55 protein-coding genes and 2 pseudogenes (1 of these 57 cut by a window edge) are annotated in these 56057 nt (G+C 70.1%); 25 read left to right on the top strand and 32 right to left on the bottom strand.

Annotated features, from left to right (window positions below; all coding sequences use genetic code 11):
• Positions 1 to 7 precede the first annotated feature (7 nt).
• Positions 8 to 439, bottom strand: a complete 432-nt coding sequence (locus E1295_RS06920; RefSeq protein WP_132628830.1) for a nuclear transport factor 2 family protein — start codon at positions 437 to 439, stop codon at positions 8 to 10.
• Positions 440 to 624: 185 nt separating this feature from the next.
• On the opposite strand from E1295_RS06920, the pseudogene E1295_RS52170 reads away from it, so the two are divergent.
• The 3 genes and pseudogenes from E1295_RS52170 to E1295_RS06905 form a co-directional block, all read left to right on the top strand.
• Positions 625 to 1186, top strand: a pseudogene (locus tag E1295_RS52170) (DUF4158 domain-containing protein); the annotation flags it as partial.
• The gene (locus E1295_RS52365; RefSeq protein WP_132628842.1) at positions 1093 to 1386 is read left to right on the top strand and encodes a Tn3 family transposase; all 294 of its coding nucleotides are present in this window, start codon (positions 1093 to 1095) and stop codon (positions 1384 to 1386) included. The pseudogene E1295_RS52170 and the gene E1295_RS52365, both read left to right, overlap by 94 nt.
• Before the next feature lie 402 nt (positions 1387 to 1788).
• A complete protein-coding gene (locus tag E1295_RS06905) occupies positions 1789 to 2190 on the top strand; it encodes a serine hydrolase (RefSeq protein WP_132628829.1) in 402 nt (133 codons plus the stop codon).
• A gap of 220 nt (positions 2191 to 2410) precedes the next feature.
• Here E1295_RS06905 and E1295_RS06900 read toward each other — a convergent pair whose 3' ends face one another.
• Positions 2411 to 3682 carry a CynX/NimT family MFS transporter gene (locus tag E1295_RS06900; RefSeq protein ID WP_132628828.1) on the bottom strand — a complete coding sequence of 424 codons (1272 nt, stop codon included), beginning with the start codon at positions 3680 to 3682 and terminating at the stop codon, positions 2411 to 2413.
• A 78-nt stretch (positions 3683 to 3760) separates the two neighbouring features.
• On the opposite strand from E1295_RS06900, the gene E1295_RS06895 reads away from it, so the two are divergent.
• Positions 3761 to 4324 (top strand): TetR/AcrR family transcriptional regulator, encoded by a 564-nt coding sequence (locus E1295_RS06895; protein WP_132628827.1) that lies wholly within the window; start codon positions 3761 to 3763, stop codon positions 4322 to 4324.
• Positions 4325 to 4523: 199 nt separating this feature from the next.
• Positions 4524 to 5027 carry a recombinase family protein gene (locus E1295_RS06890; protein ID WP_132628826.1) on the top strand — a complete coding sequence of 168 codons (504 nt, stop codon included), beginning with the start codon at positions 4524 to 4526 and terminating at the stop codon, positions 5025 to 5027.
• A 301-nt stretch (positions 5028 to 5328) separates the two neighbouring features.
• Here the strand turns inward: E1295_RS06890 and E1295_RS06885 are convergent, their stop codons facing one another.
• Both E1295_RS06885 and E1295_RS06880 read right to left on the bottom strand, forming a co-directional pair.
• Positions 5329 to 5856 (bottom strand): carboxymuconolactone decarboxylase family protein, encoded by a 528-nt coding sequence (locus E1295_RS06885; RefSeq protein WP_132628825.1) that lies wholly within the window; start codon positions 5854 to 5856, stop codon positions 5329 to 5331.
• Complete coding sequence (locus E1295_RS06880; protein WP_132628824.1) at positions 5853 to 6779, bottom strand: SDR family NAD(P)-dependent oxidoreductase; 927 nt, start codon at positions 6777 to 6779, stop codon at positions 5853 to 5855. The genes E1295_RS06885 and E1295_RS06880 overlap by 4 nt, the downstream gene beginning before the upstream one ends.
• Before the next feature lie 93 nt (positions 6780 to 6872).
• Here E1295_RS06880 and E1295_RS06875 point away from each other — a divergent pair, with 93 nt between their 5' ends.
• Entirely contained in the window at positions 6873 to 7511 is a 639-nt protein-coding gene (locus tag E1295_RS06875; protein ID WP_166427111.1) for a TetR/AcrR family transcriptional regulator, read from the top strand.
• A 409-nt stretch (positions 7512 to 7920) separates the two neighbouring features.
• Here E1295_RS06875 and E1295_RS06870 read toward each other — a convergent pair whose 3' ends face one another.
• A complete protein-coding gene (locus E1295_RS06870; protein ID WP_132628822.1) occupies positions 7921 to 8709 on the bottom strand; it encodes a MerR family transcriptional regulator in 789 nt (262 codons plus the stop codon).
• Positions 8710 to 8731: 22 nt separating this feature from the next.
• Positions 8732 to 9622 carry an alpha/beta fold hydrolase gene (locus E1295_RS06865; RefSeq protein ID WP_132628821.1) on the bottom strand — a complete coding sequence of 297 codons (891 nt, stop codon included), beginning with the start codon at positions 9620 to 9622 and terminating at the stop codon, positions 8732 to 8734.
• A 261-nt stretch (positions 9623 to 9883) separates the two neighbouring features.
• Between E1295_RS06865 and E1295_RS50715 the strand changes: the two genes are divergently transcribed.
• A complete protein-coding gene (locus tag E1295_RS50715) occupies positions 9884 to 10279 on the top strand; it encodes a recombinase family protein (protein ID WP_132628820.1) in 396 nt (131 codons plus the stop codon).
• Here E1295_RS50715 and E1295_RS50710 read toward each other — a convergent pair.
• Positions 10254 to 10442 carry a DUF4158 domain-containing protein gene (locus tag E1295_RS50710; protein WP_132628819.1) on the bottom strand — a complete coding sequence of 63 codons (189 nt, stop codon included), beginning with the start codon at positions 10440 to 10442 and terminating at the stop codon, positions 10254 to 10256. The two genes, E1295_RS50715 and E1295_RS50710, sit on opposite strands and share 26 nt — an antisense overlap.
• A gap of 508 nt (positions 10443 to 10950) precedes the next feature.
• Here E1295_RS50710 and E1295_RS06850 point away from each other — a divergent pair.
• The 4 genes from E1295_RS06850 to E1295_RS06835 all read left to right on the top strand — a co-directional run bounded on the left by E1295_RS06850 (position 10951) and on the right by E1295_RS06835 (position 13384).
• Complete coding sequence (locus E1295_RS06850) at positions 10951 to 11835, top strand: sulfotransferase family protein (protein ID WP_132628818.1); 885 nt, start codon at positions 10951 to 10953, stop codon at positions 11833 to 11835.
• Between the two features lie 52 nt (positions 11836 to 11887).
• Positions 11888 to 12436: a GNAT family N-acetyltransferase gene (locus E1295_RS06845; protein ID WP_132628817.1), complete on the top strand. Its 549-nt coding sequence runs from the start codon at positions 11888 to 11890 to the stop codon at positions 12434 to 12436.
• 39 nt (positions 12437 to 12475) lie between these two features.
• Positions 12476 to 12886, top strand: a complete 411-nt coding sequence (locus E1295_RS06840) for a hypothetical protein (protein WP_132628816.1) — start codon at positions 12476 to 12478, stop codon at positions 12884 to 12886.
• A gap of 78 nt (positions 12887 to 12964) precedes the next feature.
• Positions 12965 to 13384 carry an ester cyclase gene (locus E1295_RS06835; protein ID WP_132628815.1) on the top strand — a complete coding sequence of 140 codons (420 nt, stop codon included), beginning with the start codon at positions 12965 to 12967 and terminating at the stop codon, positions 13382 to 13384.
• A 3-nt stretch (positions 13385 to 13387) separates the two neighbouring features.
• Here E1295_RS06835 and E1295_RS06830 read toward each other — a convergent pair.
• The 11 genes and pseudogenes from E1295_RS06830 to E1295_RS06780 all read right to left on the bottom strand — a co-directional run bounded on the left by E1295_RS06830 (position 13388) and on the right by E1295_RS06780 (position 25570).
• Positions 13388 to 14238: pseudogene (locus E1295_RS06830) on the bottom strand (methyltransferase domain-containing protein).
• A 273-nt stretch (positions 14239 to 14511) separates the two neighbouring features.
• Entirely contained in the window at positions 14512 to 17151 is a 2640-nt protein-coding gene (gene ppdK / locus E1295_RS06820; protein ID WP_132628812.1) for a pyruvate, phosphate dikinase, read from the bottom strand.
• 272 nt (positions 17152 to 17423) lie between these two features.
• Entirely contained in the window at positions 17424 to 18593 is a 1170-nt protein-coding gene (locus E1295_RS06815; RefSeq protein ID WP_132628811.1) for a HAMP domain-containing sensor histidine kinase, read from the bottom strand.
• Positions 18590 to 19255: a response regulator transcription factor gene (locus E1295_RS06810; protein ID WP_166427108.1), complete on the bottom strand. Its 666-nt coding sequence runs from the start codon at positions 19253 to 19255 to the stop codon at positions 18590 to 18592. Before E1295_RS06810 ends, E1295_RS06815 begins: the two co-directional genes overlap by 4 nt.
• 10 nt (positions 19256 to 19265) lie before the next feature.
• On the bottom strand, positions 19266 to 20216 hold the full coding sequence (locus E1295_RS06805) for a S1C family serine protease (RefSeq protein ID WP_220448569.1): 951 nt from the start codon (positions 20214 to 20216) through the stop codon (positions 19266 to 19268).
• Complete coding sequence (locus tag E1295_RS06800; RefSeq protein WP_132628809.1) at positions 20213 to 21154, bottom strand: VWA domain-containing protein; 942 nt, start codon at positions 21152 to 21154, stop codon at positions 20213 to 20215. Before E1295_RS06800 ends, E1295_RS06805 begins: the two co-directional genes overlap by 4 nt.
• A complete protein-coding gene (locus E1295_RS06795) occupies positions 21151 to 22125 on the bottom strand; it encodes a DUF58 domain-containing protein (RefSeq protein ID WP_132628808.1) in 975 nt (324 codons plus the stop codon). The genes E1295_RS06800 and E1295_RS06795 overlap by 4 nt, the downstream gene beginning before the upstream one ends.
• Complete coding sequence (locus E1295_RS06790) at positions 22122 to 23132, bottom strand: AAA family ATPase (RefSeq protein WP_132628807.1); 1011 nt, start codon at positions 23130 to 23132, stop codon at positions 22122 to 22124. The genes E1295_RS06795 and E1295_RS06790 overlap by 4 nt, the downstream gene beginning before the upstream one ends.
• Positions 23129 to 23275 (bottom strand): hypothetical protein, encoded by a 147-nt coding sequence (locus E1295_RS48535; RefSeq protein ID WP_165974692.1) that lies wholly within the window; start codon positions 23273 to 23275, stop codon positions 23129 to 23131. Before E1295_RS48535 ends, E1295_RS06790 begins: the two co-directional genes overlap by 4 nt.
• A 527-nt stretch (positions 23276 to 23802) precedes the next feature.
• Entirely contained in the window at positions 23803 to 25188 is a 1386-nt protein-coding gene (locus E1295_RS06785) for a glycine--tRNA ligase (RefSeq protein WP_181957964.1), read from the bottom strand.
• Positions 25189 to 25282: 94 nt separating this feature from the next.
• The gene (locus tag E1295_RS06780) at positions 25283 to 25570 is read right to left on the bottom strand and encodes an antibiotic biosynthesis monooxygenase family protein (RefSeq protein WP_132628806.1); all 288 of its coding nucleotides are present in this window, start codon (positions 25568 to 25570) and stop codon (positions 25283 to 25285) included.
• A 62-nt stretch (positions 25571 to 25632) separates the two neighbouring features.
• Between E1295_RS06780 and E1295_RS06775 the strand changes: the two genes are divergently transcribed.
• Positions 25633 to 26013 (top strand): DUF6703 family protein, encoded by a 381-nt coding sequence (locus E1295_RS06775; RefSeq protein ID WP_132628805.1) that lies wholly within the window; start codon positions 25633 to 25635, stop codon positions 26011 to 26013.
• 79 nt (positions 26014 to 26092) lie between these two features.
• On the opposite strand, the gene E1295_RS06770 is transcribed toward E1295_RS06775, so the two are convergent.
• Genes E1295_RS06770 through sucC form a run of 6 tightly spaced genes read right to left on the bottom strand, consistent with a single transcriptional unit; the run spans position 26093 to position 32996 of the window.
• Complete coding sequence (locus E1295_RS06770) at positions 26093 to 27622, bottom strand: aldehyde dehydrogenase family protein (RefSeq protein ID WP_132628804.1); 1530 nt, start codon at positions 27620 to 27622, stop codon at positions 26093 to 26095.
• Between the two features lie 32 nt (positions 27623 to 27654).
• Positions 27655 to 29376, bottom strand: coding sequence for a glyoxylate carboligase (gcl, locus tag E1295_RS06765; RefSeq protein WP_132628803.1), 1722 nt, complete (start codon positions 29374 to 29376; stop codon positions 27655 to 27657).
• Positions 29373 to 30233 (bottom strand): NAD(P)-dependent oxidoreductase, encoded by an 861-nt coding sequence (locus E1295_RS06760; protein WP_132628802.1) that lies wholly within the window; start codon positions 30231 to 30233, stop codon positions 29373 to 29375. The genes gcl and E1295_RS06760 overlap by 4 nt, the downstream gene beginning before the upstream one ends.
• Complete coding sequence (locus tag E1295_RS06755) at positions 30230 to 30994, bottom strand: hydroxypyruvate isomerase family protein (protein ID WP_132628801.1); 765 nt, start codon at positions 30992 to 30994, stop codon at positions 30230 to 30232. The genes E1295_RS06760 and E1295_RS06755 overlap by 4 nt, the downstream gene beginning before the upstream one ends.
• On the bottom strand, positions 30991 to 31866 hold the full coding sequence (sucD, locus tag E1295_RS06750) for a succinate--CoA ligase subunit alpha (protein WP_132628800.1): 876 nt from the start codon (positions 31864 to 31866) through the stop codon (positions 30991 to 30993). The genes E1295_RS06755 and sucD overlap by 4 nt, the downstream gene beginning before the upstream one ends.
• On the bottom strand, positions 31866 to 32996 hold the full coding sequence (gene sucC, locus E1295_RS06745) for an ADP-forming succinate--CoA ligase subunit beta (protein WP_132628799.1): 1131 nt from the start codon (positions 32994 to 32996) through the stop codon (positions 31866 to 31868). Before sucC ends, sucD begins: the two co-directional genes overlap by 1 nt.
• 89 nt (positions 32997 to 33085) lie before the next feature.
• Here sucC and E1295_RS06740 point away from each other — a divergent pair, with 89 nt between their 5' ends.
• The 3 genes from E1295_RS06740 to E1295_RS48530 all read left to right on the top strand — a co-directional run bounded on the left by E1295_RS06740 (position 33086) and on the right by E1295_RS48530 (position 35609).
• Complete coding sequence (locus tag E1295_RS06740) at positions 33086 to 34423, top strand: MFS transporter (RefSeq protein ID WP_132628798.1); 1338 nt, start codon at positions 33086 to 33088, stop codon at positions 34421 to 34423.
• An 87-nt stretch (positions 34424 to 34510) separates the two neighbouring features.
• Positions 34511 to 35254, top strand: coding sequence for a GntR family transcriptional regulator (locus E1295_RS06735; RefSeq protein WP_132628797.1), 744 nt, complete (start codon positions 34511 to 34513; stop codon positions 35252 to 35254).
• Positions 35255 to 35432: 178 nt separating this feature from the next.
• Positions 35433 to 35609, top strand: coding sequence for a hypothetical protein (locus tag E1295_RS48530; protein ID WP_166427107.1), 177 nt, complete (start codon positions 35433 to 35435; stop codon positions 35607 to 35609).
• A gap of 122 nt (positions 35610 to 35731) precedes the next feature.
• On the opposite strand, the gene E1295_RS06730 is transcribed toward E1295_RS48530, so the two are convergent.
• From E1295_RS06730 to E1295_RS06700, 7 genes are all read right to left on the bottom strand, one after another.
• The gene (locus E1295_RS06730; protein ID WP_132628796.1) at positions 35732 to 36706 is read right to left on the bottom strand and encodes a TerC family protein; all 975 of its coding nucleotides are present in this window, start codon (positions 36704 to 36706) and stop codon (positions 35732 to 35734) included.
• A complete protein-coding gene (locus E1295_RS06725) occupies positions 36703 to 37194 on the bottom strand; it encodes a hypothetical protein (RefSeq protein WP_132628795.1) in 492 nt (163 codons plus the stop codon). Before E1295_RS06725 ends, E1295_RS06730 begins: the two co-directional genes overlap by 4 nt.
• The gene (locus E1295_RS06720; protein ID WP_246079881.1) at positions 37194 to 38687 is read right to left on the bottom strand and encodes an Nramp family divalent metal transporter; all 1494 of its coding nucleotides are present in this window, start codon (positions 38685 to 38687) and stop codon (positions 37194 to 37196) included. Before E1295_RS06720 ends, E1295_RS06725 begins: the two co-directional genes overlap by 1 nt.
• Before the next feature lie 85 nt (positions 38688 to 38772).
• Complete coding sequence (locus E1295_RS06715) at positions 38773 to 40899, bottom strand: acetate--CoA ligase family protein (RefSeq protein WP_132628794.1); 2127 nt, start codon at positions 40897 to 40899, stop codon at positions 38773 to 38775.
• A complete protein-coding gene (frc, locus tag E1295_RS06710) occupies positions 40900 to 42123 on the bottom strand; it encodes a formyl-CoA transferase (protein ID WP_132628793.1) in 1224 nt (407 codons plus the stop codon).
• A gap of 13 nt (positions 42124 to 42136) precedes the next feature.
• On the bottom strand, positions 42137 to 43807 hold the full coding sequence (locus E1295_RS06705) for a thiamine pyrophosphate-binding protein (RefSeq protein WP_132628792.1): 1671 nt from the start codon (positions 43805 to 43807) through the stop codon (positions 42137 to 42139).
• A 92-nt stretch (positions 43808 to 43899) separates the two neighbouring features.
• Positions 43900 to 45105: a molybdopterin-binding protein gene (locus tag E1295_RS06700; protein ID WP_132628791.1), complete on the bottom strand. Its 1206-nt coding sequence runs from the start codon at positions 45103 to 45105 to the stop codon at positions 43900 to 43902.
• Positions 45106 to 45291: 186 nt separating this feature from the next.
• Between E1295_RS06700 and E1295_RS06695 the strand changes: the two genes are divergently transcribed.
• The 9 genes from E1295_RS06695 to E1295_RS06655 all read left to right on the top strand — a co-directional run bounded on the left by E1295_RS06695 (position 45292) and on the right by E1295_RS06655 (position 54968).
• A complete protein-coding gene (locus E1295_RS06695; protein WP_132628838.1) occupies positions 45292 to 46269 on the top strand; it encodes a 2-dehydropantoate 2-reductase in 978 nt (325 codons plus the stop codon).
• Positions 46270 to 46306: 37 nt separating this feature from the next.
• Positions 46307 to 48208 (top strand): molybdopterin oxidoreductase family protein, encoded by a 1902-nt coding sequence (locus tag E1295_RS06690; protein ID WP_132628790.1) that lies wholly within the window; start codon positions 46307 to 46309, stop codon positions 48206 to 48208.
• A gap of 4 nt (positions 48209 to 48212) precedes the next feature.
• Positions 48213 to 50018 (top strand): NAD(P)H-dependent oxidoreductase subunit E, encoded by a 1806-nt coding sequence (locus E1295_RS06685; RefSeq protein ID WP_132628789.1) that lies wholly within the window; start codon positions 48213 to 48215, stop codon positions 50016 to 50018.
• Positions 50015 to 50857, top strand: a complete 843-nt coding sequence (locus E1295_RS06680; RefSeq protein WP_132628788.1) for a 2Fe-2S iron-sulfur cluster-binding protein — start codon at positions 50015 to 50017, stop codon at positions 50855 to 50857. Before E1295_RS06685 ends, E1295_RS06680 begins: the two co-directional genes overlap by 4 nt.
• Positions 50850 to 51683 (top strand): formate dehydrogenase accessory sulfurtransferase FdhD, encoded by an 834-nt coding sequence (fdhD, locus tag E1295_RS06675; RefSeq protein WP_132628787.1) that lies wholly within the window; start codon positions 50850 to 50852, stop codon positions 51681 to 51683. The genes E1295_RS06680 and fdhD overlap by 8 nt, the downstream gene beginning before the upstream one ends.
• A gap of 327 nt (positions 51684 to 52010) precedes the next feature.
• Positions 52011 to 52931 (top strand): metal ABC transporter substrate-binding protein, encoded by a 921-nt coding sequence (locus E1295_RS06670; protein ID WP_132628786.1) that lies wholly within the window; start codon positions 52011 to 52013, stop codon positions 52929 to 52931.
• Positions 52928 to 53710, top strand: coding sequence for a metal ABC transporter ATP-binding protein (locus E1295_RS06665; RefSeq protein ID WP_132628785.1), 783 nt, complete (start codon positions 52928 to 52930; stop codon positions 53708 to 53710). The genes E1295_RS06670 and E1295_RS06665 overlap by 4 nt, the downstream gene beginning before the upstream one ends.
• Positions 53710 to 54582 (top strand): metal ABC transporter permease, encoded by an 873-nt coding sequence (locus E1295_RS06660; RefSeq protein ID WP_246079884.1) that lies wholly within the window; start codon positions 53710 to 53712, stop codon positions 54580 to 54582. Before E1295_RS06665 ends, E1295_RS06660 begins: the two co-directional genes overlap by 1 nt.
• The gene (locus E1295_RS06655; protein WP_132628783.1) at positions 54579 to 54968 is read left to right on the top strand and encodes a Fur family transcriptional regulator; all 390 of its coding nucleotides are present in this window, start codon (positions 54579 to 54581) and stop codon (positions 54966 to 54968) included. Before E1295_RS06660 ends, E1295_RS06655 begins: the two co-directional genes overlap by 4 nt.
• Here E1295_RS06655 and E1295_RS06650 read toward each other — a convergent pair.
• A complete protein-coding gene (locus tag E1295_RS06650; RefSeq protein WP_246079880.1) occupies positions 54908 to 55825 on the bottom strand; it encodes a DMT family transporter in 918 nt (305 codons plus the stop codon). The two genes, E1295_RS06655 and E1295_RS06650, sit on opposite strands and share 61 nt — an antisense overlap.
• A gap of 71 nt (positions 55826 to 55896) precedes the next feature.
• Between E1295_RS06650 and E1295_RS06645 the strand changes: the two genes are divergently transcribed.
• Positions 55897 to 56057: the 5' end (the start) of a CGNR zinc finger domain-containing protein gene (locus E1295_RS06645; protein ID WP_166427106.1), read on the top strand. 388 nt of this gene lie beyond the right edge of the window; 161 of the gene's 549 nt are visible here — the first part of the coding sequence; its start codon is at positions 55897 to 55899; its stop codon lies off the right edge, out of view.

Genomic DNA, 56057 nt, shown 5'->3' with positions numbered 1-56057 from the left:
GCCCCGCTCAGGGGTTCGCGGCGGCCAGGGCGCCGGCGACCGTGAGGCTGTCCTCGTAGATGTGGTAGCGGGTGATCAGACCGTCCTCGACGGTGAGGTGCAGCGCGAACGGCGACCTGTAGGCCGTGCCTGCCCGCGGGGTCTGCGCGATCTCCCCGAGCACCACGGCGTCCGTCCCGTCGACCAGGATCCGGTCGACGGACGTGCCGTTCAGCTCGGGCACGTGGTGAGCCTCCAGCGCGCGGAAATGCTCGGCCACGTCGGCCCTGCTCGACCGGGGCCGGATCCAGGGCGCCTCCGGGCGTCCTTCCTCGGGCCAGCTGAGCCGCCAGTCGATGTGCTCGGCGAACAGGCCCGCCGCACCGTCGTGGTCGCCCTCCGCGATGCGCTTCAGCAGTTCCGCCACGGTGTCGCGGGTGTCCTTCGTCTCGTACGTCATGCCGCACAGCATGCCCGGAACCGTGTGCGCCGGTCGATTACCCGGCAGGTACGGGGTTGAGGAACCGGCGGACAGCCGTTGTCGATGAGAATGATCATGGAGTGGTGGAAGATTGGAACGCTCGCTTTTGTAACAGGTTGGTCGCTGTGGGTTGATTGCGGGTGGGCTGGGCCTACTTTGCTGGCATGCCTGCGGAATTCCTGTCTGCTGAGCAGAGAGCGGTCTACGCGTCGCTCGCCGAGATGCCGTCGCTGTCGGATCTGGAGAAGTTCTTCTTCCTGGACGACTTCGACCGGAATGTGATCGCCCAGTCGAGGGCCGATTCTCATCGGTTGGGTGTTGCCGTCCAGATCGGGACGGTCCGGTACAAGGGGTTGTTTCTGGAGGATCCGCTGGCGGTGCCGTGGCCGGTGGTGGACTACCTGGCGAGCAGTTGGGGATTGGTGATGCGTCGCAGGTCAAGAAGTACGCCGTTCGTGCGCAGACAGCCTATGACCATGCGTGGGTGATCCGGGACGCCTAGGCTTCCACACCTTCGATGACCGGGACAGTTGAAGCGGGCGGCAGCTGACGCGCCAGTTTCGGACGTTCCTGCATGGCCGGGCGTGGACGCATGCCGAGGGGCCGGCGGCGTTGTTCGAGCAGTCGGTGGCGTGGCTGCGGCGGCATCGGGTGCTGCTGCCAGGGGTGACCGTGCTGGAGCGGCTGGTGGGCAGCGTGCGGGAACGGGCCGATGTGCGCATGTACGCAACCAGCTGCGCGCCCAGGGAGTGCCGATCAAGGACGAGGACGTGGCCCGGCTGTCCCCGCTGGGCCACGCCCACCTCAACTGCCTGGGCCGTTATGCGATCGCTTCCTCGGCCCCGGACGAGGGCCTGCGGCCACTCGGAGCGGCGGCGCTGTCCCAGCACGCTTCTTCCGCCGTCGTGGACGAGGACGGCGTCTGAACCTGGAGTGATCTCGGCAAAGCGTTCGCCTTTGGTAGAGGCCGCTCAGCCAGGGCCAGCAGACAAATATCTGGGGATGGCCGCGAGACGATGGTTATCTTGGGTTCACAGCTTTTCCCGCAGGTCAGAGCAATATGATCTTGTAAGGCACGTCAGGCACGTTTGACTGCGCTGAAGGCATGTCGCATCCACGGCATGCGGTTCCGGGGGTCGGCACGGCACCGAAGAACAGGCATGAAACTGTGCGAGTGGCCCATCGGCGGTGGAGAGTGGTGTTCAGCTGCGCCGGGTGGCGTGGGCGGATGCGCCGCTTGGCGATCATCTCGGTGGTAGGGGAGACCCCACCCCGACAGGCATGCAGGCGTGACTGATCTTCAGTGAGATTCCCGAGACATTGGACACATGACAAAGTTGCTCGCTACTGCTGTCGCTGGTTCTCTTGCCGCCGGTTGCCTGGTCTTCGCCCCCGCGAATCCCGCCTACGCCGCCACCGCAGCTCCCTCGCCGCAGTCCCGCTTAGACGTGCTCACCACCGCAGACGGCATGGCGGGCGCGTTGAGCCAGGTGCGCAGTCCCGGCGGGGCGAGCGTGACCCGGCGCTCCGGTACCGCGCAGCGGGGAAGCGGGAAGCCGATGATCGGGCCCGAGGGCCGCTTCAGGATCGCCAGCGGGAGCAAGCCGATCATTGCCGCCACCGTACTGCGACTGGCCGATCAGAAGAAGATCGACCTGGTCGCGCCGGTGGAGCGTTATCTGCCCGGGGTGCTGCGCGGCACCAGCGACGGCGCTGACAACCCTAGATAACCTGTCAGGCATGTTGGTCGAAAGCCGCTTGCCTTGCATGCCTGACGCCTTCTCGGCACCCCAGATAACTTGGCTCGACGCCGCAGATCTTCCAGACTCCCCTCGTGCCGTACGCCGCCCGCAGGTCCTTGCGAACTCCGGCGACAATCTTGGTCAGGGTGCTCACCTGGCGACGACCTCTCAGATTCGCGGCTGGCCCCAGTTGCTCGATGTACCCGGGTCATTGCCCAGGCGAAGGAGCACGATCTGGTGACGACGTGGGGCCGCGCTCGGGTGTCTGGTCGTCGGCTGGCGCCACCGTGCCCCTGCCGGCCACCATCGCGACGATCACCTGGCCGGCTGCAGCGACGCACATCAGAATGATGGGTGCCTGCCAGCCGGAACTGACGGTGTGCAGCAGCCCGAAGATCACCGGTCCTGCGGCGGCCAGGAGGTAACCGATCGATTGCGCCATCGCTGACAACGCGCCCGCCACGGTTGCGTCCTGGGCGCGCAGGCTGAGGAAGGCCAAGGCGAGCACCAGGCACGCTCCGCCGCCCAGTCCGAGGACCACGCTCCACAGCAACGCCCAGCCCGGCGCCACCAAAAGTCCGAGGTAGCCGGCGAGCAAAACGACAGAGCTCACCGTCGCCACCGCGCGTTGGTCACGCGCCCACCGCAGCGTGGCGGGCACTGCCAGGCTGGTCAGCACCGCGACCGCCTGGAAGAGGAACAGCAGCCATCCCGCCCCAGCCGCGCTTACTCCGCTGTCCTGGAACACCTGAGGCAACCACGTGACGACGACATAGAAGCCCAGCGACTGCAGTCCCATGAACGCTGTGACCGCCCACGCCAGCGCCGATCCCCACGGCAACCGGTGACCGCGGATCGCCTCCGAGGCCGGCTGCGACGTCCGCACCTGCGGGAGCCACAGCACGACAGCTACTAGCGCGAGGACGATCCAGCAGCCTAACGCGGTGGACCAACCGCCAGGGGCGACCTGGCTGATCGGCACCGCCACCCCGGAAGCCACCGCGGCGACAGCGCCCATCACCGTGGCGTAGGCGCTGGTCAGCAGTCCCACTCTGGTAGGAAAATCGCGTTTGATCAGGCTCGGCAGCAGCACGTTGCCCACGGCGATTCCCGCCCCGATCAGTACGGTTCCCGCGAACAGCCCGATGGTCGCCGGGACCCACCGGACCGCGATCCCGAGCGTCAGCACCACGAGCGCGGTCCAGAGGAGCCGCTCGGGTCCCCACCGCGCTGCCAGCCGCGGAACCACTGGAGATATCACCGCGAAGGCCAGCAAGGGCAGCGTGCTCAGCAGACCGGCCACGGCCGGAGCCAACTGCAGATCGGCCTGCACGCGATCCAGCAACGGCCCCACACCGGTCAGGCTCGGCCGGAGGTTCGCCGCCACCACCAGCAACCCCCACACCAGTAGCGCTCGGCCGGAACGCCCCGCCGACCGCTGTGGATTCGGTGAGGACAGATTGAAACGCTCCTTCGACATGGTGTCGACCTCTCATGCATAATACGGAATAAGGAATCCGGATTCCGCCGTTGAAGTCTAGACAGAGGATCGTTTGGAATGTCAACTCCGCAGAGCCGCCGCAAGACGCGTACCGACGCCGAGCGCAATCGAGATCGTGTCCTGCAGGCGGCTCGCGTGTTGTTTGCCGAGTTCGGTCACGACGTGCAGATGTCGGAGGTCGCACGGGCGGCGGGCGTCGGCATCGGGACCCTCTACCGCAAGTTCCCGACCCGGGAGGCCCTGATCGAGGCCATCGCCGAGCACCGGGCCTCCGAGATCGTCGCCACCGCCCGCCGGCTCACCGACGCTGACGATCCGACTCAAGGCTTGGCCGGGTTCCTGTACCACGTGGGCGAGGTGCTGGCGGGCGATCGTGGCATGTCCGAGGTGATCGAGAAGGTCATGGGCTCGGCCGAGCCGCAGGGAGAGGCCCGCGAGGCGCTGCTCGCCGTCGTCGCGGAGCTGATCGACCGGGCGCGGGTGCGCGGCACGGTCGGACAGGACGTGACGGCCGGGGACGTCAACATGGTCATCTGCGGCCTGGCGGCGGTCATCCGCAACGCTGCGGGCGATTGGCGGCGGTATATCGAGGTCACACTCGACGGTCTCCGTCCCCGCTGATCGGGCACCTTCCCTATCTGGGCGATGACCCCCTCTGACCTCAGGAGGCGCCCGCCCCGGGGTGGGCGATCGCGGTTACGAGACCCCGCCTACGCCCATCTCGACGGTCCTTACAGAGGCTTACCGTTCAATCCTGCGCGGATCCTCCCGTCCCCAGCAGCTCCGCCACAGCGACTTTCTGGATAGAGGTTTCTGGACGGTGTCACGCCTGGTCAGTAGAGTGTCCAGAAAGGGCAAACGCGGTGTCGCGCGGTCGGCATGGGAGGCGCTCCTGGCGCTGCCCAAGGTGGGCGACACCCTGAAGTTCTGGAAGTCCGACCGATGGGGCCGCTCGGCGGGGCACGTGCTGACCACCGTCCACGACCTCCGCGACCGCGGCATCACGGTGGTGTCGCTGACGGAGAACTTCGATCTGAGCAGCAAGGAAGGCCGGTTCATGTTCGCGGTCCTGGCCGCAGCCGCGGAATACGAACTGGAGCTGCGCGCCGAGCGTCAGGCCGAGGGGATCGCCGCCGCCAAGCGCCGCGAAGCCACCGGCGCCATGCTCCCCGGCAAGAAGAAGACCGGCCGGCCGCGCGTGATCGGCCCCGCCGAACTGGCCACACTACGCCGCTTGGTCGACGACGGCGCCTCGGTCACCGAAGCCGCACGCACCCTCAAAATCGGCCGCTCCACCGCCTACGCAGCACTCGCGCGCCGCTGACCAGCAACTATCCCACCCGCATCCCACTTCTGCTCTGGGGCGCCCCAGCAAGATCGTTCTCATCGATAACGGCCGTCCGCCGGTTCCTCCCCCCGTATTCTGCGGATGCTCACGACGACAAGAGCGTCGGCCTGGTTCAGGCGCCACTGGAGGTGTCCGTCGCGTTCGGCCCGCCCCGGTCGTCGCCCTGTCCCCACCCAGCCGGGTCACGCCCAACTCGCGCTGATCTGTCCCGTGTCTTGCATCAGGTCCACCTCACCGCGGATCGCCGGGACGTGACACGACGTGACTGGATCTCGGCCTAGCGGTCGTCGGCCACGCTGACTCCGGCGTTGGCCGCGATGCGGCTGTTGAGCATGTACTGGCCGATGCACATGATCAGCTCGACGACCTGGCGATCGGTCAGGTGCCGGCGGACGGTGGCCAGCGTGGCGTCGCTCGCTTTGACATCTTGTACCACTTCGGCGGCGAATCGCAGCACGGCGGTCTGCGCCGGCGTGAAAGCCTCCGAGCCGTAGTCGCCGTTTTCGATCGCGTCGAGCTGGCGCGGGGACAACCCGGCATCACGGGCAGACATTCGGTGGTAGACGTACTCATAGTCCGGCGAACAGTGCCAGGTGGCCACGCAGATTCCTAGTTCGGCCACCGAAGGGTGGAGTGAGCTGTCGTAGAGCACTGCGCGGTTGAAGGCGAACCACGACTCGAAAGAGTCTGATGCGTGGGCGTAGATGTGCACGACTCCCAGTCGCCTGGGCATGCTCTCGATGATCGCGCGGACTCCCGGCGGACTCTGGGCCAGGTCGGGGTAGGGCAGGCGGGTCATGGTCATGCCTCCTTGGTGGGTTCGGCGGCGTGGCGGTGTGAGCCGTTCTCGCCGTGGATGGATGCGCGGAAGTCGGCGAAGTCCCCGCTCGGGCCTGGGGCCGTGGGCATGGCATCCAACAGGGCCTGGGTGCGGGCCTTGATGAGGTCGATTCCCGCGCGGTCGGTGTGCACGTAGAGCCGGTCCTCACGGATGGCCTCAAGCACAAGGTCGCCAACATGGTCGGGGGCCACGCCATACGTCGCGAGTGTGGCCTCCACCTTCGGGGTGAGCCGTTCGACCCGGTGCCGGGCCTTGGACAGGCCTTCGGCTCCGCCCGGTTCGGTGAACGCCCTGCACGTGCTACTGGCGATCTTGGTGGCGACCGCGCCCGGGCACAGCACGGTCACCCCGACGGGGGCGCCGGCCGCCTGTAGCTGGTTGCGGAGCGACTCCGACAGGCCGACCACCGCGTACTTGGAGGTCGAGTACATGTAGCCGACGGCGGCGACCAGGCCTGCCGCGGACGCGGTGTTGACGATGTGCGCTGGGGTGCCGCGTTCCAGCATCCGTGGCAGGAAGGTCTGGACGCCGTTGATCACCCCGCCGAGATTGATGCCCAGCGTGAGGTCCCACAAGTCGTAGGTCATGTCGTCGACGGATTCGGGGAAGACGATGCCGGCGTTGTTGCACAGCACCGAGATCGGCCCGAGGCGCCGTTCTGCCTCCGCCGCGGCCTCAGCGAAGCGGCTCCGGTCACGGACGTCGAACTCGAACGTGGCCACCTCGGGGCCGGCTCCCAGCACCACCTCGGCCGCGCGCAGTGCGTCCCGGTCGACATCGACGAGTGCCAGGCGTACGCCCTGCCCGCGCAGGGCGCGGGCGATGCCGAGCCCGATCCCCTGCGCGCCGCCGGTGATGAACGCCGCCGTTCCGGCCAGTTGATCCATGGTCGTCCCTTTTCTGGTAGATGCCGACCTTCAGTCTGCGCCGAAAAATTAGACTCTGTCAAATGTTAGTCGGTGTCTAGTAGGATGCCGAGCATGGACACCGACCCAGGACTACGCGAGCGCAAGAAGCTGCGCACCCGACGCGAACTCGCCGAAGCCGCCCTGCGCCTGTTCGCGGACCAGGGCTATGAGCCGACCACCGTGGCGCAGATCGCCGCAGCGGCGAACGTGTCACGGGCGACGTTCTTCAACTACTTCACCGACAAGGAAGACGTGCTCTTCGCTGACGCCTCCGCACACGAGGACCTCATGAAGGAGGTGCTCACCGACACCGACCGGGAGGTCACGCCTGGGCAGGCCCTCTTCCAGGCCGTGGAGCGCCTGCTCCAGGCACCCGTCTGGAGCCTGAGCCCGGAAAGCGATCTCGTCCCGGTCCGGGCACGCCTGATCGTCACGGAGCCAGCCCTGCGCGCACGGGCCCTGCTCCGCATCGCGGACATACACGCAGCATGGGCCCGCGCGCTCCACGAGGCGTTCCCCGACCGGCTAGACGAGATCGAGGCCGCCACCCTGGCCGGCACCGTGATCGGCGCGGTGCTCGGCGCCGCCGCAACCCACCTGGCCACCGGCGCCGAACACGGCTCACTGCCGGGCATCGTCCGCAAGGCCGCTGAAGCGGCCCTCGCCGGACCGCGCTCGCACCCTCAAGATCGGCCGCTCCACCGTCTATGAGGCTCGGGCCCAACGCTGAGCAGCGGCTTTGTCGTCCGGTGGCCCGTTTTCGCCATTCCGGTGGCACCCGAACCGGGTCAAGCTCCACCAGGCCGACTACGGCGACCTGGCCCGGTAGATGCTGCAAGACGTCCTCGCCGATCCCGAGTGGGCCGCCCTGATCACGCCAGTCGACCGGCGCGGCCTGACCCCGCTGTTCTGGCTGCACGTCCGCCCCTACGGCGAGGTGCCTTGACCTGAGCGCCCGGTTGAGCATCGGCGATCTCGGCTCGCTCGGCGGTGCATGAGGACAATCCGTCGCTGGGTTGCTGTTGGGATTGGACCAAGCCGCCCAGCAGTACCCCGCCCGCCATCACCGATAGCGCTCGGATCGCCGCACTGTGGCGTCTTCCTGCGCGTACTGGCGCTACTAGGGAGTCGCGCCTGGTGTGGGGGCCACGCGCTCGAGTTTGGTCCAGCCCGTCCAGCCTCGCTGCTTCAGCAGTTCGATCAGCCGGCGCGCCGGCGGCACAGTGGCGAACGCCAGCGTATCCATCAGCTTGACGAGCGGTAGCTCGATATCGATGTCGTCGACATAGTCCTCGCCCCGCTCGTCGGCCATACGCGTGAGGTAGGCGGCCAGCTTGTCGGCCAGCTCGACCAGCCGCGGGTCGTCGTCGGCTCGGTCAAGAGCCTGGCCCAGGGTGAGGTAGAAGTCGACCAGCCGCGGATCGTCGAGCTGCTCCCGCTTGCGTGCCATCCACTCCGGGACTCGCTCGGGTGAGTGCGCGGCCAGCGGGATCCAGCCGTCACGCTCGGCCTGAACGATCCGCTCGTCGACCCCGAGCGCCCGCATCCGGTCGAGATACTCGACCACTTCCGGGGGCAGGACCAGGCTGTCCCCGGAGGCGAGCCGGGCGATTCGCTCGCGGTGCCGCTGCCTCTCCCGGATCTCCGCCTGCAGCTGCCTATCGATGTCTGCGACCGCCGCGGCGAACTCCTCCTGCCCGGCCCGCAGCAGCTCCCGCACCCGCACCAGCGGAACCCCGGCCTCGGCGAGGGTCCGGATCTTGATCAGTTCGATCACGGCGCCGGCGTCGTATCTGCGGTAACCGGAGTGATCCCGGTCAGGCTCCAGCAGCAGCCCCTTGGCGTGGTAGTGCCGCACCGCACGCACCGTCACCCCCGCGTACGACGCCAGCTCGCCGATAGTCAGCATCAGACCAGTCTCCAGGAGCTGCTCAAGAGATCGCCCGACCGGATGAGCCTGATGCATCAAGAATGATCTGCGCGATGTGCGGGGCATGGGTGAAGACAAGCTGATGATCGGCGTCGAGCCAGCTGGTGGCAATGTGCGGATGCTCGCGGACAAGCCGCTCGACGCCGGCACGCCAGTTCTGGTTGAACCGCGGCGCAGGCCCTTCGCTGCTGTCGCCGGCCATCGAGGTCGACATGATCATACTGACGGGCCGGTCGATGTTCCTGTACCGGTCGAGGATCTCGGACCGGCTCACGTCGATCTCGAGGTTCAGGTCGAGAATCTCTTGGGCGCTGAGCAGCACCTGACGCGCGGTGCCCCGCTCGGCCTCCTGCTGAGTCGCCAGCTCCTCCCACATGGCGCGGAACGCCGGCAGGATTGCCTCGGTGATGAACGGTTCGGGCACCGGGTTCGCCCCGTCGATGAGAACAAGCTCGGCGACGGTGTCAGGATGCTCGGAGGCATAGTGCACGGCCAGGTCGGCGCCCAGCGAGTAGCCCACCAGCACGGGCGCTGTTGGGAGGCCGAGGTTTCCCAGCTCCGCCATCACTGCGGCGAGATCGTTGTGGAAGTCCTCGAAGGAGTACCGGTCGGCGGCCGAGGCGAGGCCATGCCCCCGCAGGTCGAAGGTCACCACGTCGTGATCGCGCCTCAGCAGCTCGATCAGCTCGCGCAGGTGGGCCTGGGTCGAGCTTAGGCCAGGGCACAGGACCAGCGGTCGTCCCTGACCGCCGCGAGACACCGGGATTGTGACGCCGTCGTGGTGGATCGTGAAGCGACGGATCGTCCTGTCGCCTCTCTCCGCCCGCTCTCCATCATTGTTGTGCTCGTCGTACAGCTCGGCGACCTCAATCGCCTTGGTTTCCGTGGTCATGCCACCATGCTGAAAGCTTGACCCTGCGTCAGGGTCAAGCGGCGCGGCAACATGACGCCCATACATCCGCGATCGCCGATTTCTGGGCCACGCCTCTGAGAGGCGCCGCCGGGGGTGTTGTCAACCGTTCGATTCTCAACACCCTGGCCGGAGCCCCCTTCACGAACCGCCGACAGCCCGCCGGAGTGTCGGAAAAACGTGTTGCGAAGTCGGAGTGTCCATCAGCTCCCACAACACCGTTTTCTCTCCACTTCCCGACATGTGACAACGCTTCCCGACGGCTCGGCTCCTGCCGCAGTCCGCCAAGCCGCCGACGACTTCCTTGGCGCCGAACCCGCGGTCCTCTCCGGAGCGCTTGTCGGCTATGCCCGGGTCTCCACCCGTGATCAACGGCTGGACCGGCAGACCCGCGCGCTCGAAGCCGCCGGCTGCATCCGCATCTTCGCCGACAAGCTGAGCGGCAAGAACACCGACCGCGAAGAGCTCACCAAGGCCCTGGACTACCTGCGGCCCGGCGACACCCTGGTCGTTCCCTCACTCGACCGGCTCGCCCGCTCCCTGGCCGACCTCATCACGATCGTCACCGAGCTGCGCCGCCGCGGCGTCGGCTTCCAGTCCCTGAAGGAAGCCCTCAACACCACCACCCCCGCTCGATGACCTCGTCGGCCAGTTCCGAGCGCCCTCGCGGGAAGCGGCCGTACTGCGTATAGAACTTCAGCAAGATCGCGAAGGCGAGGCGCGTGGCACCTCGCTTTCCGGCGATCAGATCACGCTCTTCGTCCAGGATCGTCCAGTGCTCGACCAGCTCGTCGATGTGCATCGAAGGCCCGCGGCCGCACCGGCGGCCGCCCCACCGTCGTCAACGCCGAACTCCTGAAAGCCGCCCGCGACCTACTGCCTAACCCCGACCGTTCGATCACCTCGATCGCGAAGCTGCTGGGCGTCTCGGTCGGGACGCTGTACAACCACATCCCTGACCTTCAGGAGATCCGCGCAGGACGGGGTACGGCACTCATCCAGAGAGTCTGACCTCGAAAGGTGCCTCGTTCGGGACGGATGACACCTCTTTGGCAGCATCGCGACTACCAAGATCAATCTCAGCGATAACGGCTGTACCGCTGTTCCTCGACCCCGAGGTAAGCGTGAGACCGCGACGGGCGTGCCTGCCGTACCTGAGAATGCGCTGTGAACCTGCGCCAACGCCTTTCTGACGCTGACCCCTTACGTTACTTTTGTCCGACTACGGTCGCCGTTACCTCTGGTTTCGGCTGCCCATTCCACGGGGGGAATGGGGGAACGCGCGGGGAGAGAGAGGGTTGCAGGCGCGCATGGGCGTTGTGAGAACCGGCATCAAGAGAAGGTTTCGGCTGCTGAACGAGGCGCTGCGCCCTCCACGTCAGCTGACGCCGCCGGAGACGAGCCCGATGAAGGCCTCCCGGCCGCGTCCCCCGAAGCGCACGCACGTGGTCGACTACTCGATCCCCATCCTGTCGCGGCAGGTGGACTCCCCGGTCTTCGTGATCGCCTCGGTGCGCTCCGGATCCACGCTGCTGCGCATGCTGCTCAACAGCCACTCCCGCATCCGCGCCCCGCACGAGCTGCACTTGCGCACCATCGGCGTGCAGCTGACGCCCGACTTCTCGGAGCGGTCCATGCAGGAGCTCGGGATGGACAAGGTGGAGCTGGAGCACGTGTTGTGGGACCGCATCCTGCGACTGGAGCTGGAACGCAGCGGCAAGGAGATCATCGTCGACAAGACGCCGGGCAACGTCTTCGTCTGGGAACGGCTGCACTACGCCTGGCCGAAAGCCAAGTTCCTCTTCCTGCTGCGCCACCCGGAGGGTGTGGTGTCCTCCCTGGAGAACCGCAAGGGCAACACCTCGACCCGCGAAGCGCTGGAAGCGAACGCGCTCAAGTACTTCAAGCCCTTGGACGAGGCCCGCCGCACCCTCGACGGGCTGACCCTGCGCTACGAGGAGCTCACCGCCGAACCGGAACGGGTCACCCGCGAGGTCTGCGACTACCTGGGCGTGGTATGGGAGCCGGAGATGCTCGACTACAGCAAGCACGACCAGGGCCGGTTCGTACCGAACCTGGGCGACCGCAGCGACACCATCAAGTCCGGACGGATCCAGCCCGCCCGCACCTTCGACGACACCGCCGCGCTCTCGCCCGAACTCGCCACGTACGCCAAGGCGTGGGGCTATACCTGAGCTCGCGGAAACCCGCGTGACCGGGCGGGAGGCCGTGTGACAGGATCCGACGATGACCATCGAGTTCGCCCCTTACTCCTCCGGCGACGCCGACGCGCTGGCGGACTTCCTGACGGGCAACGACTGGCCCTTCCACGCGGGCACCCAGGACGCGGAGACGGTCAGGCGGCGGGCCGAGAACGGGCTCTACTGGAACGACGAGAGCAGGACGTTCTGGGTGCTGGCCGGCGGGGAGCGCGCCGGCCTGGTGCGGCTGCAGGACCTCGCCGACGACACGCCCATGTTCGACCTGCGGATCCGCGCCGACCGGCGCGGCCAGGGCCTCGGCACGGCCGCGGTCGCGTGGCTGACCTCCTACCTCTTCACCGAGTTCGCGCACATCACGCGGATCGAGGCCACGACCCGCCAGGACAACCACGCCATGCGCGCGGCCCTGCGCAGCAACGGGTACGCCAAGGAGGCGCACTACCGCGAGGCCTGGCCGACCCCCGACGGCACCCCTTACGACTCGATCGGCTACGCCGTCCTGCGGCGCGACTGGATCTCCGGCACGGTGACGCTCCCCGACTGGCACGACGAACCCGCGACCCGGTCGAGCTGATCGACGTGCGCCCGGCGGTCCCGTATGGAAGGTAAGTGGGTGCGCCGGCTCTGGTGGGTGGGGGCTCCGGTGCTCGCGGGCATGCTGCTGGTAGCGGCCGTACGCGACGTGGTGCCCGCCTACACCGCCCAGTTCGGTTCCGGCGTCCCCGGCGTCTTCACCGCCACCGAGCACGACTGCGGCGGCCGTTCCTGTGCGTGGATCGGCTCCTTTTCCGCCGACGACGGCTCGGCGCCCCCGCGGCGCGTCACGCTGTCGACGGGCGGCGACCTGGAGCGGGTGGGCGACGCCATCCCCGCCGTGGACACCGGCAACCCGTACTTCGTCTACCCGGCGACGGGCTCCGCCGACTGGCTGCTGATCACCGTCCTCGGCATCGCGAGCATCATCACGCTCGGCGTCTGGTTGCGGGGCGTGGTCCGTGCGCTCCGCCGTGCTTTCGGGGTGTGACCGGGGGCGCCGCCTCACATTCCGGGCCGCTGCGTCGTCGAGCCGGAGAGACACCGTCCACGTCCGGAGGAACACCCCATGTCCAGCAACAAGGCGATATTCCAGCGTTTCCACGAGGCCCTCAACAGCCGCGACGCCGCGCTCATCGCGGCGACGGTCGACGAGGTCTGCCACCCTGACGTGATCTTCCACGCGCCGGTGCCGACGGGCGTGACGGGGACGCGGGCGCTCAAGGAGGTGTGGCCGGTGCTTCTCAGAGGTTTCCCCGACATCCGCGTGGAGGTCCAGGACGTGATCGCCGAAGGAGACCGGCTCGTCTCCAGGCACGTGGTCACCGGCACCCACCAGGGCGAGTTCAGGGGGCTGCCGCCGACCGGCCGCGCGGTCACGTACGACGAGATCTTCATCTTCCGCTTCGCGGACGGCCGGATCGCCGAGCTGTGGGGCGTCGTCGACGTCCTGACGCAACTGCGCCAGCTCGGCGCCGTCCCGTCCTGACGGCTACGGCAGGCCGCGCTCCGGACGGTCCACCCAGACGTACTGGCCGCTCTGGGTGACCGTCATCCCGAACCGGTCCCGGCCGGGCCCGCCCCAGCCCACCCATCGGAAGTAGGCGGCGGTCACGTCGTCCCACAGGGGCCGCTCACCCACCTGGTAGACCTCGTACTCGGTGCTGCCAGGACGCCACTTCACCGTCCCCCAGGCGCAGGGGTCGGCGGGGTCCGACAACCACAACCGGTACAGCTCGCCGTCCTCGTCCCGGTCGGCGCCGCCTTCGGAGGTCAGCCCTGTCAGCGCCGCGATGGCCAGGTCGGCGCCGGCGGGGGCGAAGGCGATCGTGCGCGGATCGATGCCGGTGGTCGAACGACGCCTGTCCTCGGACCCGCGCGGCGGCCGGTCGGCGGGGTCCCGCTGGGAACGCATCATCATGTAGTCGGCATAGTCGGCGAAGCGCCCGTGCGCCGCGCCGTCCGGCGTGACGGTCAGGCGCAGTTCGTGGCCGTCGCCGAAGCCGGGACAGTACGGCACCACGATCACCGCACCGGGCCGGCACTGCTCGATCCAGGCATGGGGAACGTCCCGGACGCCGCAGGTGACATGCACCCGGTCGTACAGGGCTCCCCGCCGGTGCCCGGCCGCGCCGTCACCGACGAGCAACAGCGGGCGGGCGCCGACGGTGCGCACGGTGGCGGCGGCCTGCCGAGCGACCTGCGGATCGACCTCGACAGAGGTCACGCTCCCGTGCTCGCCGACGAGCTGGGACAGCAGGCAGGCGTCCAGCCGGTGCCGGTGCCGATCTCCAGGACGCGGTGCCCCGGCTCGACGTCCAGCAGGTGGAGCAGACTCGCCACGGTGCTCGGCGCGGAGGCCGAGGACGTGTAGTCGCCTTCGCCCGACGTGAGGTCCGTGGCTCCGTCGTCGAGCTGGGTGACGATGCTGGTGTCGCCGTAGACGGCGTCCCACCACGTGGCGGGGTCCGTCTCGCGGTCGATGACGCGGACGTCACCATCACCGAAGAAGGCCAGCCCGACGGCCGGGGCCGTGCTTACCGCCCATCTAGCTCCCACCCACCCGCAGTCACTTAAAGTAAGACTAGGACTACGTTAAGAGTCGGGCAAGGGCGGTCAGGTGTTGCGGCGGGTGCCGGGGTCCTTCAGTGCGGCGCGGCCGGCTTCCAGGCGGGCCACCGGGATGCGGAACGGGCTGCAGGAGACGTAGTCCAGCCCCACCTCGTGGCAGAAGTGCACGGAGCCGGGGTCCCCGCCGTGTTCGCCGCAGATGCCCAGGTGCAGGTCGGGCCGGGTGGCCCTGCCCTCCTTGGCCGCGATCTCGATCAGGCGGCCGACGCCCTCACGGTCGATGGTCTCGAAGGGAGAGGTGCCGAAGATGCCGAGGTCGAGATAGCGCGAGAAGAACGACGCCTCCACGTCGTCCCTGGAGAAGCCCCAGCACATCTGGGTAAGGTCGTTCGTGCCGAAGGAGAAGAACTGCGCCGCCTCGGCGATCCTGCCCGCCGACAGCGCCGCCCTCGGGACCTCGATCATGGTGCCGATCAGGGCGTCGACGCCGGTCTCCGCGAGGATCTCGACGGCCTCCTCGCGTACGGACTCCAGCTCCTGGACGGCGGCCACCAGCGGGATCATGATCTCCGGCCGGGAGCCCGGCACCTCCTTGGCGGCCTGGGCGATGGCGCGGACCTGCATGGCGAACAGGCCGGGAATCACGAGGCCGAGGCGTACGCCGCGCAGGCCGAGCATCGGGTTCTGCTCGTGCAGGCGCTTGACGGCGGTCAGGAGCTCGCGGTCCTTGTCGGTGACGTCCGGTGACGTGGCGACCTTGACGGACAGGTCCACGATGTCGGGGAGGAACTCGTGCAGGGGAGGGTCGATGAGGCGGATGGTGACGGGATCGCCGTCCATCGCCTGAAATATGGCTGCGAAGTCGGCTTTCTGGAGGGGCTCCAGGGCGTCCAGCGCGGCCTGGCGCTCGTCGTCCGTCGACGCCAGCACCAGGTCCTCCACCAGCCGTCTGCGCTCCCCCAGGAACATGTGCTCGGTACGGCACAACCCGATCCCCTGCGCGCCGAACCGGCGGGCCCGCGCCGCGTCCTGCGGGGTGTCCACGTTGGCCCGCACGCCCAGCCGGCGGCCGGCGTCCGCGTGGCGCATGATCCGGTCGACGGCCCTGACCAGCTCGCTGCCCGGCTCGGCGCCCTCGAAGTATTCGACGACCTCCGAGTCGACCACCGGCACCTCCCCGAGGAACACCTCGCCCGTGGTCCCGTCGATGGAGATGAGGTCTCCTTCGGAGACGACCACGCCGCCCGGCGCGGTGAACCTGCACTCCTCCGTGGACACCTCCAGGTCCTCGGCCCCGCACACGCACGTCTTGCCCATGCCACGGGCGACCACGGCCGCGTGGGAGGTCTTGCCGCCGCGGCTCGTCAGGATGCCCCTGGCGGCGATCATGCCGGCCAGGTCGTCGGGGTTGGTCTCGCGCCGGACCAGGATGACGTCCTCGCCCTGCCCCGACAGCTCGATGGCCCGCTCGGAGCAGAAGACGGCCCTGCCGACGGCGGCTCCGGGCGAGGCGTTCATGCCTTTGGCGATCGTCTTCCTGTCGGCGTCCGCGTCGAAGCGCGGGAACATGAGCTGGGCCAGCTGGTCGCCGGTGACCCGGGTGACGGCCTCGTCGAGCGTGATCAGGCCCTGGTCGACGAGCTGGGTCGCGATGCAGAACGCGGCCGCCGCCGTGCGCTTGCCGACGCGCGTCTGCAACATCCAGAGCTTGCCGCGCTCGATCGTGAACTCGATGTCACACAGGTCCTTGTAGTGGTTCTCCAGGGTCTCCATGATGGCGAGCAGCTCGTCGTACGAGTGCTTGTCGAGGCGTTCGAGCTCCTGGAGCGGGATCGTGTTGCGGATGCCGGCCACCACGTCCTCGCCCTGGGCGTTCTGCAGGTAGTCGCCGTAGATGCCCTGCAGGCCCGAGCCGGGGTCGCGGGTGAAGGCGACGCCGGTGCCGGAGTCGTCACCGTAGTTACCGAAGACCATGGCCATGATGTTGACGGCGGTGCCGAGGTCGGCGGGGATACGTTCCTGGCGGCGGTAGAGGACGGCGCGTGGCGCGTTCCACGAGTCGAAGACGGCGGTGACGGCCAGGCGCATCTGCTCGCGCGGGTCGGCGGGGAAGTCGCCGCCCGTCTGCTCGCGCACGATGCCCTTGTACGTCTCCACGAGCCGCTGCAGTTCGCCCGCGTCGAGGTCGGTGTCGTGGCGCCTGCCCTTGACGGCGTCGAGCGCCCGCTCGAACAGCTCACCGTCGATCCCGAGCACGGTCTTGCCGAACATCTGGATGAGCCGGCGGTAGGAGTCCCATGCGAAACGTTCGTTGCCGCCCGCCTGCTTGGCCAGGCCGTGCACCGACTCGTCGTTGAGCCCGATGTTGAGCACCGTCTCCATCATGCCCGGCATGGAGAATTTCGCCCCGGAGCGTACGCTGACGAGCAGCGGGTCGTCGGCCTGCCCGAGTTTCCTGCCCATTCGGTTCTCGAGCGCGTCCAGATGCTCCGCGACCTCCTGCTCCAGACCTCCCGGTGTGGAGCCTTCCGCCAGGTAGTGGCGGCAGGCCTCGCTGGTGATCGTGAATCCGGGAGGAACGGGGAGCCCGAGGTTCGTCATTTCGGCGAGGTTGGCTCCCTTACCGCCGAGAAGATCCTTGAGATTCCTGTTGCCCTCGGTGAAATCGTAAACGTACTTGGCCACCACAGCTCCAATCCGACGCCTCTGCTCCGGACTCTACCGGCGAAATTGATGACGAAACTTCACCCCTTTCAATAGTTGACGTTTATGCAGGTGAACCGCCCTGGACAGGTCTAATCCAATTGTACGGACAGAAGTCGAGGAATTGGATTAGACCAATTGGTTTAAACCAATTCTTGGGAAAGGGCGCGGAAAGGAGGGAGGGCGTTGTGTCCCGGAGCACGGGGAAGGGCGCCCCTGCCGGCCGGCGACGGGGACGCCCTGCGTACGACGCTTCAGACGAGCGGGTTGTCGTCGGGCGGCGGGCCCGGCACTCCGCCGCGCGGCGGCAGGCGGAGCACGAACGTCGCGCCCTCTCCCAGTTGCGAATACACCGCCACCCGCCCCCCGTGCGACTCCACGATCTGGCGGACGATGGCCAGGCCCAGCCCGGTGTGGCGGTCGCGGCGGCTGGCCTCGCCGCGCCAGAAGCGGTCGAACACGCGCTGCTGGTCCGCCGCGCCCAGTCCGGGCCCGTCGTCGCGGACCGCCACCCACAACCAGCCGTCCGCCCGTCGCGCCGCCACGCGGATCGTGCCGCCCGGAGGTGAGAAGCGCACGGCGTTGGAGAGCAGGTTGGCCACGGCGCGGCGCAGCGCGTCGGAGTCGCCGCTCATGTCCAGGCCGGCGCCCAGGTCGCGGGTGATCCGCACGTGACGGGCCGCGGCCGGGGTGGCGTGCTCCTCGCACGCCTCCGCCACCACCCTGGCCAGGTCGAGATCGGCGTCGGCGAACGCCGTGCCCTGACGCCTCGCGCTGGCCAGCAGGTCCTCGACGAGCCTGGTCATGCGGGTGGTCGCCCGGTCCACGATGGCCACGGCCCTGGTGCGCTCCTCGTCACTGGCGTCGGGGGCGGACAGCACGGCGTCCACGTTCGCGCGGATGATCGTCAACGGGCTGCGCAGCTCATGCGAGGCGTCGTCGATGAGCTGGCGCTGCGCGCTGAACGCCTCCTCCAGCCGGTCGAGCATGGTGTCGATGGTGTCGGCCAGGTCCTTGAGCTCGTCGCGCGGCCCGTCCAGCTTGATGCGCCGGGCCAGGTCGGTCGCCTGGATCTCCTCCGTGGTGCGGGTGATCGACCTGACCGGACGCAGCACGCGGCCGGCCAGCACCCAGCCGATGCCCAGGCTGGCGAGATAGAGCCCGACGAGCGTGACCAGCGAATAGTCGCGCAGCGTGGCCAGCGTCTTGACGTTGACCGCGTTCTCGACCTCCTGGACGAAGACGACCTCCCGCCTGCCCAGGTACTGGTCCCCCGAGTAGGCCTTGGCGTACTCGGTGGTGTAGGGGCGTTGCTCGGTGGACTTCGACACGGCGACGTAGATGCCGCCGAGCACGAGCGCGGCCAGCACGAACAGCAGCCCCGAGTAGAGCACCGTGAGCCGGAAGCGGATGGTGTGGATCATGTCGGCTCCTTGAGCCGGTAGCCCCGGCTGATCACCGTCTCGATGAGGCCGTCCTCCTGCAGCTTGCGCCGCAGGTTGCCGACCGTGACGCGCACGGTGTTGGTGAACGGGTCGGCGTGCTCGTCCCAGACGTGCTCCAGCAGCTCCTCGCTGGACACCACGTGGCCCGGCCTGGTCATCAGGTAGTGCAGCACGCCGTACTCCTTGGGGGTGAGCGCCAGCGACCTGCCGTCCAGCGACACCTCGAGCCTGGCCGTGTCGATGCGCAGCCCGCCCACCTCCAGCACGGAGGTCCCGCCGCTGCTCTCCCTGCGCAGCAGCGCCCGCACCCGGGCCAGCAGCTCGGGGAAGGCGAACGGCTTGACCAGGTAGTCGTCCGCCCCCTCGTCGAGCCCTCGCACGCGATCGTCAAGCCGGTCGCGGGCGGTCACCATGATGATCCGCACCCCCTGCCCCGCCGCGCGCACGGTGCGGCAGAGCTGGAAGCCGTCGCCCCCGGGCAGGTTCAGGTCGAGCAGGACCAGGTCGTACGTGTTGACCTGCAACTTCTCGTTCGCGGACGGCGCGTCGTAGGCCACGTCCACGGCGTAACCGGCGCGGACGAGGCCCACCCGCAACGCGTCGACCAGGTCCTCCTCGTCCTCCACCACAAGCAGTCGCATGCTGTTGACCCTAATTTCGCATGATGCGTTCCGCGATGGGCGCGGCCCGGTCGATGGGGATGGCGAAACCGATCCCGATGTTCCCGCCCCCTCGCCCGGCCGCGATCGCGGTGTTCACCCCCACGACCTCACCCCGGTCGTTCACCAGCGGCCCACCCGAGTTGCCCGGGTTGATGGACGCATCCGTCTGCACGGCCGTACGCGATGCCCCGCCCAGCCGTACCTCCCTGTCCAGGGCGCTGACGATGCCCGCGGTGACCGTGCCGGACAACCCCAGCGGCGAGCCGATGGCCAGCACCCGCTCGCCCACGGACAGGTCGGACGAGCGGCCGAGGACGGCGGGTGTCAGCTCATCCGGGCGGTCGACCACCAGCACGGCCAGGTCCTCGTCATCGTCCGCGCCGACCACGCGGGCGCTCAGCCTGCGGCCGTCGTTCAGCACCACGGTCGCCAGGCTGCTCGTGCCGACCACGTGTGCGTTGGTGAGGATGTGGCCGCGTCCGTCCACCACGAAGCCGGACCCGCCGCGGCTGCCGGCCTCCACGGAGACCACGCTGGGAAGCACCCGCGCCGCCGTCGCGCTCAACCCGGTCAGACCGGACGACGGCGCGGGCGCGACCCGCGGCAGGGCCGTGACGGGGACCGGCTCGGACACCCCGGAGAGCCGGGCCCCCGCCACTCCTGCCGCCCCACCGGCGGTCGCCGCCACGAGCGCGGCGACCACCAGCAGGCGTCCTCTGGGCGCCGCCGCGCCCTGCCCGTGCCGCGCCCCCCGCACAGGCGGCTCTCCGTGCACGGGCGGGCTCTGGGCGGGCGGGCCCAGGATGGGCGGCGGCTGCGTGGGAGCCTCTCGCGGAGGCGGTGGACCCGGCACGGGCGGCGGCCCCAGGATGAGCTCCTGGGGACCGCCGAGCAGCGCCGTACGGAACTCCGGCCCGCTCGGCCGGCCGAGGCCCCTCACGGGAACCTCGAGAACCACACCATCGACGTCACCGCCGCGATCAGCCCGGACATCAGTCCCGCCGCCACGAACCACTGCCATACCTCCTGCTGCTCGGTGCGGTAGCCGACCGACGTGCCGATGTCCTCGTACACCGCCTGCAGCTCGCTGCCGCTGGCCGCCTCGTAGAACCCGCCGCCCGCCGACTCGGCCAGCCCGCGCAGCGCGGGACCGTCCACCGGCACGGGGACCTCCTGGCCGGAGAGGCTGATGGTGCCGTCCGCGGTGCCGTAGGCGATGGTGGTGACCGGGACGCCCCTCGACTGGGCCTCGGCCGCCGCGTCGTTCAGCGTGCGGCCGGTCGTGTTGGAGCCGTCCGACAGCAGCACGATGTGCGCGGGCGGCGCCTCCTCCTGCGAGTCGAGCGTGGCGATGGCCTCCAGCGAGGAGTAGACGGCCTCGCCGATGGCGGTGCCCGAGGCCGTGCCGAGCCGGTCGAGCGCGCTCAGCACCGCCTGCCGGTCCGTGGTCGGCGGCACCGCCACGGAGGCCGACGACGAGAACGACACCAGACCCAGGTTGAACCTCTCGGGCAGGCCCTCCACGAACTGCCTGGCCGCCTGCCGGGCCGCCGAGAACCGGTCGGGGCTGACGTCGGTGGCGCTCATCGACGCCGACACGTCGAACGCCACCATGATCGTGGCCCGTTCCCTCGGCACCTGCACCTCGGCCGTCGGCCGGGCGAAGCCCACGACCGCCAGCGCGAACATGAGCAGCAGCGCCGCCGCCGGGACATGCCTGCGCCATCCCGGGCTCCTCGGAGCCACCCGGTCGAGCAGGTCAAGGTTGGTGAAGCGGACGGCGTACGCGCTGCGCCGCAGCGACATGAGCACGTAGGCGACGGCGAGCAGCGCCACGGGGATGAGCAGCAGCAACCAGATGGGCGAGATCAGGCTCACGCCACATCACCTCCTGTGCCGGGTGTGCCGCCGCCTCGGGCGGGGGGCCGGGCGGGCAGCATCGGGCTCGGGGCCAGCGCGGCCAGGCGGCGCTGGCGCATGACGTGCTGGACCAGGTCACGCACCCAGTCCCGGTCCGTACGCAGCCGCAGGTGGGTGGCTCCGGCCCGGCGCAACGCCTGTGCGATGGCGTCGCGCTGCCCGGCCGCCGCCTCCGCGTACCGGCGGCGCAGCCGGGCGTTGCCGGTGGCGACCTCGCGCCGCCGTCCCGTCTCCGGGTCGATCAGCGTGAGGATCCCCACGTCCGGCAGGGTCAGCTCGCGCGGGTCGACCACCTCCACCGCCAGCACCTGGTGTCTGGCGGCGAGCCTGCGCAGCGGCGACTCCCACGTCTCGGGCGCGTCCAGGTAGTCGGACACCACCACGACGAGACCGCGCCGCCGTACGACCCGGGCCAGTTGTTCCGCCGCGACGCCGAGCAGCGGCTCGGCCACCCCGGGCGGGGTGCGCGGCAGCGCGAACGCCGCCTGCAGCAGCGCCATCAGGTGCGGCCGGCCCGTCCTGGCGGGCAGCGTCCTGACGCCGCCCCCGTGCAGCAGGTGGGTGCCGATGCGGTTGCCGGTCCGCTGGGTGAGGAAGCCGACCGCCGCCAGCGCGGACAGGGCGAGCTCCCGCTTCTCCAGCACCGTGGTCCCGAAGTCCATGCTCGCGGTGACGTCGAGCAGGGCCCACATCTCCAGCTCCCGGTCGGCGACCATATCCCGCACGTGGGGCTCGTTGGTGCGGGCGGTGACGTTCCAGTCCATCCGCCGCACGTCGTCCCCCGGCTGGTACGGGCGCGACTCCGCGGGCTCGCTCCCGGGACCTGGCACCAGCCCGAGGTGTTCGCCCTGGAGCAGTCCATCCAGCCTCCTGGTGATCGTCAGTTCGAGCCGGCGCAGCGCGGGCTCCGCGATCAGGTACGGCTTCATGCCACCGCGTCCTGCCGTACCGATTCCTGGCGCACCGCTTCCTGTTGGGGCGCGATGAGGGGCAGCGGCACGGCGGCCAGCACCCGGTCCACGATCTGCCGGGGCTCGACCCCGTCGGCCAGCGCGTCGAAGGAGAGCACCAGCCGGTGCGCCATCACGTCGTGCGCCAGGTCGCGTACGTCCTCAGGCAGCACGTAGTCGCGCCCCCTCAGAAGCGCCAGCGCCCTGGCGGCCGACAGCAGGCCGAGCGTGGCCCTGGGGCTGGCCCCGAACGCCAGCAGCCGGCGTACGTCCTGCACCCCGTACCGGTCGGGGTCGCGGGTGGCGTAGACGAGGCGGACGGCGTACTCGGCGATGGCGTGGTGCACGAAGACCTCTTCGGCCCGCCGCTGCAGCGCGAGAACCTGCGCCGGGTCGAGGACGGCGTTCGGCGCGGGCGGGTCCACGCTCATGCGGTAGACGATCGCCAGCTCCTCCGATTCGCTGGGATAGCCCACGTCGATCTTCATGAGGAAGCGGTCGCGCTGCGCCTCGGGCAGGTGGTAGACGCCTTCCGACTCGATGGGGTTCTGGGTGGCCAGCACCAGGAACGGCCTCGGCACGTCGTGGGTGACGCCGCCGATGCTGACCTGCCGCTCGGCCATGATCTCCAGCAGGGCGGACTGCACCTTGGCGGGCGCCCGGTTGATCTCGTCGGCGAGCAGCAGGTTCACCATGACGGGGCCCAGCTCGATGTCGAACGACTCGGTCGACGGCCGGTAGATGCGCGTGCCGATGATGTCGGACGGCACCAGGTCGGGCGTGAACTGGATGCGGGCGAACGTCCCTCCGACCACGTTCGCCGTGGTCTCGGCGGCCAGCGTCTTGGCGATGCCCGGCACACCTTCGAGCAGGCAGTGCCCCTTGGCGATGACCGCGACGAGCAGCCGCTCGACCATGTGGTCCTGGCCGACGATCACCCGCTTGACCTCGAAGAGCGCGCGTTCGAGCAGTGCGGGGTCGATCATGGCTGCACGACCTTGTCGGGGCAGTCGTCCACGACCAGCCGCAGTTCCAGCGCCGTCGGCTCAGGTTCGGCGAACGCGGCACTCCCCGTCATGAGCACAGCGCCCGCGGCGAGCAGCACAAGAGCGAAACGTGATGTACGCATGGTTACCCTCGTCCCTCGTATGGCCGTTTATCGGCTTAGAGGGCATGTCATCAGGCAACCGCGAAAACCCGCGTAACCCCCGCCTTTACACGATTTTTCGGTGAGGCAGGCCGGTCACGAATGACCACGGAGCCGGGTGAACATGCGCGCGTCACGGCGGCGCGGCGGTGAGGCGGAGGAGCGTCTCCCTGGAGGGCCGCGGCGCGCGGCGGCGGGTGGGGCCCAGGCGGCCTGCCGTAAGAACAACACCGCCCACCCGCACGCGCGCCGCACTACGACGACCCCACAAACCCGCCACCAAGCACCCGAACGGTACGCACGAGGACAACCACACCAGCCCGTCGTTAACACGTACGCACGAGAAGCTACGGCACCCACGCAGACCCGTCGCACGCGAACACACGCACGCCCACTACCGCACCACACAAGCCCGTCACCAACAGGCACGCAGGAGAGCTACGGCACCCACGCGGACCCGTCGCACGCCCATCGCGGACGCCGAACTACGGCACCGCACAAGGGCCCGGTCAGTCGTTCAGGTGCTGGCGGAGGTAGGCGTCGACGCCGTCGATGGAGATGCGCTCCTGGGCCATGGAGTCGCGCTCGCGGATGGTCACCGCGTTGTCCTCCAGGGTGTCGAAGTCGACGGTGATGCAGAACGGCGTGCCGATCTCGTCCTGGCGGCGGTAGCGGCGGCCGATGGCGCCGGCGTCGTCGAACTCGACGTTCCACCGGCGGCGCAGCTGCGCGGCCAGGTCGCGTGCCTTCGGCGACAGGTCGGCGTTGCGCGAGAGCGGCAGCACCGCGGCCTTGACCGGGGCGAGCCGGTGGTCGAGCCGCATGACCGTGCGCTTCTCCATGACGCCCTTGGCGTTGGGCGCTTCGTCCTCGCTGTAGGCGTCGATCAGGAACGTCAGCGTGGCCCGGTCGACGCCGGCGGCCGGCTCGATGACGTAGGGGACGTAGCGCTCCCCGCTGTCCTGCTCGAAGAAGCTGAGGTCGGCGCCGGACGCCTTGGCGTGGGCGGTGAGGTCGAAGTCGGTGCGGTTGGCGATGCCTTCGAGCTCACCCCACTCGGAGCCGACGAAGTTGAAGCGGTATTCGACGTCGACGGTGCGCTTGGAGTAGTGGGACAACTTCTCCTGCGGGTGCTCGTAGAGGCGCAGGTTGTCCTTGTTGATGCCGAGGTCGGAGTACCACCGGAAGCGCTCGTCGATCCAGTATTGGTGCCACTCCTCGTCGGTGCCGGGCTTGACGAAGAACTCCATCTCCATCTGCTCGAACTCGCGGGTGCGGAAGATGAAGTTGCCCGGCGTGATCTCGTTGCGGAACGACTTGCCGACCTGGCCGATGCCGAACGGGATCTTCTTGCGGGCCGACTGCTGCACGTTGAGATAGTTGATGAAGATGCCCTGCGCGGTCTCGGGCCGCAGCCAGGCCAGGCCCGACTCGTCCTCGACGGGGCCGAGGTAGGTCTTGAGCAGGCCGCTGAACTGCCGGGGCTCGGTGAAGGTGCCCTTGTTGCCGCAGTTGGGGCAGGTGATGTCGGCCAGGCCGCCCTCGGGCGCCTTGCCGTTCTTCTCCTCGTAGGCCTCGACGAGGTGGTCGGCCCTGAAACGCTTGTGGCAGGACAGGCACTCGGTCAGCGGGTCGGTGAAGGTGTCGACGTGGCCGCTGGCCCGCCACACCTCGGGCGCCAGGATGACGCAGGAGTCGAGGCCCACCACGTCGTCGCGCGACTGGACCATCGACAGCCACCACTGCCGCTTGACGTTGTTCTTCAGCTCGACGCCCAGTGGACCGTAGTCCCACGACGCGCGCAGTCCGCCGTAGATCTCGCTCGACGGGTAGACGAGCCCGCGGCGCTTGGCGAGGCTGACGATGGTGTCCAGGACGTCGGTGCGTCGTGCCATGTTGGTTGGTTCTCTTTCCGGCTGGAGGTCGGCGAGTGAATTCGGTGAGATCCCAGCTTAGGGGACGCTCGAACGCCTTCGCGCGCGAGTATTGTTACGCGCCGTCCCGAACGTGAACGTCCTCATATGCGCTGGGTTCGTTGACCATGAGGATCATCAGCGGATACATCGCCATCCGGGCGGCGGAGAGCGCTCGGCGGTAGAAGCCGGCGCCCTCCCACTCGCTGATCAGCGCCCACAGGTTGGGCTCGTCGACCGATCGGGCCAGCCGGCCGCGGCGGTAGCCCGGCTGGCCGGCGAGCAGGTCGAGGATGGCGTGGCCCTGTTTGACGAAGTCCTGCGACTGGGACTCTGGAACGGAGTATCGGATCACAGCGAGCACGCGACCAGCCTAGAGGCCCCGTCCAGGAGCGCCGCTCCGCGCGACACGCGTAGGCTCTTCCCGTGACCCCGGACAGTGAGCGCGGCGGCAAGCGCACAGGCAGGCAGGGCGGCAAGCGTGCGGTCCCGCAGGGTGAGCAGTTCTTCACGCCGGGCGCGAGCGGGCTGCGCAAGGCCGTCGAGCAGCGCAGCGCCGTGCCGATGACGTTCCTGTTCACGCAGGTGCCCCGGTGGGTGGCGCCGGCGGTGATGGTGATCCTGCTGCTGGCGGGGTTCGCCGTGACCAATCCGCTGGGCGGCGTGGCCGTGCTGCCGGTGATCGCGTTCATCGGGTGGCTGGCCTATCTGTCCTGGCCGTCGCTGACCGTCGGCGGGAAGCTGCTGCGGGTCGTCATGCTGACCTTTCTCGTCCTGCTCGCGGCGACCCGCTTCGGCGCCTTCTGAGGGTTCGCCTCAGGCTTCTGGCTCCGTTCCTGACACGCGGTCCCGTTCCGGGCGCGTCTCAGGGCAGGCCGGCGCGGTCTCAGGGCAGAAGTGTGTAGTGCGGGAAGTTGCCCGGCAGGCGTTCGCCGTCGGGGCCGCTCGTGGCGGCGCGCACCAGCAGCTCGCCGCCGACGAACGCGCCGCGCCACGACGCGCCGAGCCCGCCGAACAGTTCCTCGCGGTCGCCGCGCGAGCGGGGTGTGTTGTGGCCCACCTTGAACGCCCGCACCTGGGGCGCGAGGCGGTGGAAGGTCTCCTCCTCGCCGCAGGAGAGGGTGGCGACGAGGGCGCCGTTGCTGGCGTTCATGGCGGCCAGCAGCTCGGCCTCCGTGTCCACCAGGACGATCGTGTCGACGGGGCCGAACGGCTCGGCGTGGTGCAGGGGTGAGGACGGGGGCGGGTTGAGGATCGCGGTCGGGGCAAAGTATGCCGAAATATCCTGCCCCGGCAGGAAATGTCCGGACTCGATGGCCGCGCGGTGGACCGGCACGCCGCCCCGCGCCACGGCCTCGTCCACCTGGTCGGCCAGCTCCTTGGCCTTCGAGGCGTTGATCAGCGGGCCGAAGGCCAGCTCCGGCAGCGGGTCGTCCGGCTCGGCCACCGCGAGCGGATGGCCGAAGCGCAGCGATCCCACGGCCGACAGGTACGCCCCCAGGAACTCGGGGAACGCCGACCGCTGCACCACGAACCGCGGATAGGCCGTGCACCGCTGCTTGGCGTAGTCGAACGACGCCCGGATCTGCCTCGTGAGCAGGTCCCAGTCGCCGTACTCCCACACTCCCCAGCAGTTCAGCCCCTCCTGCTCCAGCACGTGCCGGCGCCCGAGGTCGGCCAGCGAGGTCGCCACCTTGGCCCCCGCGTCCCTGCCGCCCACGAACGACACGCAGCCCAGCGCGCGCCCGGCCACCAGCACCGGCGACAGCTCGGCCCCTCCCCCGCTGACCAGCGTGAACGGCAGCCCTTCCCGCACGGCCAGCGCGCAGGCCAGCGTGAGGCAGCACAACCCGCCGTCCGTGGGCGTCTTGGCGATCACCGCGTTGCCGGCCAGCGCCTGCACCAGCATGGCGTGCATGAGCACGCTCATCGGATAGTTCCAGCTCGCGATGTTGCTGACCGGGCCGGGCAGCGGCGTGCGTCCCGCGACCATGCGGTCGATCTCGTCGAGGTACCAGCGCACGCCGTCCAGGCAGCGGTCCACGTCGGCGCAGGCCGTCTTCCACGGCTTGCCGATCTCCCAGACCAGCAGCAGGGCGAGCAGGTCGCGGTGCGCGGCCATGGACTCGACGGCCGCCGTGACCATCGCCTTGCGCTCGGCCATCGGCAGGTAGCGCCACCGGTTGTGCTCCTCCACCGCGCCGGCCACCGCCCGCGCGGCCCCGGCGCGGTCGAGCCGGGGCAGGCCGGCGATGGCGGTGCCGTCGAGCGGCGAGAACCCCGGCACGGGACGACCGTCACGGCGCCACATGCCGCCCCAGTGGTTCAGTACGCGGTCGTCGTGGAAGGCCTCCGGGGCCGCCGCGCAGCATCGGTCATAGGCGTCCTGCCAGGCCGTACCCGGTTTGAGCTGCATGAGAGCTCCTCTCAGTCGGACCGGCCGGCCTCTCAGTCGGACCAGTCGGCGGTGATGAGTTCGGGCAGCGGCTCGAACTCCTTGATCGCGTCGAGCGAGGGGCCCATGGCGGCGTTGGCCTCGCGTTCGACCATCACCTCCACCAGCACCGGCAGCCGTTCCCGCGCCGACTCGGCCGACGCCCACGCCAGCGCGTCCGGCAGGTCGCCCGGCAGCTCCACGCGGCGTGCCGGGCAGCCGAACGCCTCCATGGCCTTGACATGGTCGATGCCGCCCTCCCCGTAGTGCAGGTCCACGGCGAAGTTCATGCCGTACGGGATCTCGGCCTGCCGGATGAGGCCCAGGTACTCGTTGTTGATCATCACGATGACGAACGGGACGCGGTACTGGGCGGCCACCGCGACCTCCTCCATCAGGAACTGGAAGGAGTAGTCGCCCACCACGGCCACCACCTGCCGCTCGGGATGCGCGCACTTGACGCCCATGGCCGCGGGCACCTCCCAGCCCAGCGGGCCCGCCTGCCCGCAGACCAGGTAGCGGCGCGGCAGGTAGGTCGTCTGGAACTGCCCCGACCAGATCTGGTAGAGCCCGATGGCGGTGACGAACGTGGTGTCCCTGCCGAAATAGGCGTTGATCTCCTTGAACACCCTGGGCGGTTTGATCGGCACGTCGTCGAAGTCGTCGCGGCGGGCCATCGTACGGCGCAGGTCGGCGACCTTGCGCACCCACTTGCCCGGCTCCTTCGGCCCGCCGCGCCCGCGCGCCTCGGCCAGCAGGTCGGCGAGCACAGGTCTGGCGTGGCCGACGATCCCCAGGTCGGGCTCGAAGACCCGGCCGAGTTGCATCGGCTCGATGTCCACGTGCACGAACGTGCGCCCGCGGCGGTAGACGTCGAGGTCGCCGGTGTGCCGGTCGCCGAAGCGGGCGCCGACGGCGAGCACCAGGTCGCTCTGCAGGAACGCGGCGTTTCCCCATCGGGTCTGGGTCTGGATGCCGGGCATCCCGGCGAACAGCGGGTGGTCCTCGGGGAAGGCGCCCTTGCCCATGAGCGTCACGTGCACCGGCAGCTGGAGGTGCTCGGCCAGCGCGCGCAGCTCGTCGCAGGCGTCGGCGATAATCACGCCGCCGCCGGCCAGGATGACGGGACGCTTGGCCGCCGCCAGCAGGTCCATGGCCTTGCGCACGGCTCCGGGCAGCGGGCGCGGAATCTCGACGGGCAGCGGCGCGTCCACGTCGCGGTCGTACAGGCAGGTGCCGCGCTGGACGTCGATCGGCAGGTCGATCAGCACCGGCCCCGGCCGGCCCGACCTCGCGATCCTGAACGCCTCGCGGAACACCCACGGCGCCTGGGCGGGCTCCTTGAGCTGCACCGCCCACTTGGTCACGGGCCGGGCGATCTCCACGATGTCGACCGCCTGGAACGCCTCCTGGTGCAGTTTCGAGGTGGCCGCCTGACCGGTGACGCAGATCATCGGGATCGAGTCGGCCATCGCCGTGTAGAGGCCCGTGATCATGTTGGTGCCGGCCGGGCCTGAGGTGCCGATGCAGACGCCCACGTTTCCCGTGGCCCTGGCCCAGCCGTCGGCCGCGTGGGTGCCGCCCTCCTCGTGGCGTACCGTGATGTGCCGCACCGAGCTGTTCTGGAGTGCCGCGTAGAGCGGCAGGATGGCCGCGCCCGGGATGCCGAAGACGGTGTCCACGCCCTCCGACTCCAGCACCGCGACCACGGCCTCCATGCATGGAATGCGATTCACCCATTCAGCCTTTCGATCACTTTGAGCAGGGCGGAGTGGTCGAGCGAGCCGTGGCCCTGCGCCCTGGCCGCCGCCATGAGCTGGGCGACCTGACCGGTCAGCGGCAGGCTCACCCCGGCCTCGCGGGCCGCGGCGACGGCGATGCCCATGTCCTTGTGGTGCAGGTCGATGCGGAATCCGGGGGCGAACTCGCGTCTGACCATGGTGTGCCGTTTGAGATCGAGGATCCTGGAGCCCGCCAGGCCGGCCGCGAGCACGTCCAGGCCTGCGACCGGCTCCACGCCCGAGGCCTCCAGCAGCACGATGGCCTCCGACACGAGCCCGTACACGCCGCCGACGACGAGCTGGTTGGCCGCCTTGACGGTCTGCCCGGCGCCCGCCGGGCCGACGTGCACCACGGTCGTGCCGAGGCTGCCCAGCACCGGCCTGGCCGCCTCGACGTCCTCGGCGGCGCCGCCCACCATGATCGACAGGGTGCCGTCGATCGCGCCGCGCTCGCCGCCGCTGACGGGGGCGTCCAGCGCCCGCACCCCGACGGCCGACGCCCGGCGGGCCACCTCGCGGGAGGTCTCCGGCCTGATGGTGCTCATGTCGACGTAGAGCAGGTTCGGCCTGCCGTACTCGACGATCAGCGGCGCGACCTCCTCCACCTGCGGCGAGTCGGGCAGCATGGTGATCACGACGTCCGCGCCGGCGACCGCGTCGACGACGCTCGCCGCGCCTTTGCCGCCCAGCCCGGCGAGTTGCTCGACCCGCTCGGTGCTGAGGTCGTACCCGGTCACGGTGTGCCCGGCCTTGACCAGGTTGGCGGCCATGGGACTGCCCATGATCCCCAGGCCGACGAAGCCGATGTTCATGTGCGCCTCCAGTCGAATGCGCCCGGCCCCTCGTGCCGGTACTCCAGGCCGACGTGGCCGCGGTAGCCCGCGGCCGTCAGCCGCGCGAAGATCTCCTGGTACGGCATGCGCCCGCTGCCCGGCCGTCCCCTGCCGGGGTCGTCGGCGATCTGTACGTGGCCGAACCGTCCCGCGTGCCCGTCGATGAGCGCGAGCACGTCCTCGCCCATCCGGTGCAGGTGGTAGAGGTCGGCCAGGAAGGCCACGTTGTCCCTGCCGACGTCGTCGATCAGCTCGAACGCCGCCTGCGACGACGTGATCGGATATTTCGGGTTCTCGTGGGAGTTGAGCGCTTCGACCACCACGGTCGCGCCGATCCCCGCCGCCGCGTCCGCCGCCCTGCGCAGGTTCGCCACGGCCAGGTCCCTGTCGGTGCCCGGGCCGTTGCCGTACAGCGCGTTGAGCACCCCGCAGCCCAGCTCGCCCGCCAGCCGGACCGCGACGTCGATGTTGGCCCGGAACCTGGCCGAGTCGCCCGGCCTGGCCAGCAGCCCGCGGTCGCCGGCCGCCATGTCACCGGCGTCGAAGTTGAGCCCGGTGAGACGCACCCCGGCGTCCTCGACGGCCTGGCGCAGCGCCGCGAGCTCGGCGTCGCCCGGCTCGGGACCGTCGAACGGCCACCACAGCTCCACGGCGTCGAACCCCGCCTTGGCCGCCGCGGCCGGACGCTCCAGCAGCGGCAGGCCGGTGAGGAGGATGGACAGGTTGACGGCGAACTTCACGACGACACCCCGGCGCGGAGGAGACGGGCCGTCTCCGAAGGGGTGCGGCCGACGCGGACGCCGACGGCCTCCAGGGCCTCCTTCTTGGCCTGGGCGGTGCCGGACGAGCCGGACACGATCGCGCCCGCGTGCCCCATGGTCTTGCCCTCCGGCGCGGTGAAGCCGGCCACATAGGCGATGACGGGCTTGGTGACGTTCGCCGCGATGTAGGCGGCGGCCCGCTCCTCGGCGTCGCCGCCGATCTCGCCGATCATGACGATCGCGTCGGTGCCGGGGTCGTCCTGGAACGCCTTGAGGCAGTCGATGTGGGTGGTGCCGACGACCGGGTCGCCGCCGATGCCGACGGCGGTGGAGAAGCCGAGGTCGCGCAGCTCGTACATCAGCTGGTACGTCAGCGTGCCCGACTTGGAGACCAGCCCGATGCGCCCGGCGGAGGTGATGTCGGCGGGGATGATGCCGGCCGACGACTGTCCGGGGCTGATCAGGCCGGGACAGTTGGGCCCGATGATCCTGGTGCGGCCGCTCGCCAGGGCGCGGAAACGTACGGCGTCGTGCACGGGAACGCCCTCGGTGATGACCACGCACAGCGGGATGCCCGCCTCGACGGCCTCCTCCACGGCCGAGCCGGTGAAGCGGGGCGGCACGAACACCACGGAGACGTCCGCCCCCGTCTCGGCCATCGCCTCGGCCACGGAGCCGAACACCGGCACCGCGCGTTCGCCGAAGTCCACCGAGCGCCCGCCCTTTCCGGGGGTCACCCCGGCCACGATGTCGGTGCCCGCGGCGAGCATGCGGGCCGTGTGCCTGCTGCCTTCCGCGCCCGTCATGCCCTGCACGAGCACCCGGCTGTCCTTGGTCAGGAAGATCGCCATCACGCACCTGCCGCGAGTCTGGCCGCCGTCTCGGCGGCGCCGTCCATGGTGGAGACCTGGCGGACGGCCGGGTGCCTGGCGTCGCTGAGGATGCGCCGGCCCACTTCCGCGTTGTTGCCGTCCAGCCGTACGACGATGGGCCTGCCGTGGCCGCGTTCGCCGAGGAGTTCGAGTGCGGTGACGATGCCGTTGGCCACCGCGTCGCAGGCCGTGATGCCGCCGAAGACGTTGACCAGCACCGAGCGCACGTCGGGGTCGGCCAGGATGATCTCCAGCCCGTCGGCCATGACCTTGGCGGACGCGCCGCCGCCGATGTCGAGGAAGTTGGCGGGGGCGGCCCCCGCGCCCGCGACCACGTCCAGCGTGCTCATGACGAGGCCGGCCCCGTTGCCGATCACGCCGACCCGGCCGTCGAGTTTGACGTAGTTGAGTCCTTTGGCCCGGGCGCGGGCCTCCAGGCCGTCCGCCTGTTCCTCCGGCTCCCACGAATGCCGGAAGGCGGCGTTGTCGTCCAGGGTCACCTTGCCGTCGAGCGCCACGATGCGCTGGTCGGTGGTGCAGATCAGCGGGTTCACCTCGACCAGCAGGGCATCCTCCGCGACCAGCACCCGCCACAGCTGCTCCAGCACCCCGGCCGCCTGCTCGGGCAGGCCCGCCTTGGCGGCCAGTGCCCGCGCGGTCTCCGCGTCCACTCCGGACACCGGGTCGACGGGCAGCTTCACCAGGGCGTCGGGGTCGGTGGCCGCGAGTTCCTCGATCTCCATGCCTCCCTGGCTCGACACCATGGCGAGAAACCCGCCCTCGGCCCGGTCGACCAGGAAGGCCGCGTAGTACTCCTCGAGCGGCACGGTCGCGGTCTCGACCAGCACGCTGTGCGCGACGTGCCCCTTGATGTCTATGCCGAGGACGCGGCCGGCCTCCACCTCCGCGGTGACCGGCCCCGCCGCGGTCCTGATGCCGCCCGCCTTGCCGCGTCCACCGGTCTTCACCTGGGCCTTGATGACAACGGGCGCGTTCAGCTCGGCCGCGATCGCGCCCGCCTGGGCGGGGGTGGTGGCGAGCCTGCCCGCGGGGACCGGGATCCCGTGACGCCCGAAGAGCTCCTTCGCCTGGTATTCGTACAGGTCCATTCGAGCCTCCTTTGTAGACGGTATACCGTATGGAATATCCCTCGTCTAGGGTCTCGACAGGGCTCCGTCTACTGGATATTCCATACAGTATGGAGAATGCAGTAAGAGACTGGCGCGGCCGCTCGTACCTTCCCGGGCCCGTCCCCGCCGACCGCAAGCGCATGTTCTGGCTGGCCTGGGCCGCCATGGCCGCGATCAGCCCGCTCCAGTACGGCTACGCCGCCCTGCTGGCCCAGAAGGGCACCGGGCTGACCCTGCTGGCCGTCTGGATCGCCTGTCAGGCGGCGGGCGCGCTGCCCGCCCTGCACCTGGTGCGGCGCGGGCGCCTCAGCGTACGCGCGAGCCTGGCGCTCGGGGCCGCGCTGAGCGGGCTCGGCCTCGTCACGGCCGCCCTCACGAGCGGCGCGGTGCTCGCCGCGGCCGGGCAGGCACCCCTCGCCACGGCCGGGCAGGCGGCGCTCGCGAGCGGCGGCCCCGTGAGCCTGGTCGCCCTCATCGGCTACGGGCTGCTCGGCGGGCTCGGCGCGGGCCTGGTCTACGGCGTCTGCGGCGAGGTGGTCTCCTCCTGGTTCCCCGAGCGCCCCGCCGCCCGGGTCGGCCTGATCACCGGCGCCTTCGGGTACGGGGCCGTGCCGCTGCTGGTGTGGGCCGGGATCGCCCCGGACGCCACGCCGGCCGCCTTCCTGACCGCCGCGGCCGTCGCGGTGGCCGTCATCGGAACGGCGGCCCGCCACCTGCGGCTGCCCCCGGTCCTGTGGTGGCCCGACGACGTGGACCCGCGTACGTACGCCCTCGACGCCGCGCGGTTGCGCGTCACCCCGGAGGCGGCCAAGCAGTTCCTGCTCACCCAGGCGCTGCGCACGAGGACGCTGCCCGCGCTCGCCCTGATCCTGACGTGCGCCGGCGCCGTGTCGGTCTTCGACGTGATCGTGGTCGCGGGCACGGGCACGTGGGGCGCGGTGGCCCTCATGGTGGCGCTGAACGGCGCCAGCAGGGCGGTGGCCATGCGCTGCTCGGAGTTGTTCGGCCGCAGGCGGGTGCTGGCCGCCGTGCTGGGCGCGCTCGCGGCCGGCCAGGTGCTGCTGGCCGCCGGCGGCGCGCACATGGGCGGCTTCCCCGGGCCGGCGGACGTCAGCGCTCCCCTGCTCTGGCTCGGCGCGCTCGCGGCCGGGCTGGGCGGCGGCGCCTTCTACCCGCTGCTCGCCAGCCTCGTACGCGAGTTCTTCGGCACCGAGCGCGCCGGCGAGATCCACGCCGTCATCTACAGCGCCAAGGCCCTGGCAGGCGCCGGCGCCGTGGCCCTGGCCGTGACGGCCCTGACCGCTCCCGGCGCCGCGCTGCTGGCCGCCGCCGCCGTGGCCGCGCTGCCCGCGCTGGCCGCGTCCCGCCTGCGGCTCCCCGGCCTGCCCGCGACGATCCCCCTGTGATGAGACTCACGACCATGGACAACGCGCGGCCGGTATGCTGTAGGCAGTCGACTAAAAACTTTTCAGCTCAGTCCTGGAGACGTGCCCATGTTGCTGTCGGATCAGGCCGGTCAGACGGCGGCCGCGAAGATTCCCCGTCCTGCCACGCTCCGGGAGAGCGTCATAGAGGCTATCCAAGAGCTCATCGTCTCCGGGCAGCTCAAACCCGGTCAGCACCTCGTCGAGAGCGAGCTGGCCGAGCTGCTGGGAGTCTCGAGGCAGCCGGTCCGCGAGGCGCTGCAGCAGCTCAGCGGTGAGGGCTGGGTCGATCTGCATCCTGGTCAGGGCGCCTTCGTGCACGTCCCGACGCTGGAGGAGGCCGACCAGTTGCTGGCCGTCCGCACCCTCCTCGAGACCGAGTCCGCCCGGCTGGCCGCCAAGCACGCCGGCGAGGACGGCGTGAAACGGCTGCGCGCGTTGTGCGCCCGTGGCATCGCCGCGGTGCAGTCCGACGACGTCGACGGGGCCGTGGCCACCAACTCGGAGCTGCACGCGCTGGTGACCGACCTGTCGGGCAACAAGGTCCTCGCCGAGCTGGCCGCCCAGGTGGCCAGGCGCGTGCGGTGGTATCACACGCCCGTGGCCCGCCAGCGCGGCATGGCCTCATGGGACGAGCACGCCTCGCTGATCGACGCCATCGAGGCGGGCGACGAGCGCCGCGCCCAGAAGATCATGCGCGACCACACCGAGCACACCCGCGCCTCCTACATGGAGCAGCGGGAGAACGAGCCCGTGGAGCCCGCGCCCAAGCCGGTGCGCCGGCGGCGTCCGCGCACCCCCTCCACCGGCTGACGACGACGCCGGACGCTCCTCGCGGGGCCCCCGCGAGGAGCGTCGAGCACGCCTGCGCGCGATCGCCGCGGGGTGACCTGCGGGGACGACCGCGGGGTGATCTGACGTTCACAGAAGACGACATGCTGCGTAACACCTCGGGCAGAGGATGCGTAGCAGAGATGGGAGGTGCATGACCGTGAAGGCGTTCATCCGCTTTCTCCTTGGTGATCCGGCAGGCCATCCGGCCGACGGCCGGATGATCGGCCTCGGCCTCAGCACGGCGCTCAGGAAGCACTACTCCGCCGACGACGCGGAGCGCTACCTGCGCCAGTGGACCACCGAGCACGACGTACGCAAGAGCCCCCGGCCGTAGCACGTCCGGTGAGCAGGTGAGCACGACCGCCATGAGCAGGTCCGGAGCACGGTCGCCGCGGGCACGCCGCAGAGCCGCGGCAGGGGCGGGTTCGCCCCCGCGCGCGGCCCCGGTTCCGGGGGTCAGCGATCGGCGGTTTCCGGCTCCACCACCTCCGCTCGGGCGTCGCGAGCCGACTTGACCAGGCTCAGCACCGTGGTGACCGCCAGGGTGCCGACGATGACGCCGAGAGAGACCAGGATCGGGATCTCCGGCGCCCACGACACGCCGTCGTGGTGCAGGGCCTCAAGGATCAGCTTCACCCCGATGAAGGCCAGCACCACCGACAGGCCCTTGCTCAGGTAGACGAGCCGGTCGAGCAGCCCGCCGATGAGGAAGAAGAGCTGCCGCAGCCCCATGAGGGCGAAGGCGTTGGCGGTGAAGACCAGATAGGGCTCCTTGGTGAGCCCGAAGATGGCCGGGATGGAGTCGAGAGCGAACAACAGGTCGGTCGTCCCGATGGCGACCATCACGATCAGCATCGGGGTGACCATCCTGCGGCCCAGGTGCACGGTGAGCCGGGCGCCGTGATAGGTGTCCGTGGTCGGGAGCACCCGGCGCACCGTGCGCAGGGCGAGGTTCTCGGAGAACTCCGCGTCGTCGTCCTCGTGGCCGATCAGCTTCCACGCGGTGTAGACGAGGAACGCGCCGAAGACATAGAAGAGCCAGTCGAACCTGGTGACCGCCTCGGCGCCGGCCGCGATGAAGGCGCCGCGCATCATCAGCGCCAGGATGATGCCGATCAGCAGCACCTTCTGGCGATATTCGCGCGGCACCCGGAATCGGCTCATGATCAGCAGGAAGACGAAGAGGTTGTCCACGCTGAGCGAATACTCGGTGATCCACCCGGCGAAGAACTCTCCACCGTGCGCGGGGCCCGACACCAGGAGCAGACCGGCGCCGAAGGCCACGGCCAGGCCCACGTAGAACGACACCCAGGCCACACATTCCCTGAACGAGGGTTCGTGCGGGTTGCGGGCGACGAGGTAGAAGTCGAACGCGAGCACGATGCCGAATCCGCCGACCGTGGCCAGCCAGACCCAGACGGGCAGGTTCATCGACGCGACCCCTTCCTGGTCGCCTGCAGCGCCTGGGCGTGCTTGATGTACTGGCCGAGCAGCGCCTTGGCCTCAGGGTTCGCGCCGGCCCTGCGCATCAGCCAGTGCGGCATGAGCCGCTCGTGCAGCCAGACGAAGCCGATCGCGAAGCCGAGCGCCACCATCGCCTGGTACGCCAGGAATGGCAGCACGCCGTCGGCCATGCCGACCCCGGCCAGGCTCTCCTGCACGAGCCGGGACACGGGGAAGGCCACCATCCAGAACAGTCCGACGGGGCCGAAGGTCCCCGGCCGGAACACGCCGTGGCCCAGGAGCACCCCGTACAGCCCGCCGAAGAGGCCGAGCGGCACGGCGAGCGCGAGGGCCGACAGCGCGACCATCCCGGTGGGCTGCCCCGCGAGCAGGGTCAGCCCACCGGCCATGGCACCGGCGGCGGCTCCGATAGACGCCCCTGGCAGGGCGAGTTCGAGGCTGTGCCGTCCGATCATCAGCCCACGACCACGCCGAAGGCGAACAGGCTGTAGAACAGCATCCCCAGGTAGAACACCGCACCGAAGCCGATGATCACGTTGGTCCACCACTTGGGCCTGATCGGTTTGGGCAGCATGCGGTTGTTCACCAGGAGGAGCGTCACGCAGTACGCGCCCATCGCGAACGTCGACAGGAACGCCAGCGTGTCGAGGATCCCGCTGGGTCCGTCGGCCGGGCCGAACAGCAGGATCAGGATGCCGAAGATGATCACACCCCAGAGGAAGATCGCGTACAGGTGCGACATGCGGACCTTCTTCGCGCCGGGCACGAAGTTGTAGGTCATGTCGGCCTGACCTCTGGAGAAGGAGTCGAACAGCCCCAGCGTCGCGTTCAGGCCGATGAGCGCGATGAACCCGAGGAAAACGACCCCGAGTACCGAGCTGCCCGCGGAGGAGACCGCGTCCGCCATCGCGGTGAGCGCCACCTCCCGGTCATCGCCTGCGATCACGTCGCGCACGCCCGGGTTCTGCCGCACCGCCGACTGGGCGATCACCGTGAAGGAGATCGTGACCAGCATGGTGATGCCCCAGAACAGCAGGAGGGCGTCGAAGGTGACCCAGCGCCGCCACCCCTTCCACTTGGCCATCTCCGCCGGGTCGTCGGTGTCGAACATGAACCCGCGCGCGGGCATCTCCTCCTGCTCGCCCGCGTGCCGCAGCCCGCGGACCTTCGGCATGTGCGCGCCCATGCCGGCGCCGGAGTCACGCAGGTGCAGCGTGTACCACATCTGCTGCATGCCCGACGGGCCGGCGAACGCGCACGCCCCGACGATCACGGGGAACCAGGCCGCGGTCATGGCCTCCGGCGGCAGGTAGCCGAAGGAGAACATGCCCGTGATCGTGGTGACCACGTCGTTCCAGGTGCCGACCATGGCCGCGACCACGGCGGTGCCGAGCACGAGTGCGCCGATGAGCAGCGACAACACGTTCTCCAGCACGTTGTAGATCACCTTGGCCAGGCTGAAGATCACTCCGACGAGGATCAACCCGGCGACCGCGGTCACCACCCAGGGGATTCCGGTTATCTCCTCGAAGGCCGCCGCTCCCGCCGACAGGTGTCCCGGCCAGATGTAGACGGCGATGGCGACGATGAAGAAGAACCACATCAGCGGCTTGAACACCCTGGCGGCGCCGGAGAAGATGCTCTCCCCCGTGGCCATGGCGTAGCGCGCCATCTCCAGCATCACCACGGCCTGCAGGCTGACGCCGATCAGGAACAGCCACCGGATCTCCGGCCCGAACAGCAGCACCAGCCGGGGCCACATGTACGACTCGCCCATGCCCACGCCCAGGGCGACGAGGAAGACCGTCGGCCCGAGAATGTGCACCGAGGGAGGCGCGTCGGGGAGCTTCCTGATGGGCATCGGCTCGAGCCGGCCCGCTTTCCATACTCGTTCGTCCTCTGCCGGTGGCGCGGTCTGCGCCGCCGGAGGTGTGTTCGATGTGTCCACCTACGGACCTCCTGGGGGGTTGTTGCCTTTCTGCGCTGCTGCCCCGAATGGCCCCCTCGCCTGGCTGCTGTGCTGTCGATCGGCTCTAGCGCAGCAGTCCGGCAGCCCTGGCCCAGCGGTACTTCGCACCGAGGACCGCCACGGGCTTCTCTGTCGTGTACGGGTACGCGACCACGCCATGCTCGAACAGGTACTCGCTGGCCTCCTCAACTTCGGTGTCCCCGGCGAGCGACGCCACGACCGGCTTGACGTTGCCCTTCTGCCGCTCCTCGGCCACGACGCGGGCGATGAGCTCGGCGAAGACCATCGGCGGCGTCACGATCGTGTGCCAGTAGCCCAGGACGAGCGCGTGGATGCGCTCGTCGGCCAGGCCGAGGCGGACCGTGTTCTCGTACGTCGATGGCGGTTCGCCGCCGGTGATGTCGATGGGGTTGCCCGCCGCCCCGAACGGGGGGATGTAGGCGCGGAAGGCCTCGTCCAGGTCGGGCGGGATGTCCATGAGCGTCAGCCCGGCGTCGACGATGGCGTCGGAGAGCAGCACGCCCGAGCCGCCGGCCCCGGTGATGATGACGACGTTCTCGCCCTTCGGCGCGGGCAGGATCGGCAGCGCGCGAGCGTACTCCAGCATGTCGTTGAGTCCCGGGGCGCGCACCACCCCGGCCTGCCGGAGGATGTCGTCGTAGACCTTGTCGTTCCCGGCCAGGGCCCCGGTGTGCGAGCCGGCCGCCCGCGCGCCCATCGCGGTGCGTCCCGCCTTGAGCACGATGACCGGCTTCTCCTTGACCACGCGGCGGGCGGCGTCGACGAAGCCGCGCCCGTCCTTGAGGTCCTCCAGGTGCATGGCCACGGCCTTGGTGTTGTCGTCCTGCTCGAAGAAGGTGAGCAGGTCGTCCTCGTCCACGTCGGCCTTGTTGCCGACGCCGACGATGGCGGAGACGCCCATCTTGGTGGTGCGGCTGAAGCCCAGGATGGCCATGCCGATGCCGCCGCTCTGCGAGGTCAGCGCCACGCTGCCCTTGACGTCGTACGGCGTGCAGAACGTCGCGCAGAGGTTCTCCGGCGTGTAGTAGTAGCCGTAGATGTTGGGCCCGAGCATGCGCACGCCGTGCCTGCGGGCGATCTCGACGATCTCCTGCTGCCCCTCGACGTTGCCGGTCTCGGCGAACCCCGACGGGATCATGACGGCGCCCGCCACGCCCTTCTTGCCGGTCTCCTCCAGCGCCGCCGCGACGAACTTGGCGGGGATGGCGAACACGGCCACGTCCACGTCGCCGGGGACGTCGGAGATGCTCTTGTACGCGGGCAGCCCCATGATCTCGTCGGCCTTGGGATTGATCGGCAGGATCTGCCCCTGGTAGCCGCCGTTGATGAGGTTGCGCATGACGGAGTTGCCGATCTTGCCGCTCTCGGCGGAGGCGCCGATGACCGCGACCGAGCGCGGTTTGAAGATCCGCGTCATCTGCCGGAGGATCTCCTCGCGCGGCAGCCGGGCGACCTCGGCGGGCTTGTCGCCGATGAGGATGCGCACGTCGGCGGCGACCGCTCCGTTCGCGTCGGCGAAGACGGGGTTGAGGTCGATCTCGACGATCTCGGGGACGTCGGTGACCAGCCGGCCGACCCGCTCGATCAGGCCCGCGAGCGCCTCCCGGTCGGCGGGTTCGGCGCCGCGAGCACCACGGAGGACCTCTGCCGCCCTGATGTCGTCCAGCATGCCAAAGGCATCTTCACCCGAAAGCGGGGCAAGTCTAAAGGTAACGTCCTGCAAAACTTCGACCAGGACTCCGCCAAGGCCGAAGGCGACGACCTTGCCGAACGTGGGATCGGTGACGGCGCCGACGATGACCTCGTGGCCGCCGCCGACCAGCTGCTGCACCTGGATGCCGTCGATCTTCGCGTCGGGGTCGTAGGCGCGGGCGTTGGCCAGGATCGTGTCGTAGCCCTCCCGCACCTCGTCGGTGCTCTTGAGGCCGACCAGCACGCCGCCGGCGTCCGTCTTGTGCAGGATGTCAGGCGATACGATCTTGAGAACGACCGGGAGCCCGATCTTCTCGGCGATCTCCGCCGCCTCCGCCGCCGACGTCGCGAGCCCCTCGCCCGGGGTCGCGATGCCGTACTCCTCGCACAGCCTGCGCCCTTCCGGTGCGGTCAGAGCCGTCCGCCCTTCGGCGAGCGCCTTGTCGATGACCTCCCTGGCCACGCTTGTGGTCGCCACTTAGATGACTCCGTTCGTCTTGAGTTCGGCGAGCTCGTCCGCGCTGACGCCCAGCTCGCCGTAGATGTCCTGGTTGTGCTCACCGAGCAGGGGCGGGGTGACGACGTCCACCGGCGAGTCCGACAACTGCAGCGGGCTGCCGACCGTCACGAACTCACCGCGTTCCGGGTGCTCGACCTTGACGACGATGCCCTCCTCGCGCAGGCTCTCGTCCTCCACCAGCTCCTTGGTCGACAGGATCGGCCCGCACGGGACGTTGGCGCCGTTGAGCCGGTCGAGCACCGTCCACTTGTCGTGGCGGATCGTCCACTCCTCGATGAGCTGGAACATCTTGTCCAGCTTGCTCAGCCGCGCCTCCGGCGTCGCCCACTCGGGGTCGGCGGCCAGCTCGGGACGGCCGATGATGGTGGCGATCGGCTCCCAGCCGACCGGCTGCACGATCACGTAGATGTAGTCGTTGGGCCCGCCGGGCGCGCAGCGCACCGCCCAGCCCGGCTGGCCGCCGCCGCTGGCGTTGCCCGAGCGCGGCACCTCGTCGCCGAACGTCTTGTTCGGATATTCGCGCAGCGGGCCGTGCGCCAGCCGCTGCTGGTCGCGCAGCTTGACGCGGCACAGGTTCAGCACGGCGTGCTGCATGGCCACCTGGACCCGCTGGCCGCGCTGGGTGTGCTGGCGCTGGTAGAGGGCGGCCAGGATGCCGGCGACCGTGTGGATGCCGGTGCCCGAGTCGCCGATCTGCGCCCCGGTGGCCAGCGGCGGGCCCTCCTCGAAGCCGGTGGTGCTCATCGAACCGCCCATCGCCTGCGCGATCACCTCGTACGCCTTGAAGTCGGCGTACCGGCCGGGGCCGAAGCCCTTGATCGAGGCGTAGATGAGGCGGGGGTTGAGCTCCTGGAGGCGTTCCCAGGTGAAGCCCATACGGTCGACCGCGCCAGGACCGAAGTTCTCCACCAGGACGTCCGCGCTCTTCACCAGCTCGGTGAAGAGCTCCTTGCCGCGCTCGCTCTTCATGTTGAGGGTGATGCTGCGCTTGTTGCAGTTCAGCATCGTGAAATACAGGCTGTCCACGTCCGGTACGTCACGGAGCTGCTGCCGGGTGATGTCGCCTTTGGGTGCTTCCAGCTTGACCACGTCGGCGCCCAGCCACGCGAGCATCTGGGTGGCTGACGGGCCCGACTGGACGTGGGTCATGTCGAGGACGCGGACACCTTCGAGAGCCTTCATGTCGCTGTTTCCCCTACTTGTACATGGTCTGGTTCATCGTTCCGGGGGCGTAGACGTCCGGATCGACCCATACGTTGATCAGTGAGGGCTTGCCCGACTCCCTGGCCCGCTCCAGCGCGGGGCGGATCTCGGACGGGTCGCGGACCTCCTCGCCGTGGCCGCCGAGGAGCTTGGCGAACTCGCCGTAACGGATGTCGCCGAGGGTGTTGCCGACGCGGGCGCGGTCCTCGCCGTACTTGGCGGCCTGGCCGTACCTGATCTGGTTCATCGACGAGTTGTTGCCGATGACCCCGATGAAGGGCAGGTCGAAGCGGACCATCGTCTCGAAGTCCCAGCCGGTCAGGCTGAAGGCGCCGTCGCCGAACAGGCACAGCACCTCCTTGTCCCGCCGCGCCTGCTTGGCCGCCATCGCGAAGGCGGTGCCGACGCCGAGCGTGCCGAGCGGTCCCGGGTCCATCCAGTGGCCGGGCGACTTCGGCTGCACGACCTGGCCGGAGAAGGTGACGATGTCACCGCCGTCGCCGATGTAGATGGTGTCCTCGGTGAGGAACTCGTTGATCTCGTGGACGAGGCGGTAGGGGTCGATGGGCCGGGCGTCGGAGTGCTGGCGTGGCAGGCGCTTCTCGTACGCCTGGGTCTCGACCGTGCGCAGCTCCTCCAGCCACGCCTTGCGCTTGGCGGCGGCGTCCCCGATGCGGCCGCTCGCGGCCTGGGCGGCGGCGGAGAGGATGAGGCCGGCGTCGCCGACGATGCCGAGGTCGATGTCCCTGTTCTTGCCGACGGTGCGGTAGTCGAGGTCGATCTGGACGACGGTCGCGGTCGGCGACAGGCGTTTGCCGTAGCCCATCCGGAAGTCGAACGGGGTGCCGACGATGATGATCAGGTCGGCCTCGGTGAAGGCGTACCTGCGGCTGAGCTGGAAGTGGTGCGGGTCGCCGGGCGCGAGCGTGCCGCGGCCCGAGCCGTTCATGTACGCGGGCACGTTGAGCGACCTGACGAAGTCGGTCGCCGCGTCCGTCGCCCGGCACGTCCAGACCTGGCTCCCGAGCAGGATGGCCGGCTTCTCGGCGTGTGCCAGCAGGTCGGCGAGCCGCTCGATCGCCTCGGGGTCGCCCGCCTGGCGGGTGGAGGCGCGGTAGCGGCCGGCCTCCGGGATCCGCGCCTTCTCCAGCGGGACCTTCGCGTCGAGCACGTCGCGCGGGATCTCGAGGAACGACGGGCCGGGAGCGCCGTGGTAGCACTCGCGGAAGGCCATGGACACGATGTCGGCCACCCGTTCCGTGCCGGGCACCGTGGCCGCGAACTTGGTGATGGGCGCCATCATGTCCACGTGGGGCAGGTCCTGGAGCGAGCCCATCTTGTGCTGGCTCAGAGCCCCCTGGCCGCCGATGAGCAACATGGGGCTCTCGGCGCGGAAGGCGTTGGCCACGCCGGTGACCGCGTCGGTCGTGCCCGGTCCGGCGGTGACCACCGCGCAGCCGGGCTTTCCGGTGATGCGGGCGTATCCGTCCGCGGCGTGCGCGGCTACCTGTTCGTGGCGTACGTCGATGACCTCGATGCCCTCATCGACGCAGCCGTCATAGATATCGATGATGTGGCCGCCGCAGAGCGTGTAGATCACTTCCACACCCTCGGCCTTGAGTGCCTTGGCTACGAGATGACCGCCAGAGATCGTTTCCGACATCCTTCAAACCCTTTCCCGGGGACGGAACGCGCTGTCTTCCGCATACTGCATACCGTATGAACGCAATGGTTACTCCCTCCTGAACGGCCTGTCTAGCCCCCCAGGGGCAACTCGATCAGCTCGACCTGCTCACCGGACCACCCCGGAGGCACCACGGCCAGCGCATCCGCGAGCGCGGCGCCCCACAACGAACCCGGCCGGTCATGTCCCACGGGCACGGCCCCGCGGCCGGACCTCCTGACCGGCACCAGCCGGGTGTCCCTAGGGTGCACCCTGACCGGGCCGGCCAGCGCGCTCGTCTCCCGGCCAGGCGCCGTGCCTGCCGCCTCGCGTACCAGCGGGACCAGCAGCGTGAGCGCCGCGGCGAAGGCCGCGAACGGGTTGCCCGGCAGGCCCACGACGAGCCCGCCGCCCGGCAGGCGGGCCAGCATCTGCGGGTGCCCGGGACGTACGGCCACGCCGTCGACGAGGAGTTCCGCCCCGAGCCCCGCCAGCACGCCCCGGAGGTGGTCGGCAGGGCCCTTCGACGACGCCCCGCACACGACGGCCACGTCGCCCGCGCCCGTCCCCGGCGCTCCTTCCGCCAGCGCCGCGCGGAGCGGGCCGGGGCCGTCGGGAAGGCGGGTCTCGCCGGCGACCCGGCCGCCCGCCCACTCCACGAGACCGGGCAGGAACGGCCCGATGGCGTCGCGGACCCGGCCCGGCGCGGGCAGCCCCTCGTGCACCACCTCGTCGCCGGTGACCAGCACCGTCACCCGCATCCGCGGACGTACGAGCAGGGTGTCGTGACCGAGCGAGGCGGCCAGCCCGAGCACGGCGGGGGTGACCATGGCGCCCGCGCCGAGCACGACCGCGTCCTCGGCGATGTCCTCGCCCCGCCGCCGGATGTGCCGCCCGGTCTCGGCCGCGCCGCCTCCAGGGCGGTCCACCCACGTGACGGGCCCGCGCCCGGCCTCCCCCGACCCTGGAGGCGGCGCCGCGACCGTGTGTTCGTAGGGCAGCACCGCCTCCGCCCCCGCCGGGGCCGGGGCGCCGGTGGCGATCTCCACCGCCTCCCCGGCCCGCAGCACGTCCGCGTACGGCGCTCCCCCGGCCAGCACGCCGCCCACGACCAGCCACGGACCCCGTCCCGCCACGGCGTAACCGTCCATCGCGGCCACGTCCACGCCGGGCACCGGCACCAGCGCCGTCAAGGGGGCGGTCAGGCGGCGGCCGAGCGCGTCCTGGAGCGGCACCCGCGCCGGCTCCAGCCGCCCCGCCGACCGCGCCGCGAGGGCCCGCGCGGCGGCCCATGACATCGCTTCCACCACTGGTTCATGCCGAACAACGGTCACAGGTACGCTCCTTGACCCGACTTTTTCCATACTGTATACCGAATGCACAGTCGCCCGCCTCCAGCGGGCCGCGCGAACGGTGGGCCGCGGCGGCGGCCCTCCGCTGTACGGGGGCCGTACAGACAGTCCGACGCGAGAACGGAGCGGATGATGAAGGTCGCTGTTCTTGGCGCCGGCGCCATCGGCGCATACGTGGGGGCCGCCCTCCACAGAGCGGGAGTCGAGGTGCACCTCATCGCCAGAGGCGAGCACCTGCAGGCGATACGCTCCGCCGGTGTGCGGGTGCTCACCCCCAGGGGCGATTTCGTCGCCCATCCCCATGCCACCGACGACCCCACCGAGGTCGGCCCGGTGGACCACATCTTCCTGGGTCTCAAGGCGAACAGTTACGCCGCTGCGGGCCCCATGATCCAGCCGCTTCTGCACGAGAACACGAGCATCATCGCCGCGCAGAACGGCATCCCGTGGTGGTACTTCCACGGGCTGAAGGGCCCGTACGAGGGCTACCGCATCGAGAGCGTCGACCCGGGCGGCGCGGTGACGGCCGCGCTGCCGCTGCACCGGGCGATCGGCTGCGTCGTCTACGCCGCCACCGAGATCGAGAGGCCGGGCGTGATCCGCCACCTCGAAGGCACCAGATTCTCCATCGGCGAGCCGAACGGCGCGCCGACCGAGCGGTGCGCCGCCTTCAGCCGGGCGGCGGTCGAGGGCGGCCTGAAGTGCCCGGTCGAGCCGGACCTCCGCCGGGATGTGTGGATCAAACTCATGGGCAACATCGCCTTCAACCCGATCAGCGCGCTCGCCAGGGCGACGATGGCCGGGATCTGCCGCCACGACGGCGCCAGAGGGCTGGTCGTGGCCATGATGCGGGAGACGGTCGAGGTCGCCAGGCGGGTGGGCTGCGATCCGGGCATCTCGATCGAGCGCCGTCTGCGCGGGGCGGAGAAGGCGGGCGAGCACAAGACGTCCACGCTCCAGGACCTGGAGAAAGGTAAACCGCTGGAGCTCGACGTGCTGCTGGCGGCGGTGGTCGAGCTGGCCGATCTCACCGGAGCGGAGGTGCCGACGCTGCGCGCGATCCACGCTGTGAGCGATCTGCTGAACGCGAACCTTGTCCGCGCGGTCTAGCTGGGAATACCGTGATTGTATACAGAATGGAGGGATCATGAGCTATGACCGCCTGACCCATCCACTGGTGCGCGAGAACGGCGTGCTGCGCAAGGCCGGCTGGGAGGAGGCGCTGGAACGCGCTGCGGAGGGTTTCCGCCGCAACGTCGACGAGCACGGCCCCGACTGCTTCGCCATGTTGTCGTGCGCCCGTTCCACCAACGAGATGAACTACGTCGGGCAGAAGTTCACCCGCGTGGTAATAGGCACCAACAACGTGGACTCCTGCAACCGCACCTGCCACGCGCCCAGCGTGGCGGGGCTGTCGGCGGTGTTCGGCAGCGGCGGCGGCACCTCCTCCTACCAGGAGGTCGAGGACACCGACGTGATCGTCATGTGGGGTTCGGCGGCCAGGAACGCCCACCCCATCTTCTTCCAGCACGTGCTCAAGGGCATCCGCAAGGGCGCGCGCATGTTCGCGGTCGACCCCCGCCGCACCGGCACGGCCCAGTGGGCCGACCTGTGGCTGGGGCTCAACGTCGGCACGGACATCCCGCTCGCCCACGCGGTGGCCCGCGAGATCATCCACGCAGGCCTGCACAACGAGGCGTTCATCGAGCGGGCCACGATCGGCTTCGAGGAGTTCAAGGAGTCGGTCGAGCCGTGGACGCTCGGCGTGGCCGAGCAGGTCACGGGCGTGCCCGCGGCCGCCATCCGCGAGCTGGCCCACGCGTACGCCCGCGCCGACCGCGCCCAGCTGTGCTGGACGCTCGGCATCACGGAGCACCACAACGCCACCGACAACGTACGCGCGCTCATCAACCTGTCCCTGCTGACCGGCCACGTCGGCCGCTACGGCTCGGGCCTGTCGCCCCTGCGCGGGCAGAACAACGTGCAGGGCGGCGGCGACATGGGAGCCATCCCCAACCGCCTGCCCGGCTTCCAGGACATCCTCGACCCCGGCATCAGGGCCAGGTTCGAGAGCGCGTGGGGCCGGCCGATCCAGCCGAGGTACGGGCACAACCTCACCGAGATGCTGGAGGCGATGGCCGAGGGCGAGGTCACCACGTGCTATCTGATCGGTGAGAATCCCGTGCAGTCGGAGGCCGACTCACTGGCCTGCATCAAGCGCCTGTCGATGCTCGACCACCTGGTGGTGCAGGACATCTTCCTCACCAAGACCGCCCAGATGGCCGACGTCGTGCTGCCGGCCAGCGCCGCCTGGTGCGAGGCCGACGGCACCTTCACCAACAGCGAGCGCCGCGTCCAACGGGTGCGCAAGGCCCTGGAGCCGCCGGGCGAGGCCCGCGACGACATCTGGATCATGTGCGAGATCGCCCGCAGGCTCGGCCACGACTGGGCGTACGACGGCGCGGAGGAGGTCTGGAACGAGCTGCGCGCCCTGTCCCCGCAGCACACGGGCATGACCTACCAGCGGCTGGCCGACCTGCAGGGCATCCAGTGGCCCTGCCCGTCGGAGGACTCGCTGGAGCCGCCCTACCTGCACGGCAGGCTCTGGGAGAACGACCCGTCGAAGCGCGGCACGCCGGCGCCGTTCGCGGTGCTGCGGCACTCGCCGCCGGTGGACCTGCTCGACGACGAATACCCGCTGCGGCTCACCACCGGCCGCCGGCTCGACTCCTACAACACCGGGGTGCAGTCGTCCGGGTTCGCCTCGCCGCTGCGCCGCGGCGAGACCGTCGAGCTCTGCCCCGAGGACGCCGAGCGGCTCGGCCTCACCGAGGGCGAGGAGGTGCGGATCACCTCGCGGCGCGGCTCGGTGACCGCGCCGGTCTACATCGACCCCGCCCTGCGGCCGGGGCTCGTGTTCATGACGTTCCACTTCCCCGACGAGGTGGACACCAACTCCTTGACCATCGAGGCCACCGACCCGATCTCGGGCACGGCCGAGTTCAAGGCCGCCGCCGTACGTGTCGAGAAGCTCGTCAAGGCCGGGTGATCAGATGGATCTGAGATTTCGTGGTGCGGAGCCGTCCGAGGAGGAGCGCGCGGCGGTCGACGCCCTGCTCGGGCCGCCCGCCTCCGCCTGGGACGGCGGCGCGAGGACCGAGCAGGACCTGCGCTTCGCCGCCCGCGCCGAGGCCGCCCGCGACCAGTTGCTGCCCGCGCTGCACGCGGTCAACGACCGGGTCGGGTGGATCAGTGAGGGAGCGCTCGAGTACATCTGCCGCCGCCTGACGATCCCCCCGGCCGAGGCGTACGGCGTGGCCACGTTCTACGCGCTGTTCTCCGTGCAGCCCCGGCCGAAGCGGGTCCTGCACGTCTGCACCGACCTGGCCTGCCAGGCGAAGGGCGCGGAGTCCGTACGCAAGCGGGTCGAGGACCACTTCGGCCCGGCGGGCACGTCGTGGCAGGAGAGCCCCTGCCTGGGCATGTGCGAGCGCGCCCCGGCCGCGCTCGCCCTGGAGGCGGGCACGCCGCCCGTGGCCCAGGTGTACGCCCCCGCCACCCCCGACACGATCACCACCATGGCCGAGGCGCCGCCGAGCTCCAACGGGAGCACGCCGAGCGTCAAGGTCACCGGCGAGACCCCAGAACGGGCGGCGGTGCCGCAGGCCGGGCAGGACGGACTGCTCCTGCTCAGGAGAGTCGGCACCGTCGACCCGGCCAGCCTGGACGACTACCGGGCGGCCGGCGGCTACACCGCGCTGCGGCGGGCCTTCGAGCTCGGGCCCGCCGGCGTGATCCGCGAGGTGCTGGAGTCGGGCCTGGTCGGCAGGGGCGGCGCGGCGTTCCCGACCGGGCGCAAGTGGGACGCCACGGCCCGCCAGCCGGACCACCCCCACTACCTGGTCTGCAACGCCGACGAGAGCGAGCCGGGGACGTTCAAGGACCGGGTCATCATGGAGGCCGACCCGTACGCGCTCGTCGAGGCCATGACGATCGCCGCCTACGCCACCGGCTGCGCCAAGGGATACCTCTACATCAGGGGCGAATATCCCCGGGCGGTCGCGCGGCTCCAGCACGCGATCGCGACCGCCCGCGCGCGGGGCCTGCTCGGCGACGACATTCTCGGCAAGGGCCTGTCCTTCGACATCGAGCTGCGCAGGGGCGCGGGCGCCTACATCTGCGGCGAGGAGACCGCGATCTTCAACTCGATCGAGGGGCAGCGGGGCGAGCCGCGCAGCAAGCCGCCGTTCCCGGTGGAGAAGGGGCTGTTCGGCAAGCCGACCGTGGTCAACAACGTCGAGACGCTGGTCAACGTGCTGCCGATCCTGGAGCGCGGGGCGCAGGCGTACGCGGCGGCCGAGCCCAAGCTGTTCTGCGTCTCGGGCGCGGTGGAACGCCCCGGCGTGTACGAGCTGACGTTCGGCGCCACGCTGCGCGAGCTGCTCGACCTGTCGGGCACCACCGGCACGACCAGGGCGGTGCTGCTCGGCGGGGCGGCCGGCGCGTTCGTCACCGACCTGGACATCCCGCTCACCTTCGAGGGCACCAGGGCCGCCGGCGCGACGCTCGGCTCCGGCGTGGTGCTCGTCATCGACGACGACGTGGACCTCAAGAGCCTGCTGCTGCGCATCGCGGAGTTCTTCCGCGACGAGTCCTGCGGCCAGTGCGTGCCCTGCCGGGTGGGTACGGTACGCCAGGAGGAGGCCCTGCACCGGCTGTCGCGCCGGGTCGACGACGACGATCTCGTGCTGCTGCGCGAGGTCGGCCAGACCATGCGTGACGCCTCCATCTGCGGCCTCGGACAGACCGCCTGGAACGCCGTCGAATCAGCCATCGACCGCCTGGGAGTTTTCAGATGATCCCGCTCCAGCCGCCCCGCCGGCTCATCGACGTCGAGATCGACGGCGAGACCGTGCGCGTGCCAGAGGGCTCGACGATCCTCGACGCGTGCGCCGTGGCGGGCAAGGACATCCCGACGCTCTGCTACGGCGACACGCTCACCCCGAAGAACGCCTGCCGGGTCTGCGTGGTGGAGGTGGAGGGCGCGCGGACGCTGGCGCCCGCCTGCTCCAGGAAGGCCGAGAAGGGCATGAAGGTCGGCACCGACACCGAGCGCGCCCGGCAGAGCCGCAAGGTGGTGCTGGAACTGCTCGCCTCCTCGGTGGACCTGTCGACCACACCGAGGGCGGCCGAGTGGACGGAGGAGTACGACGCCGACCCGGCCAGGTTCGGCGACGACGCCGCCACCGTCGAGCAGCCCGCCAAGGTCGACAACGAGCTCTACGTACGCGACTACAGCAAGTGCATCATGTGCTACAAGTGCGTGGACGCCTGCGGCGACCAGTGGCAGAACACCTTCGCCATCGGCGTCGCGGGCCGGGGCTTCGACACGACGATCTCCACGGAGTTCGACGCCCCGCTCACCGACTCGGCCTGCGTCTACTGCGGCAACTGCGTCGAGGTGTGTCCCACGGGCGCGCTGTCGTTCAAGAGCGAGTTCGACATGCGGGCCGAGGGCACCTGGGACGAGTCGAAGCAGACGGAGACCACGACGATCTGCAGCTACTGCGGTGTCGGCTGCAACCTGACCCTGCACGTGCAGGACAACAAGATCGTCAAGGTGACCTCGCCGCACGACAACCCGGTCACCAAGGGCAACCTCTGCGTCAAGGGCCGCTTCGGGTACGGCTATGTCTAGGGTCTCCGTCAAACGTCGCATCCTGCGGGTGAAGGACACCGCCCGCACCAGCAGGATCGACTCGCTGGCCGCCGAGGAGCCGCTGGAGATCCGGCTCAACGGCACGCCGCTGACGGTCACCATGCGCACGCCCGGCGACGACTTCGACCTGGCCGCGGGCTTCCTCGTCAGCGAGGGGGCCGTGGGCTCGCCGGACGACATCGCCACGATCCGCTACTGCGCGGGCGCGACGGTGGACGGCGGCAACACCTACAACGTGCTCGACGTGCGGCTCGCACCCGGCGTCCCGGCGCCGGAGCCGCGCAACTTCTACACCACCTCCTCCTGCGGCGTCTGCGGCAAGGCGTCGCTGGAGGCGGTGCGCACCGTGGCGCGCTGGAGCGCCGGCGACGACCCCGTGGAGCTGACGCTTCCGGTGGTCACATCGCTGCCGCTGCGGCTGCGGGCGGCCCAGCGGGTCTTCGACAGGACCGGCGGGCTGCACGCGGCCGGCCTGTTCACGGCCGGGGGCGAGGCGTTGTGCGTACGCGAGGACGTGGGCCGGCACAACGCCGTCGACAAGCTGCTCGGCTGGGCGCTCAGGAACGGCCGGCTGCCGTTGCGGGGCACCGTGCTGATGGTGTCGGGGCGGGCGTCGTTCGAGCTGGTGCAGAAGGCGGTCATGGGTGGCGTCCCCGTGCTCGCCGCGGTGTCCGCGCCCTCCTCGCTCGCGGTCGAGCTGGCCGCGGAGGAAGGGCTGACGCTCATCGGCTTCCTCCGGGGTGAGTCGATGAACGTCTACGCGGGCGAACACCGGCTGAGCGAGGAGGCCCTGCTCCCCGACTGATGTCCCCATTCCGCGAGGCGCGGCCGGACCGGCCGGCGCCTCGCGGCCGCGAACGTCGCCCCGGGCACCGGCAACGGCTCTGCCGGCGCACGACCACCGGGGCGACCGCGGGATGCCGAGCGGCGTGCCCGGGCCCCCAGCCGCCGTCCGGCATCCTGTCTTCCTGATGCGGACCGCTCACCGTGGACCGCCCAGCGTGGACCGCTCCCCCGCTCCCCCGCTCCGCCGGAGCCGCGGCACTCCTGCGTGAAGATTTTGACAATCATTTTCATTCTGCCGCATACTGGATGCATGATTTCAGGATTTTCCCGGTCTTGTGCTGCACGCTTGCTGGCGGGTATCGCGCTAATCACCACCACCGCCGCGTGCGGCGCCGGCTCCGCCACCACCACAGGGGCGGAGGGCGGCAGGCCCGAGGTGGTCGCCGCCTTCTACCCGCTCCAGTGGCTGACCGAACAGGTCGGGGGATCCGACGTCCAGGTGACGAGCCTGACTGCGCCCGGCGTCGAGCCGCACGACCTGGAGCTGGGCATCCAGCAGGTCACCGCGATCAGGAACGCCGCGCTCACCGTCTATGTCAAGGGTGTGCAGCCGGCCGTGGACGACGCCGTGGAGCCCGACACGAGCTTCGACGCCGCGACCGCCGTCAAGACGATCCCGGCCGGCGGGCACGCCGAGGAGCACGGGCACGAGGAGCACGGGCACGAGGAGGGCGCCGAGGAGCACGGGCACGAGGGCGCCTACGACCCGCATCTTTGGCTCGACCCGTCCCGCCTGGCCACCGTCGCCACGAAGCTGGGCGAGCGGCTGGCCGCCGCCGACGCTCCGCACGCCGAGGCGTACAAGGACCGCGCCGCGAGGACGGCCGCCGCGCTCGGAACGCTCGACCAGGAGTTCACCCAGGGCCTCCGCACGTGCAAGACCAGGACGCTGGTCACCGCGCACGAGGCGTTCGGCTATCTGGCGGACCGTTACAAGCTCGAGCAGGTCGGCATCACGCTCGACCCCGAGACAGAGCCGTCGCCCACCCGCATCTCCGAGGTGGCCAAAATCGCCAAGGCCGAGGGCGTGACCACGATCTTCACCGAGACCCTGGTCAGCCCGAAGGTGGCCGAGGTGCTCGCGAGCCAGGTCGGCGCGAAGACGGCCGTGCTCGACCCGCTGGAGAGCAAGCCCTCGGGCGACTACATGTCCGCCATGCGCGATAACCTCAAAACCCTACAAACAGCACTGGGGTGTACGGCATGAGCGAAACGGCCTTCGCGATGACCGACGGCCGGGTCTCCTTCGAGGGCAAACCCGTCCTTCGGGGGATCGACCTGACCATCCGTCCCGGGGAGGTCGTCGCCCTGCTGGGCGCCAACGGCTCGGGCAAGTCCACGCTGGTCCGCGCGCTGCTCGGCCTCACGCCGCTGTCCGGCGGCTCGACCCTGGTCTACGGCTCGCCGCCCGCCAGGTTCCGCGACTGGTGGCGCATCGGCTACGTGCCGCAGCGGCTCCACGTCGGGGGCGGCGTGCCCGCCAGCGTACGCGAGGTCGTGGCCTCCGGCCGGATCGCCAGGCAGAGCAGGTTCCGCAGGACCAGCGCGGCCGACAGGGCCGCCGTGGCGAGCGCGCTGGAGGCCGTCAGGCTGGCCGAGCGCGAAGGTGACCCCGTCCAGTCGTTGTCCGGGGGCCAGCAGCAGCGGGTGCTCATCGCCCGCGCGCTGGCCGGGGAGCCGGACACGTACGTGATGGACGAGCCGACCGCGGGCGTGGACGCCGAGACGCAGAAACTGCTCGCCGACACCCTGGCCGCGCTGGTGCTGGACGGCAAGACCGTGGTGCTGGTCGCGCACGAGCTGGGCCCGCTGGAGCCGATCATCACGCGCGGCGTCGTGATCCGCGAGGGCCGGGTCGTGCACGACGGCAGGCCGCCGCGGCCCGAGGGCGACTGCGCGCGGCCCGGACACGAGCACCAGCACCCGCACGCGGCCGTCGAACCGGGCGCGGGACCGCTCACGGGGTGGCAGGGGGACCCACGATGATCATGGAGCTGCTTCAGGAGGAGCTCTTCCAGCTCGCGCTGATCGCGGCGCTGCTGGTGGGGCTCTGCGCGCCCGCGGTCGGCACGTTCATCGTGCAGCGCAGGTTGTCGCTGCTCGGCGACGGCATCGGGCACGTCGCGCTGACCGGCGTGGCGCTGGGGTTCCTCACCGGCACCGCTCCCGTGCTGACCGCGGTGATCGTGTCCGTGCTCGGCGCCGTGGCCATCGAGCTGGTCAGGGCGCGCGGCCGCACCAGCGGCGACGTGGCGCTCGCGCTGCTGTTCTACGGCGGGATCGCGGGCGGCGTCATGCTCATGGGCATCGCGCCCGGCGGCAGCACCACCAAGCTCAACTCCTACCTGTTCGGCGCCATCGCCAGCGTCACCCCTGGGGACATCTGGGTCATCGCCGCGCTGGCCGCCGCGGTGATCGCGGTCGTCGTCATCTTCGGCAGGGAGTTGTTCGTGCTCTGCCAGGACGAGGAGATGGCCAGGGCCAGCGGCCTGCCGGTGCGTTTCCTCAGCCTGCTGATCGCGGTCACGGCCGCGCTCACCGTCGTCATCGCCATGCGCGTGGTCGGCCTGCTGCTGGTCAGCGCTCTGATGGTGATCCCCGTGGCCACCAGCCAGCAGCTCACGCGGGGATTCCGCACGACGATGCTGCTGGCCATGGTGTTCGGGGTGCTCGCCTCCGTGGGCGGCCTGCTGGCCTCCACCTACTCGGCCAAGGTCCCGCCGGGAGCCGCCATCGTGCTTCTTGCGCTCGCCGGCTTCGTCCTGGCCCTCGGGGTCGGTAGATTCGTACGGCGAGGCCGTACCCAGGAGTCACCATTGAGTGAGCGACCACAGCTGCACGTCAAGGAGGTCGCATGACGACGAGACGTGATGCCGTGCACGACACCCTGCGCAGGAGCGAGGGTTTCCGCAGCGCGCAGGACGTCTATGCCGAGATGCGTCTGCACGGCGCCAAGATCGGGCTGACCACGGTCTACCGCGCGCTGCAGGCGCTGGCCGACGGCGGCCAGGTCGACGTGCTGCGCACCGACGAGGGCGAGTCGGTCTACCGCGCCTGCGCGAGCGACACCCACCACCACCATCTGGTGTGCCGCCGCTGCGGCCACACCGTGGAGGTCGACGGGCCCGCGGTCGAGCGCTGGGCCGAGACGGTCGGCAGCGAGCACGGGTTCACCGAGATCACTCACACGGTCGAGGTCTTCGGCACCTGCTCCGCCTGCTCGACCCCGGTCCCCACGCGCTGAGCCCTGCCGGAGCCGTACAACACGCCGAGCACGATGATCGCGCAGCCCGCGAGCTGCAACACCGACGGGCGCTCCCCGAGCGCCAGCGCGGAGATGCCCACGGTCGTCATGGGCTGGATCAGCAGCAACAGCGCGGTGAGCGCGGCGGGCTGGCGCGGCAGCGAATAGGTGATCAACGACCATCCGAGCACCTGCGGCCCGAGCGCGAGCAGCAGCAGCCAGCCGTGCGCCGGCCAGTCCGGGGTGAAGTCAGCGCCGCCGAACGCGGGGCTGAGCAGCGCGATCGTCGCGGCGGTCACCACGGTCGCGTGCGCCAGCGGGCCCGCGCCACGGTCCGGCCCCGCCTTCATCAGCAGCAGGAACACCGCGTACGACAACGACGTGGCGATCCCCGCGAACACTCCCATCAGGGGGTCGCTGCCGTAGGCCGCGCTGTCGAACACCCCGGAGATCAGCACCACGCCGCCGAACACCACCGGTGTCCCGACCATCAGCCGCGTGGACGGCCGCTCCCCGAACACCGCCCAGGCGGCGAACGCCACGATGAACACCTGCAGGTTGCCCAGCACGGTCGCCAGCCCCGCGCCGACGTACTCGATCGCGTGGTGCCAGAACAGCAGGTCGAGCGCGAACACCGCGCCCGCGGAGTAGGCGAGCAGGAGCGCCTTGCGCGGCATCGGGCCCAAGCGGCGCCGCTCCAGCCAGGCCAGCACGAGCATCGGCGGAACGGCGTAGGCGCATCGGAAGAAGGCGGAGGTCGCGGGTGACACGTCGGCCATGCGGACCATGGGGCCAGAGGTGGAGATGATGAGTGCCCCGGCGATCGCGACCATGACGATACGCCGATGTGCACTCACGGAAACCCCCGATGTCCCGTGCAGGAGATACGCTGCGACAACGCTAGAACCCGGCGCATACAGGAGTCAACATGCCGTTTGGCCATGACATGGTGCATTCGCTGGCCACCGTTGTCGAGCTGGTCAACACCTCGCCCTCCACCGGTGGCGACGAGGGTCTGGCCGGTCTGGCCGAACTGCAGGCGTTCGTCGAGTCCCGCGAGATCAGCGGCGTGGGCCGGCTCACGGCGCG

Origin of the sequence: Nonomuraea mesophila, from assembly GCF_004352805.1 — a bacterium.
Lineage (GTDB): Bacteria > Actinomycetota > Actinomycetes > Streptosporangiales > Streptosporangiaceae > Nonomuraea > Nonomuraea longispora.
The sequence above is the reverse complement of the archived record's forward strand: the minus strand, read 5'-3'. Positions and strand labels throughout refer to the sequence as shown.

Excerpts from the sequence above, each read along its gene's own strand:
- E1295_RS06920 (WP_132628830.1), bottom strand. The coding sequence starts at position 439 with ATGACGTACGAGACGAAGGACACCCGCGACACCGTGGCGGAACTGCTG.
- E1295_RS06905 (WP_132628829.1), top strand. The coding sequence starts at position 1,789 with ATGACAAAGTTGCTCGCTACTGCTGTCGCTGGTTCTCTTGCCGCCGGT.
- E1295_RS06900 (WP_132628828.1), bottom strand. The coding sequence starts at position 3,682 with ATGTCGAAGGAGCGTTTCAATCTGTCCTCACCGAATCCACAGCGGTCG.
- E1295_RS06895 (WP_132628827.1), top strand. The coding sequence starts at position 3,761 with ATGTCAACTCCGCAGAGCCGCCGCAAGACGCGTACCGACGCCGAGCGC.
- E1295_RS06885 (WP_132628825.1), bottom strand. The coding sequence starts at position 5,856 with ATGACCATGACCCGCCTGCCCTACCCCGACCTGGCCCAGAGTCCGCCG.
- E1295_RS06880 (WP_132628824.1), bottom strand. The coding sequence starts at position 6,779 with ATGGATCAACTGGCCGGAACGGCGGCGTTCATCACCGGCGGCGCGCAG.
- E1295_RS06875 (WP_166427111.1), top strand. The coding sequence starts at position 6,873 with ATGGACACCGACCCAGGACTACGCGAGCGCAAGAAGCTGCGCACCCGA.
- E1295_RS06870 (WP_132628822.1), bottom strand. The coding sequence starts at position 8,709 with ATGCTGACTATCGGCGAGCTGGCGTCGTACGCGGGGGTGACGGTGCGT.
- E1295_RS06865 (WP_132628821.1), bottom strand. The coding sequence starts at position 9,622 with ATGACCACGGAAACCAAGGCGATTGAGGTCGCCGAGCTGTACGACGAG.
- E1295_RS50710 (WP_132628819.1), bottom strand. The coding sequence starts at position 10,442 with ATGCACATCGACGAGCTGGTCGAGCACTGGACGATCCTGGACGAAGAG.
- E1295_RS06850 (WP_132628818.1), top strand. The coding sequence starts at position 10,951 with ATGGGCGTTGTGAGAACCGGCATCAAGAGAAGGTTTCGGCTGCTGAAC.
- E1295_RS06845 (WP_132628817.1), top strand. The coding sequence starts at position 11,888 with ATGACCATCGAGTTCGCCCCTTACTCCTCCGGCGACGCCGACGCGCTG.
- E1295_RS06835 (WP_132628815.1), top strand. The coding sequence starts at position 12,965 with ATGTCCAGCAACAAGGCGATATTCCAGCGTTTCCACGAGGCCCTCAAC.
- E1295_RS06815 (WP_132628811.1), bottom strand. The coding sequence starts at position 18,593 with ATGATCCACACCATCCGCTTCCGGCTCACGGTGCTCTACTCGGGGCTG.
- E1295_RS06810 (WP_166427108.1), bottom strand. The coding sequence starts at position 19,255 with ATGCGACTGCTTGTGGTGGAGGACGAGGAGGACCTGGTCGACGCGTTG.
- E1295_RS06795 (WP_132628808.1), bottom strand. The coding sequence starts at position 22,125 with ATGAAGCCGTACCTGATCGCGGAGCCCGCGCTGCGCCGGCTCGAACTG.
- E1295_RS06790 (WP_132628807.1), bottom strand. The coding sequence starts at position 23,132 with ATGATCGACCCCGCACTGCTCGAACGCGCGCTCTTCGAGGTCAAGCGG.
- E1295_RS48535 (WP_165974692.1), bottom strand. The coding sequence starts at position 23,275 with ATGCGTACATCACGTTTCGCTCTTGTGCTGCTCGCCGCGGGCGCTGTG.
- E1295_RS06785 (WP_181957964.1), bottom strand. The coding sequence starts at position 25,188 with ATGGCACGACGCACCGACGTCCTGGACACCATCGTCAGCCTCGCCAAG.
- E1295_RS06770 (WP_132628804.1), bottom strand. The coding sequence starts at position 27,622 with ATGCAGCTCAAACCGGGTACGGCCTGGCAGGACGCCTATGACCGATGC.
- E1295_RS06760 (WP_132628802.1), bottom strand. The coding sequence starts at position 30,233 with ATGAACATCGGCTTCGTCGGCCTGGGGATCATGGGCAGTCCCATGGCC.
- sucD (WP_132628800.1), bottom strand. The coding sequence starts at position 31,866 with ATGGCGATCTTCCTGACCAAGGACAGCCGGGTGCTCGTGCAGGGCATG.
- sucC (WP_132628799.1), bottom strand. The coding sequence starts at position 32,996 with ATGGACCTGTACGAATACCAGGCGAAGGAGCTCTTCGGGCGTCACGGG.
- E1295_RS06740 (WP_132628798.1), top strand. The coding sequence starts at position 33,086 with ATGGAGAATGCAGTAAGAGACTGGCGCGGCCGCTCGTACCTTCCCGGG.
- E1295_RS06735 (WP_132628797.1), top strand. The coding sequence starts at position 34,511 with ATGTTGCTGTCGGATCAGGCCGGTCAGACGGCGGCCGCGAAGATTCCC.
- E1295_RS06730 (WP_132628796.1), bottom strand. The coding sequence starts at position 36,706 with ATGAACCTGCCCGTCTGGGTCTGGCTGGCCACGGTCGGCGGATTCGGC.
- E1295_RS06725 (WP_132628795.1), bottom strand. The coding sequence starts at position 37,194 with ATGATCGGACGGCACAGCCTCGAACTCGCCCTGCCAGGGGCGTCTATC.
- frc (WP_132628793.1), bottom strand. The coding sequence starts at position 42,123 with ATGAAGGCTCTCGAAGGTGTCCGCGTCCTCGACATGACCCACGTCCAG.
- E1295_RS06705 (WP_132628792.1), bottom strand. The coding sequence starts at position 43,807 with ATGTCGGAAACGATCTCTGGCGGTCATCTCGTAGCCAAGGCACTCAAG.
- E1295_RS06700 (WP_132628791.1), bottom strand. The coding sequence starts at position 45,105 with ATGTCATGGGCCGCCGCGCGGGCCCTCGCGGCGCGGTCGGCGGGGCGG.
- E1295_RS06695 (WP_132628838.1), top strand. The coding sequence starts at position 45,292 with ATGAAGGTCGCTGTTCTTGGCGCCGGCGCCATCGGCGCATACGTGGGG.
- E1295_RS06690 (WP_132628790.1), top strand. The coding sequence starts at position 46,307 with ATGAGCTATGACCGCCTGACCCATCCACTGGTGCGCGAGAACGGCGTG.
- E1295_RS06685 (WP_132628789.1), top strand. The coding sequence starts at position 48,213 with ATGGATCTGAGATTTCGTGGTGCGGAGCCGTCCGAGGAGGAGCGCGCG.
- E1295_RS06680 (WP_132628788.1), top strand. The coding sequence starts at position 50,015 with ATGATCCCGCTCCAGCCGCCCCGCCGGCTCATCGACGTCGAGATCGAC.
- fdhD (WP_132628787.1), top strand. The coding sequence starts at position 50,850 with ATGTCTAGGGTCTCCGTCAAACGTCGCATCCTGCGGGTGAAGGACACC.
- E1295_RS06665 (WP_132628785.1), top strand. The coding sequence starts at position 52,928 with ATGAGCGAAACGGCCTTCGCGATGACCGACGGCCGGGTCTCCTTCGAG.
- E1295_RS06655 (WP_132628783.1), top strand. The coding sequence starts at position 54,579 with ATGACGACGAGACGTGATGCCGTGCACGACACCCTGCGCAGGAGCGAG.